A 57,671-nucleotide genomic window follows, 5' to 3' on the forward strand; every position below is an offset into this window, starting at 1 on the left:
TACTACCCACAACGGATAACGGGGTTGGGTGCGGAAATCTCGAATTTGTTGCAGATGCGCTATCAAGCTCATTACACTAACGTAGACAACGACTACCTCTCCATTTTCTTCATGCTCTTTTTTCTCTCACCAATGAATCAGCCCTGGGATGCAAGGGGGATCTCCACCATCTAAGCGTCTCGATTATGACTTTTCAGACATCCTCTTACGGGGATTGGGCAGGGTGGTTTCATACAACCCTTAGAAAATGTCGAAAATTGCGACATTTTGTAGGGGCATGGCAATGCCATGCCCCTACTGTAGGTAGGGTTGAGGGATGAAACCCAATACGCATAAGCATTTGTCAAGTGAGGTTCCACGGGGCCTAACCTATGTTCTGAATAAGGGGCTTTTTGAAAGTTGCAGATTGAATAAGTAATAACTTTGGTAGCAAAAATTGCTTAAAATCAAGCCTGAGCATTAATTCAGGCACTTACTCTCTGTGATATCTCCTCAAAAGCCTTCCGGGCCCCAAATTAATCCTTCTCAGTCCCATCCAGTTCAGCAACGTGTTCCCTGGCTGTATGCCTTTTGGAAGTTTTCGCGACCCCATACGATCATTGGCACTAGCTTAAGTGTGGTGGCATTGTACTTGATGGCGATCGCTCTCAGCACCACTAGCGTCATCGGCGATAGCGTGGTGCAACTGTTGGGAAGTTGGATTGCGTGTTTGGGGGGCAATATTTACATTGTGGGGTTAAATCAGCTGGAAGATGTAGAAATTGACAAAATTAACAAACCCCATTTGCCCATCGCAGCCGGTGAATTTTCCCGGCGACAAGCTGTAATAATTATCGCTCTTAGCGGTACTGTAGCGTTGCTTTCTTCGCTGCTGCTGGGGCAATATTTACTTTTGACAGTGAGCATTAGTTTAGCAATTGGCACAGCTTATTCTTTACCGCCAATTCGATTAAAGCGGTTTCCATTTTGGGCAGCGTTGTGTATTTTCACTGTGCGGGGGGTAATTGTTAATTTAGGGCTGTTTTTACACTTCAGCTGGGTGTTGCAAAAAGAACAAGTGATTCCCATACCAGTCTGGGCGCTAACCTTGTTTGTATTGGTGTTTACGTTTGCGATCGCTATCTTTAAAGACATCCCCGACATGGAAGGCGACAAGCAGTACAATATCACCACTTTTACAATCCAGTTGGGTAAAGCTGCTGTATTTAATCTCTCTCTCTGGGTAATAACTGTATGTTACGTCGGGATGATTTTAGCGGGCGTGGTGAAGCTTCCTTTGCTAAACGCCACCTTTGTAGTCATTACTCATTTATTAGCACTAGCCTTGCTGTGGTGGCGCAGCACAAGGGTTGATTTACAAGATAAGGTAGCGATCGCATCCTTCTATCAATTTATCTGGAAACTGTTTTTCTTGGAATATCTAATTTTTCCCGCCGCCTGTCTTTTGGCGTAAGAAAAACACTGCCTGATAATGGCGCGTTACACAACGCTTTTTAGTCCGCGTAGCGAAACCCAACATACATACAGATGAGCCGTGAAATTTATTTCCGGCTCATAGCTTAAACCCGTTAAAACGGGTTAAAATCAATACCAAGCAAGCATTTGAGGGCGTTGACATGGACTTGATATTTCAGCCGGAACTTTAGTTCCGCGCTTGCTCGCAAGGCAAAAATTAAGCGCCATCCATCCAAATTTGTTTAATTACAATCTTACAAATTAAAGTATAAAGTGAGGAAAAAATGGGCGAAAATCAAACAATTTATTTTATTGCTACGGCTGTGGTTGGTATTATTTTAACCGGACTTGGTTATTTTATTTGGGAGACAATTACTACATCAAATATATTTGAAAAAGGAGTAAATCTTTATAAACAAAAAGATTTTGCAAGCGCCGAGGCAAATTTTCGCCGGGTGATGGAACGACACCGTACTAATGATATGGCTCGGTTGTTTTTGGGAAATTCGCTGATGGCGCAAAACAAACTTGATGAGGCTACGCCTGTGTTTCGGGAACTGACGGAGAGATCGCCCAAAAATATAGATGCTTATTTGAGGTTGGGAGACGCTTTGATGAAGCAAAATAAGTTAGAAGAAGCGATCGCAAATTTGCAAAAAGCTAGAGAATTATATAAAGCACCGTCCCCAGAGCAAAAACAGCTCGAAGACTTAATCGAGCAAATTAAACTAAACACGCCCACACCGTGAAGGGTGAGGCTACACATATAAAGCCTGCTCTTATCAGGCTTTATATGTGTAGCCTTGCGTTGTACAAGCTTTGTCTGTTCGCCCTTAACTTTAGTCGTCCAGCTTAAATCCAAAATTCAAAATCTAAAATTGATATGACTGAGCATATCGGCAAAGTATATCTTGTAGGCGCGGGGCCAGGAAATGTTGCTTACCTCACCGTGCAAGCGCAACAACTGCTTTGTGAGGCAGAAGTTTTAGTTTACGATGCGCTCATCGATGAGCAACTGTTGCAACTGGTGCCAGATGATTGCCAGAAGCTGGATATGGGCAAGCGGGGAGGAAAACCTAGTACACCGCAAGCAGAAATTAACCAACTGCTGGTGGAAAAATGTCAAGAAGGTAAAGCCGTTGTGCGTCTAAAGTCAGGCGATCCGTTTATTTTTGGGCGCTGTAGTTCCGAAATTCAAGCATTAATTGCCGCCCGGTGTCCATTTGAAATTGTGCCGGGAATTTCCTCAGCTTTAGCAGCACCTTTACTAGCAGGAATTCCGCTGACAGATCCGGTGATGAGTCGAGGTTTTGCCGTAGTGACAGCCCATGAACCAGAAGCCTTAGACTGGAAGACACTCTCCGGGATGCAGACGCTAGAAATATTGATGGGCGGACGCAATTTAGGTGAAATTGTCCATCAGTTGCAGCGATATGGGCGATCGCATTCTACACCAGTCGCCGTTATTCGTTGGGCGGGAACTGCTGAACAAAAAATCTGGATAGGGACTTTGGGCAATATTGTGGAGAAAACCAAGGGTGAATCTCTTTCTCCCACAGTAATTGTAATTGGGGAGGTAGTTGGCTTGAGAGAATATTTGCGATCGCCTGAAGAAGACACAAGGCGATCCCCCCAACCAAAAGGAATTACCAATTCCCAAGCCCCAATCCCTAATCCTCAATCCTCCATTCCTATGTTTGGTAAAACTATCTTGGTGACGCGAGCAACCGGACAAGCAAGTGAGTTTTGCGATCGCTTGCAACAACAAGGCGCAACAGTAATCGAAATGCCTACTCTGGAAATTGTGCCGCCTTCCAACTGGGAGGCTTTGGATAATGCGATCGCGCAAATTACTGACTACTCGTGGTTAATTCTCACTTCCACTAACGGCGTTGATTACTTCTTTGAACGCCTAGAAGCACAAAATAAAGATGCTCGTGCCTTAGCAGGGGTAAAAATTGCTGTAGTCGGCAAGAAAACCGCCCAAAGTTTAAAACAGCGAGGTATCAACCCAGATTTTATTCCCCCAGACTTTGTGGCAGATTCCCTCGTAGAAAACTTTCCAGAAAATCTCTTCGAGAAAAAAGTTCTGTTTCCCAGAGTCGAAACAGGTGGAAGAGAAGTTTTAGTGTCGGAACTACGCTCTTTGGGTGCAGAAGTGGTAGAAGTGGCGGCATATCAGTCTCGGTGTCCAAAAGCAATTTCTCCCCAAGCTCTCCAGGCACTACAGCAGCAGCAAGTCGATATAATTACCTTTGCCAGTTCTAAAACTGTGCAACATTTTTGTCAATTAGTAGGCGAAATTGATGAATTGCCGCTCCAGAATGTCTGCATCGCCTCAATTGGCCCTCAAACCTCAAAAACTTGTCAGGAGCTTTTGGGACGAGTTGATGTGGAAGCGCCAGAATACACTTTAGATGGGCTGCTGGAAGCGCTACTAGAGTGGACTACAGTGTTAAGGAATAATTCTTAAACAACTCTTAATCTTGCCACTGTTAAGGAAATTTTGTTAACTTTTGGGGTAGTCGTGCTACCTGCACAGAACACCTGAAGAAAAAAGCATGGAAATAGTATTAACTAATACAAAATATTAGTTTTTTCATCTTGCTCCTTCAGCGGAAAAGGTTTAGGGGATGAAGTAGCCTATGCGATCACTTTTAAGATCGTTAAATGTTATCAGGGATACGGCAGCATCCAGGTTGGGGACGATGACGAGCCGGCTGGGAATAGGTAACGCATACGCAACTTCACTGCGATCGCGCCTGCTGCTGCTGGTTCTGCTGGCTGTCATTCCAGCGTTTGGGCTGACGCTCTACACACACTTGGAAGATCGTCATCTGGAAAAAGTTGAAGCCAAGAAAAATGCCCTGCGGCTGAACAGGCTCGCTACCGACAATCAAGAGCGCTTAATTGAGAATACCCGCCAACTACTTACTGTACTGGCGCAACTTCCCGAAGTACGCCAGCAGGATGCCAAACTGTGTAGTAAGTTTTTGGCTTCTCTGCGGCAAAAATATCCAGGCTATGGCAATTTGGGTGTTGTAGAAGCCGATGGCGATGTATTTTGCAGCGCTCTTCCTTTTAAAAAGCCAATTAACTTAGGAAATCGCCCGTGGTTTGTGCGTACTTTCAAAGAGCGTAACTTCGCTACTGGTGATTATCAAATTGGTCAGATTACAGGCAGACCAGGGCTGGTTTTCAGCTATCCTCTACTTGACGAGAAAAGACAAGTGACAGGGGTAGTTTATGCCGCCCTGGATTTGCGATCGCTAAGTCAATTAGTTAACACTTCCCATCTGCCGCCCGGATCGACTTTTACCGTTATTGACAGCAACGGGACAATTTTAGCCCGCTACCCCAACCCAGAAAAATGGATTGGGCAGTCTGCGCCAGAAGTACCGTTAGTCAAAACTATTCTCAAAACACAAAAGACAGGCACCGTTGAATCTATTGGCTTGGATGGTATATCGCGCTTGTATGCCTTTGCGCCGCTTTCTGGTGTTTGTACAAATAGCAGCGATCGCTGTAGCATTTACCTAACCATTGGCATTCCTAAAACTGTTGCCTATGCTGAGGCTCAAGGAAGGCTGAAGAGAAACTTATTTACTTTAGGGTTAATTGCGGTATTCGTAGTCATTGCCACCTGGATAGGCAGCGACGTATTTATATTGCGGCGGGTAAAAGCGCTAATAAAGGCAACGCACCGCCTCGCCAAAGGCGATTTGAGCGTCCGGACTGGCTTGGCTTATGCTAGCGGAGAATTCAACCAGTTAGCTTATGCCTTTGACACGATGGCGGCATCGTTGGAAAACTCTTTTAAAGAACGCGAATCAGCAGAAGCAGCTTTGCGAAAAAGTGAGAAAAAGTATCGTTCACTGGTTAATAGTCTGCCACAAGTGCTATTTCAAACCGATGAAGCTGGACATTGGACATTTCTCAATCCTGCGTGGACACAACTTACTGGCTTTACTATTGAAGAAAGCATTGGGAAGAATTTTTTAGATTATATTCATCCCGAAGAGCGCGATCGCAACTTACAAGAATTTTCTTCCTTAATTTCACAGGCAAAAGAATCTTTTCACAATCAGGGAAGATATATTACCAAAGATGGTAGACATTGTTACCTGGAAGTAACCGCCCAATTAACTCTAGGTTCCGATGGTAGAATTAATGGCACCAGTGGCAGCCTCACCGACATCACCCAGCGGAAAATCGCGGAGTCAGCTTTAAGGGAAAGTGAAGAACGCTGGCATCTAGCATTGCGCGGCAATAATGATGGAATTTGGGACTGGAATATCAAAACTAATCAAGTTTTCTTTTCAGCTAGATGGAAGGAAATGCTAGATTATGAAAATGATGAAATTGCCAACCATTTTGATGAATGGATCGGTCGGGTACATCCAGATGATGTTGACTGGATGCTACAGCTTTGCCAAGATCATTTGGATAAGAAAATACCATTTTACGTCACCGAGTATCGCCTAAGGTGCAAAGACGGCACTTATAAATGGATTTTAAATCGCGGTCAGGCGCTGTGGGATGAAACAGGTAATCCCGTGCGGATGAGTGGTTCGCACACAGATATAAGCGATCGCAAGCTTGGAGAAGCAGCACTTGCAGCCAGTGAGGCTAAATTCCGTTCGCTAATTCAAAATAGCTCAGACATCATCACTATTATTGATGCTGATGGCGTAATGCAGTATCAAAGTCCCTCTGTTGAGATAATTTTGGGATATAAATCAGAGGAATTAATTGGTAAGAGATATTTCGATTATGTTGATCCTGAAAAAATTAAGTATGTTAAAAATAATTTGCACAACTTAATTGAAAACCCTGGCTTAGCCGTATCGATAGAATACAGATATCAACATAAAAACGGATATTGGCGCTATTTATCATCAAGATGCACTAACCTCTTTGCTGACCCGGCTGTAGGTGGTATTGTTGTCAATTCTCGCGATATTACTGAACGCAAAAATGCTGAAGAAGCCTTGCGAGAAAGTGAAGAAAGATTCCGCAATATAGTCGAAAATACTAACGACTGGGTGTGGGAAAAAGATATTAACAATGCCTATACTTACGTCAACCCGAAAGTAAAAGATATTCTGGGTTACGAGCCAGCCGAGATTCTGGGAAAGAGGCTTTTTGAGTTGATGGAACCGTCAGAGGCTGAGCGATTTGCTCAATTGATGGATTACTTTACCTCACTCAGACAACCGTTCTCAGAACTGGAAAAAACGTTACTTCACAAAGATGGTCATCAAGTTATATTCGGAACCAGCGGTTCTCCAGTCTTCGACCATCAAGGTGTTTTTCAAGGTTATCGTGGTATCGCTCGTGACATAACTCTTGCCAAGCAAGCGGAAGCGCTGATAGCCGGACAAAAACGTTTACTAGAAATGATTGCCACGGGAGTGCCACTCCTTCAGGTGCTGGAAGCTTTGGCGCAGTTTATCGAGGAACAGTCTGGTGAAGGGATTAGCGCGATCCTGCTTGTTGACAAAAGTGGGACAAAATTGCTGAATGGAGCCGCTCCTAGTCTTCCAGGCAGCTACACTCAGGCAATAAATGGAATAGCGATCGCTCCTAATGTTGGTTGCTGCGGTTCGGCGGCGTATTTTGGTAAACCAGTTATCGTTTCGGACATCGAAAACGATCCCTTGTGGACAGAATTTCGCGATTTGGCATTATCTAATGGATTGCGAAGCTGTTGGTCGATGCCAATATTTTCCACCAATGGCAAGATACTGGGGACTTTCGCCATGTATTACCGCAAAGTTCGCCCCCCCAGTGCCGAAGATTTGCAACTGATCGCAGTAGCAACGCAAATGGCAGGAATTGCGATTGAGCGCCAGCAGTCTTTGGAGGCGTTGCGAGAAAGCGAAGCCCGGTTTAGGCGGTTGGCTGAGTCGAATATGTTTGGGGTATTTTTTGGGGATATTAACGGTAATATCGCCGAAGCTAACAACGCTTTTCTGTCGATGGTCGGCTACACGCGGGAGGAGCTTCTTGCAGGTAGAGTGCATTGGGACGTATTGATCCCCCTAGAATGTCGCTCTCTGAATGAACGAGCGATCGCAGAAATTAGAAAATCTGGCTCTTGTACCCCTTTCGAGCAAGAATACACTCGCAAAGATGGCAGTTGCGTCCCCATTCTATTCGGCATGGCACTTTTGGACGACTATACAGATCGGGTTGGCTGCTTTGCAGTTGACTTGACAGAGCGCAGACAGCTGGAAAAAGCACTAGCCGAACTTTTGGTACTTGAGCAGCAGGCGCGTACAGACACCCAAGCCAGCGAACAACGCTATCGCCTTCTAGCAGACGCAATGCCGCAGATCGTCTGGACTGGACAGCCGGACGGCTTTCTAGATTACTACAACCAGCGCTGGTTTGACTATACAGGAATGACGCTGGAGGAAACTCAGGGGTGGGGATGGCAACCTGTGCTGCATCCGGACGACGTACAAAATTGTCTCGACACTTGGAATCATGCAGTGCAGACGGGCGAACCTTATAAAATTGAATATCGCTTCAAGAGAGCATCTGACGGAAAATATCGCTGGCACCTCGGTTGGGCGTTACCATTGCGCGATCGCAATGGCAATATTATCAAGTGGTTTGGGACTTCTACGGACATTGACGACCAGAAGCGGGCTGAGGAAGGATTGCGTCAGAGTGAGGAGCGCTATCGTTCTCTGGCACGCGCCACCTCGCAGATAGTCTGGGCTACCAACGGTCAAGGTGAGATGATTACCGAGCAAGCTGATTGGACAGCTTATACTGGTCAATCTGAAGCCGAGATCAAGGGCTGGGGCTGGCTAGAAGCCGTTCATCCCGACGAGCGCGATCGCGCTTCCCAAGAGTGGTTTCAAGTCATCCAAACCAAAAGTATCTATAACACCGAGTTTCGTCTGCGGGGTGCCGATGGTGATTATCGATACTTCAATGTCCGTGGCGTTCCCTTATTATCAGAAGAAGGTGAAATTCGCGAGTGGATTGGCACCTGCACCGATATTACAGAAAAAGTGCTTTCCCAAGAAGCAATTAGCCAGCTAAACGCCGAATTGGAAAAAAGAGTCATCGAACGCACCGCCCAATTAGAAGCAGCTAATAAAGAGCTAGAAGCTTTCTGCTATTCTGTCTCTCATGACTTGCGTAGTCCTCTGCGTGCCATCAACGGTTTCTCGCGGATCTTGCAGGAAGATTATAGCGATCAACTCGATCCCGAAGCCCAACGCTATCTGCAACTGGTGCAGGACAACGCCCAGAAAATGGGCGACTTAATAGATGATTTGCTCAGTTTCTCCCGGCTGTCGCGCCAACCGCTAAGAAAACAGCCAGTAACTATTCTCCACATAGTGCGTCAGGTACTCGCAGAACTAGACCAAGAACAACAAAACCGTAATATTGAAATTACAATTGGCGAACTCCCCATTTGCCAGGGAGATCCAGCCTTACTCAAGCAAGTTTTTATCAACTTACTTTCCAACGCCTTCAAATTTACACGCGATCGCGAAATCGCCCAAATTGAAATTGGCTATAACGGTCAGTCATTAACTAATACCCAAGAACTAATAACTAATGATGTTTATTTCATCAAAGACAACGGTGCAGGCTTTGATATGCGCTACGCCCATAAACTCTTTGGTGTCTTCCAACGGCTACACCGTGCAGAAGAATATGAAGGAACCGGGGTAGGTTTAGCGATCGTACAACGCATCATCCACCGCCACGGCGGACGCATCTGGGCTGAATCAGCAGTCAACGAAGGTACAATTTTTTACTTTACCCTTACAGGTGCTAATGGCCACAATTGAGAACCCAAAGGAAATCTTGCTAGTCGAAGACAACCCTAACGATGTGGAACTCGCACTTTTGGCCCTGCGGAGAAACAAAATCTCCAATCACATCCACATCGCCCGCGACGGCGAGGAGGCGCTAAACTTCATTTTCTGTAAAGGCACCTTTGCAGACCGCAACCTTAACAACAACCCCAAACTGATTCTGCTTGACTTAAAACTCCCCAAAATTGATGGTTTAGAAGTTTTGCAGACCATCAAATCCGACCCCCAAACCCGTAAAATTCCAGTAGTAATACTTACCTCATCCTGTGAAGAGTGCGACATGGTGGATAGTTACCAACTCGGTGTCAACAGTTACATCGTCAAGCCTGTAGACTTTGAACAGTTCACTGAAGCTGTGAGGCAGTTGGGGTTGTACTGGCTAGTGTTGAACCAGTCGCCATTCTAAAAGTCAGGGCGTATACCATTTTCAAGGCAAAGATTTTGGATTATTAAAATCGAATACAGTACAAAATTTTAGAAATTGCCGAGCCGACAAACCTAAAACCATATTGTACTGTCAGAAGCACAAAGGCTATAACGAGTGAAATCTTAACCATGAATTTGCATACATCACTTCAGAACTCAGACATCAGGCCGCAAACGTCAAAACTCAGACATTCTTATCAACAGAAGGCCATCATGTCAGTTCCGCTGAAAGTTTTACTGCTTGAAGACTCACCAACCGATACTGAACTGACTCTGCACGAACTGCGTTGGGCTGGTTTTAAACCAGATTGGCAGCGCGTAGATACAGAAGCCGACTACCTGGCCCAATTGCATCCCGATCTTGACTTGATTCTGGCTGATTACACCTTGCCTCAATTTGATGCTCTCAGGGCGCTGGAACTTTTGCGATCGCGCAATCTAGACATTCCCTTCATAGTCGTTACTGGCACAGTTAGCGAAGAAGTGGTAGTAGAGTGCATGAAACACGGCGCAGCTGATTACCTGCTTAAAGATAGATTAGTGCGACTGGGGGCGGCGGTATCGCAGGCGCTGCAAGCGAAACAAATGCGCGACCATAAGCGGCAGACTGAGGCGGAAAAGACACGATTAATCGCATCCCTACAAGAAAGCGAACAACGATTTCGAGCGTTAATCGAAAACGCCACCGACATTATTCTGATTGTTGATGAAAATGGTGTTTCACAATATGTTAGCCCTTCTGTTGAGCGAATTTTAGGATATTCACCAGCTAGGGTGATTGGCAAAAGCGCTGTAAAGTTTGTTCACCCAGAGGATATAACTCTGGTTAATCAAACATTTGAACGTGCTATGGAAAATCCCAGCGTTAGTCACCGACTACCTGAGTATCACGTTCGACATACCAACGGTTCTTGGTGCGTTTTTGAGGCTGTCACTACTAACTTACTGAACGATCCAGCAGTAGCTGGGATTGTAGTCAACTGCCACAATATTACCCACGCCAAGCTTGCCGAGGAACAGCTGCGATACCATGCTTTTTATGATTCCCTGTGTGGCTTGCCTAACCGAAAATTGTTTCTAGATCGTTTGGCAAGTCGCATAGAGCGTGGCAAAGAACACCCAGAGAGTTTATTTGCTGTCTTGTTTCTGGATTTGGATCGCTTTCAGATGGTCAAATACAGTATGGGACACTTGGTAGGCGACCAACTGCTGATTGCTACGGCTGGCAAGCTATCAAGCTGTCTGAGTGCTAGTGACACGCTAGCCCGGATGGGAAGAGACGAGTTTGCTATTCTGCTGGACGATATTCACGATGTAGGTGATGCTATTCGCATTGCCCAGCAGATCCACCGGAAGTTGGGGGAGCCTTTTAAACTGAATGGGCGCGAGGTGTTCACAACTACCAGTATCGGAATTGCTCTGAGTAAAACTGATATAAAAACATTAACAAGTGAGACACCAGGAAGTTCTTCGGTTTCCTCTTTGTCCTCGGTTAATCCTCATTACTGCCTCCTCAGCAGTGATGATGACCTGCCTCAAGATTTGCTGCGGGCGGCGGATACGGCGATGTATTACGCCAAGGTACAGGGCAGAGCAGGTTATGCTGTGTTCGATCCGGTGATGCACACTCGTGCGGTGGATCGTTTGCAGTTAGAAACGGATCTGCGACGAGCGATCGCTACCCATGAATTTCAGCTTTACTATCAGCCAATTGTTTCCCTATCTACAGGGAAAATTAGTGGTTTTGAGGCTCTTGTACGCTGGTTTCACCCGACGAGGGGCATGGTTTCTCCATCTGAGTTTATCCCAGTGGCAGAAGATACTGGTCTGATCGTCCCCATTGGTGCATTGGTACTTGAGGACGCCTGCCGTCAGTTGCGTGTTTGGCAGATGAAATATCCCGATTTTACGGATGATTTAACTATCAGCGTGAATCTTTCTAGTGTCCAATTTAGGCAACCAGGTTTAATTGAGCAAATTGACGAAATTTTGCAGGAAACTGGTCTTGATCCTAGTTTTTTGAAGTTAGAAATCACCGAAAGTACCATCATGGAAAATGCCGATTCTGCTAAAGCTTTGCTTGAGCAATTGAAGGCAAGGAATATTCTATTGTGTATTGATGACTTTGGTACAGGCTATTCTTCATTAAGTTATTTGCACCGCTGGCCTATAGATACTTTGAAGATTGACCGCTCTTTTGTCAATGGTATCGGCATTGAGGCTCACAGTCGGGAGATTATCTGGACAATTGTAACGCTGGCTGGCAATCTGGGTATGGAAGTGGTTGCAGAAGGTGTGGAAACTGAGCAGCAGTTGACTCAGTTGCGACTATTGAAACGGGAATGTCATTATGGGCAGGGATATTTGTTTTCTCGACCAGTGGATAGCGAGGCGGCTGTGAAATTGTTTGCGTCAGAGTTGCGATGGTAAAACAATTAAAAATTATCGTTTTTAGTCAGATACTGGGAATACAATTCTGGGAATGGCTAAGAAGAAATGAGGCTCTAGCGTCATGCTCCGACATTCCCCGTCAGAGATTGGGAACGAGAGTATAACTAATGAATAATGACGATAAACGGCGGATTATTGGTTTAACTGGGGGCATCGGGACTGGCAAAACTACGGTTTCAAATTATCTTGCCAGTGCCTACAATTTGCCGACTTTGGATGCAGACGTTTATGCAAGAGATGCTGTAAAAGTTGGTTCGACGATACTGAATCTGATTGTTGAGCGCTACGGTTCAGATATACTTCTACCGGATGGAACCTTAGATCGCGGGCGGTTGGGTAATGTTGTTTTTAACAACTTTGGGGAACGTCGGTGGCTAGAACAACAGATTCATCCTTTTGTGCGCGATCGCATTGTCGAGGCAATTGATAATTTTAATCTACATCCCACGGTGGTATTAGTGGTGCCTTTGCTGTTTGAAGCTGGAATGACTGATTTGTCTACAGAAGTGTGGGTTGTAAGGTGTTCGCAACAACAGCAGATTCAGAGATTGATTCAACGCGATCGCTTAACTTTTGAACAGGCGCAACTTAGAATAAACAGCCAGATGCCAATAGACCAGAAGTGTGCCAAGGCTGATGTCGTTCTTGACAACTCCTCCACTTTAGAATTTCTGCTCCAACAGGTAGACGCAGCCATAAAAAGTTTTGAATGTTGAGTTAGAGCGTTTCTCAACAGTGGATTTTCAGTCATTGACAGGCTGATTCAATACTTGGGCAGCTTTAGTGCAATGCAAGTGCCAGGTTTTCCCTGTCCCCAACACTTACAAAATGAAACCACCCTGTAACGCAATACTTCTCGGAGGGGGGTGGTTTCATACAACCCTTAGAAAATATCGAAAATTGCGGTAGGGGCATGGCATTGCCCCTACCGGAAACCAAAATCAACGTTACAGAATTTTCTCTGACGGGGTTGTTACTAGCTTCGGAGTTCGTTGAGTTTGGCTCTTAGTGTCTCTATTCTTTTACGGTTCACGCCTAAATCAGACTGTCCCAGGCGGGAAGCTGAACGGACGTGGATGGTTTTTGCGGCATCATCGACATAGAATTCCACATCATCGACAAACCCCATGAGTTTGGTGGTGAATTCCGCGTAGAGGTAATTGTCGGTTTCGGCGACAATTTTGGTTTTAGGGAGAGACTGGATAACTGTCTTGAGATCAGCGATCGCTTGTGCGGCGCTAGAGTTGTAGGCAAGAGGCTCGATTTTATGTTCGCTATCCTGGCTTTGGCTGTTGACACAGTTGGGCGTACTAGGACATGGCGCTAGTTTTCCTGACTGTACACCTAGATTTGTGGGTCGTTTTCCGGCAAACACGGTCATTCCTCCTAAAAAAGTAGTTGCCCCTATGAAACAGATAGCTGCTAAACATAAGGATATGAAGATTACAGGCCAACGTGACTTACTGGGGCTGACATCCATGAATGAATTTTCTCTCAATTCGTTACTAGAAGACCTGAAAAACCCTGATGAAAAGGTGCGCTATGATGCTACGGCTGAGCTTTGGCGCATTTGGTTTTATCAAAAGGGAGTAGCGGGTTTTGAAATTTTACAGCGATCGCAGGCATTACTTGAAGCAGGAGAGATTGCCAAAGCCGAAGATTTACTTAGAGAAATCATCGCAGCTCAACCTGATTTTGCCGAAGCTTGGAATAGACGAGCCGTACTTTACTATATTCTCAGGGATTATAAAAAAGCTCTTAAGGACTGTCAAATGGCTGTCGAGCTAATTCCATTTCACTTTGGCGCACTGCATGGTATGGGTTTGTGTTATCTCGCACTGGAAGAATACAGTGCTGCTATCGTAGCTTTTAGAAAAGCTTTGGAAATTCAGCCTTATGCGCTAGAGAATCAAAGGTTAATTTTAGAGTGTACAGCAAAATTGAGTTAACGCGATCGCTTCATTTTCATCCCTGTAGACGGTTGACACGGATTAATTTACCTGTCATTTCCTCAGCAGAAATAGCCTTATTAATGCACGTCGCCAGCCTCTCCAAGTTTTTATCGTCTGTGCAAGTATCCTTGCCCTAACTTAATCTAAAAAGGGCAAATATAATTTGGGTAGTGGTATAGAAGTAGTGATAAATTCACTTTCACCCCTACCGTACAAGGCTTTGAGCATTGAATATCACTATCTGTTTACCACTACCATAATTTGCATATTCTCACACTAAACCCGCCTACGCAGGTTTCAAAATTTGGCGCAGGCGGGTTTTGTTCGTCTTGCAACTTTCGACTACTAACTTTGTGGAACCGCAGGCGGTGTCACAGAAACCGTCCCACTTCCGGGGGAATTCTTCCCTTTCAAGTAGAATCCCGCCACCACTAACAAAATAATAACCAGCGTCCCAATTCCAAGGGGGTTAGGAAGCCAGAACACAGCTTCGATGTGGTTTACCTCGCCTGGATTCAGCTTCCAAACCAGTTCATGCCCTTTATCGGAGACAACTGGGGCGATCGCAGTGGTAGAGTTATCAACACTCTTAGCACCCCAAGGAGTTTTCAAGCTAAAGTCTAAATCAAACAGCGAACCGGGACTAACTATAACGTTACCGTCAGTAGAGAGAACACCGAGCGATCGCAAATCCAAATCGTAACTCAAACGATTTCGCACCCAGAAAATAAAGTTACCCTGAGTCAAACTCAAATTAGACTTAATCGTTGGTAAATCCGTCGCAGGTTGGGAACCCTTCTTCACTGGAGGATTAAAAAACTCATTAAACTTCTCCTCCAACTCCCGACCACTAGCAAACGGAACCGTCAGAATAACTTCCTCTTTCGAGATGCGCTTAACTTTCCCAGAAAGTTGCTTTGCGCGACTCTCAAGACTATTTAACCAATCCTGCGCCTGTTCGCTGCTAAAAGCCGTCAGCTGTTCCCGCAACTTAATATGCTGTACAATCTCCCCTTTATTCGGACTCTCGAAATTCACCCCAGCATCATACTGAACGCAACCCGAAAGCAAAAGCACCGCCAACAGCATCACCCAGAGAACCCGCATCCTCGCCAACACATCGCCAAATTCCAACACAGCTAACCTCACTCTTTCTCCTCCTTGCTCTTTGTTCTCTTCGCGTCCTTCCTTGTGCGCTTCATTTACCCATGTCGCGCCGCCACACCCAAACCTTCAAACAACATACAAGGCAAATAACTACCGCCGCCAACCCATTCGGGCGTATCTCCTAAATCCACCAAATTTTTAAAAGCCTCAAAAATACTACCAGCCACCATAGTATTCTTCACCCGACCGACAATTTTGCCTTTTTCTACCTTGTAACCTAAATCCAGGTTTACTGAGAACTCTCCCGCCAGTTGATTCGACTGTCCAGCACCCAAAACCTGATCCACAATTACCCCTTCATCCATATTGGCAATTAAATCAGCCGTAGAAGTCTTACCAGGAGCAAAACACAGATTCACCAAATCTGGGCTAGGACGAGACAAACCACCCCGGAAACCGTTACCAGTAGACTCGCAACCAGCCCGTGCAGCCCAACGACGATCCCAATAAAAGCCGCCTACAGTGCCTTGCTCGATAAACACCTTGCGACTGGTGGGCGTACCTTCATCGTCAAAAGCGCAGGCAGAAGCTCCGATGCTGGGATCTTCAAATAACGTTAAACGCTCGTCAAATAGCTTCTCGCCCAGTTTAGCTGCCAATGGAGAGGCTTTTTGGACAACGGATTGACCGGAGAGAACCGTTTTAAATAAGCGTCCGATGGCACCTGCGGCGGCTCTGGGGTTGAACAAGACAGGGAAAGATCCACTTTCAATTGTTGCTGGCTGTTCTGCTAGAGCGTACTTTTGCAACAAATCTTCCAGAAGACGGTTATAGTCGGGAACGCGATCGCGGGCGACATCGAAGCTGTAAATTTGGAGAAAATCTTCCCCGCGTACTAAGTTACCCGAAAGGCTGGCGCTGACAATTTGGCTGCTGCGTTCGGCGTAGACATCAGAACTGGTAGCAATTTTAATGTTCCCTTTCCGGACGTGGAAGCCGACATCTACCAGGATATCGGGATTATAGTCGTGGATTTGGGAAATTAAGCGATCGCCTACTTCCACTAATTCTTCAGTTGCTGGTGGTGTGTAGGTGGTTTCTGGTGCTGTCACCTGCATTACGCTGGCAAAATCAAACTCAGAGGGATCGCCAATTTCCGACGTTTGCACGGCAGCATCTACCAAATCTTCCAGCCGCGTCAAGTCTGTGGAACTGGCAAAACCCAACTTACCCTTATGCAGCACCCGCAGCGCTACCCCTCTCAAGGCTTTGGTTTGCAGAGATTTTAAACGATTGTTTTCAAACTCAACTGGTGTGTCAGAGCTTGATAGATAGTAAACTTCAGCGGCATCGGTTCGCCCCTTTGCCAATTTCAGAATTTGCTCCACCGTCGCATCAGTCACCATCTCAGTTCCTCCAGCTTCACCCATAATCATCTTAAATTAAACCCACACGCTCGCAGCGTGTGACTACACAGACACTGCCCGCACAACGCGAGCTATAGATTAGCTTGCGTTGCGCGGGCTTCGTTTGTTCGCCCTTGACTTTAGTCGTCAGGCGTTTTTACTTCTAGTTATTCTAGTAGGTATAGATTAATTTTTATTTCACCGAATGGCTAATTCAACTCGATTGGAAAACCAAGATATTAAATTTGGCATTTTAGACCAAGCACAACAAAAGGCAATATATACTCTTGCTTTATCTAAAGCCCACTTTAGTACAGCAACAGTTTGGGGTTATGTGCAATTTATAGTAGGAATACCAAATACTATTATTTCTGCTATCGCTGGAGCCTCAGCTTTATCACAATGGCAAGATAGTAATATGCTGGCTGGAATGTTATCAATTTTAGTAGCCATACTAACGGCGATATCAACTTTCTTAGACCCAAGCGATCGCGCAAAAGCTCACTGGCACGCGGGAAATCAGTTTCAGCTGCTTAACGATAAGTTCCAAATATTTATAGATTTTGATGCGATCGCTGGGAGTTCTCCTCAAGAGCTTAAACAAAAGCTAGATATACTAATAGATGAATTTTATAAAGCCAGAAAGGAAAATCCTGTAACTCCTTACTGGTCATGGAAAAAGGGTTTAAAAGAAGCTAAACAAGAGCAGCGTCAAGTGTAGATTCTAAAGACGCGATTTCTCGCGTCCGTAAAAAATACGCTCCAAAGGAGGTTTACAAACTCCACCACGCTAAGGAACCCAACGTCAAAATGATAGCAATCAGGGCAACCCAGATAAAACGATTGTCTTGGGTATTGACTTTGCTCAAGTCAACTGGTTCCAGTTCTGGTTCTGGACGCTTACGGGGGGTAGTATTGGCAGGCTTAACATTGCTAGCGCCCCGAAATTCTGCCTGACTCTCAGCCAGTGCAGTTAAGTCGGGAATCTCACTCAACCATTCTGGACGCCTACTTAATTGGGGAGCTTCCATAATGTAGAGTAGGCGACGGCTTTGCTTGCTGATTTCTGGATCGGGATGATGAAACAGCTGTTTCAACAAAGCGATCGCTTCCGTCCTTTGTCCAGCAGCCTCATAAGCCGTCACCAGCCAAATCTGCACTTCTCCCCCCAGTCGAGAGTTACGAGCCACAAGGCTACTCGCCTTTTCCAAATGCTGCACTGACTGGCGGTACTCGCCACGCTCAAATGCCGTTTTGCCAGCCTGGTACTGGGTTTTAATGATATCTCGGTTTTCTGAATTCACTTTGCCGATGTCATCTGGAGTGAACTTTTTTTCAGTTTTGTCGTCAACGCCGACAGCCCCTTTAAATTTTAGCGAAGGGGTTGATCCTGAAATCAAAACTACTGCGATAATTTGCCTTCACCAGGGTTTTATCACAGAGGGGGTGGGGACTGGGGACTGGGGACTAGGGACTAGGTAAGACTTTTTCCCAATCCCCAATCCCCACCCCCAATATCACCCATTCAGGTGAATCAGCTAGGGGAATCTACTTAGCTTTGCCAGGGCGTACCTTAAGAAGTAATTCAAGCTTTCATATCAAGTTACTATCCAATAAATCGGGAGCTAAAACCATGCTCAAAGCAATAAATCTGTCTCAAGGTGGATTCAATCGGCTTTGCCTTGCTACCCTGTTAGCACCGTTAACGCTAGGATTCGCCATGTTAACAGGAGCGAATTCACCCGTTAACGCCAGACCCTCAGTAATTATACGGAATCGCCCTACTTACGTAATTCCACGGCCATCAACTGGCAACTGGATTTACGGCAGTCCCATCCCCAGTCCGATTCCTGTAAACCCAGTAACGGGTTTTTCTAACAATTACTATTCGGATTACTATCCGGGTTACTATCCGGTCAATCCGGGCTTTTCTGTCAGGGTCAATGGGGGAGTCTTCAGTTCGCCACTCATCCGAGTGAATCCACGGTTTGATCATTTGCGCCCGATTAACCCAGGGATTATTAGACCACGGGTATATCAAAGACCTTTTGTTTCGCCAAGGCGGATCATTATTCGTTAGGGATTGGGGATTGGGGACTGGGAATTGAGAATTGGGAATTGGGAATTGGGATTAGGGATTGGAAGGACTCTTACCCAGTCCCTTCTTCCTAGTACCTAGTCCCTAGTCCCCAGTTCCCAGTCCCTAGTCCCCAGCCCCCAGTCCTCAAGCCATAAACTCGGAAGCGATAATCATCGACCCGATACCAGCGTCGGTGAAAATTTCTAATAGCAGTGCGTGGGGAATGCGACCATCAATGATGTGTGCAGCGTGAACGCCTTGGGCAAGACTACGCACGCAACACTTCACCTTGGGAATCATTCCCCCGCCGACTACACCAGCCTCAATCAAACGCCGCGCTTCGCCGATATCTACCTTGGGAATCAGGGTGGATGGGTCTTTGTAATCCTGTAAGATTCCTGCTGTATCTGTGAGCAAAATCAACTTCTCTGCACCCAAAGCCGCCGCAATTTCTCCAGCTACGGTGTCAGCGTTGATGTTATAAGCTTGCCCAGTTTCATCTGCCGCAACGCTGGACACTACGGGTATATAACCGCTATTGACCAGAGACTGCAAAAGCTTGGTATCTACACTGGTAACTTCCCCAACAAAGCCAATACCCTCGGCACCTTCTGGGCGGGCTTTGAATAAATTGCCGTCTTTGCCGCAAAGTCCTACAGCATTCCCTCCAGCCCGGTTAATCAGGGAGACGAGTTCTTTATTCACCCGACCGACTAAAACCATTTCCACAACATCCATTGTGGGAGCATCGGTGACGCGCAGACCATTTTTAAATTGTGGCTCGATTCCCAGCTTATCCAGCCAAGAGTTGATTTCCGGGCCACCGCCATGTACTACAACTGGGCGCAAACCGACGCAGGATAAGAATACGATGTCGCGGATTACTTTGTCTTTGAGCGAGCTGTCTTTCATGGCAGCGCCGCCGTATTTGACGACAACGGTGCGACCAGCAAATTGCTGGATGTAGGGTAGTGCTTCGCTTAGCACTCGCACCCGCGTGGCTTCAGCCTTCAGGATGTATTCGCTATCGTTGATCATTACTTGGCAGAATCAGGCTAGTTATTGTTTTTAGAAGTTTAGAACATAGGTGCCTCTGCGAGGCGTTTATTTGCAGCTGTTTGAAGATTCAATATTTCAATCCCTAACCATAATTTATACCTCTAGTCTAAGTAAATTCTACATCAAATTAGGGATAGGTTTAATGACCGTTATTGCTTTGCGGCCGCTTCTTGAGAACTGTGGGAATCGCTTCTATGATTTGCTTGGCGATTTGTTCGGGAGTTTGCTCTTGGCTAATGGAGATTTGCAGGTCTGCTTGCGCGTAGAGCGGCTGGCGTTGGTGGCAACGGTTTTCCAATTCGGTAGCTAGGTCAGCGTTTTTTAACAAAGGTCGGGTGGTATCGTTTTGCAGACGGGCGACTAAAAGTTCTACTGGTGCGTCTAACCACACTACTAGACCGTATTGCAGATAGCCCCAATTTTCTAGGCGCAGGATAATGCCGCCGCCAGTGGCGATCGCTAACCTGGTAAAAGCTGACATTTCCTGTAGCACTTTGCTTTCCATCTGTCGGAAGCTGTCTTCACCGTCACTGACAAAAATATCGTTAATGGATTTACCAGCAGCTTTCTCAATTACGCTATCGGTGTCCACAAAACCGTAACCCAGCTGCTGGGCAAGTAATTTCCCTACGCTGGTCTTCCCAGCACCCATCATCCCCACCAGATAGATATTGATGCCCTTGAGCGATTCCCTAACTTGACGATTATTGTTTTCCATATCTATAAATATTAAATTCTACAAGCGATCGCTTCGCCTCGGCTAAGAGCCTACGCTTTCACACTTTCGCAATCAACTCCAGAAAATAGAATTGGTCTTTTACTTCCCCATTACCTATTACCATATATATCAAAATTTTGTAAGACTACCTCTTTCAAATTTCGTAGTGAAGGTTGCCACTTTTCCACCAATCCACCCCGCACACAGCTTTTCACCCAAGGATGCAAATTATATCGTGGATTGTGTATCTCCAAATCTTGTAAATCTTCAATTAAATACCATCGTCGTAGCTCAGCGATCGCTATGTCCAAATCTTCTTCCAGGAACTTCCAATCTCTAGACAAATCTGCTCTGCTGACGCTTACATCGCTCCCAGCTATATAACGCAGTATGGTCTGTGCTGGCACACCGATTCGTTGCCAAGTTGGCTCCAGACAGAAGCGATAGAATGTTTCAAGTGGTCGGCTGGTTGCTGAAAGTTCCGACAATACTGGCTCAAGTGTACGAACGTGAAAAATACGCCCCACCAAAAAATGTAGTGCTAGCGGTGCGCCGCAAGAAAACTCATGCAATTGATGTAACTGTTCATCACTTGCCTGGCTAAGTATCGCTAGATTATTGTATTTTGCCTCATCAGCTAACAAAATGTGTGACCATTTTTCTTCAAGTCTTGGAACTTCAATTAATCCTAAGTATGGAGGTTTTATCCTAAGTCTGCTGGTTAACAACGCTCGGCTGGGGTTAAGCATCTTGACAAGATTCCCCACAATATTCTCAATTTGTGCAGTTTCAGCGTTGTCTAATACGAGTAGCAGCTTTTCTTCTCTAAGACGCTGGTGAACTTGCTCTACAGGGCAAGCTAGTTGATATGCTATTTCCTTGATAAATTGCTGCCAACTAAGAGATTTAAAAGGCTTTTCAAAGCTAATATAACCATCAACTAATTCGCTTTGTCGAGCCGTAACCCATAGCACATCACTAAAGAGATTTCTTTTAAGTGCTTCTTTGGCAACAAAACTCGCAGCTTCCGATTTCCCATACCCCGGACTGCCAGTAAGCGAGAGGATAGATACTTCATTCGGATCGCAAATCCGCTGCAATATTTCTTCAATTAAGTTATCTCTTCCCCACACACTCCGGCAGCGAGTATTTGGTATAAATACCCCTATCTGGCGTTTTGAGTTCTCATTTTGTGGCGTAGCGGCTGACGTTTTTAGCTCTGGCTGCGATGAAGAACATCCGACAACAGGAGTTGCCAACGAGCAGTTTTGAGTAACTACTAACTCCCTATCGGTTGTGTCTTGAACCTGCTGGTATAAGTCTATCCATTCATCGTATGAACAGTTGAGTAACAGTTGACATAAGCCGTTGGCAATCCGATATTCGCAGGTGTGGCGACTTTCTGATTCCAAAATAGCTCGTAAAGCTTGGCGTGATGGTTCAGGTGTATCGAGTTGTTTCCGCCACGCGCTTAAAAAGTCTTGTATTAGGGCCCGGTTGCCATTTGGCTTATATCTTTTTTTAAACTCATCATGTAGCTTTTGCTTCAAACTCCCGGATAAATAAACGTTACTATTGCCTCTTTTGATTTCAGATGCACCAGTCATAATAAATACAACTAAATCTTATTAAGACTCTGCCTTAAGTAATAACATTGGATTTCTATAAATTAATCCAATGTTATTAATATATCCGCTTATGAAAAGTTTATGTTAACTTTAAATTTCTTTTAAATTAACTTTAAATTACTGTAATCTACATTCAGTGATGCTACTGTTGCTTAATAAGGCTAAATCGTAAAATCCCAGTAATTCCACTTAGGTTGACAAGTTTTTGGGGGTGCTACCCATGAAGAGTAAAGTGATTAATATCCGTGAAGTTGTCCAACAGGCTATGACGACGGGCTATCTTACCATCGCAGCCGAGGAGCAACTGCGGAGACTTCTAACCACGAAGTATGGCTTTGAAGATTTCAAAGCCTTTATGAAGTTGCAGCAAGCAGCAATGGAGGGTCAGGTTCGCCAAGAGTCTCGCGAATTAGCGCGACAAAAGCAGCTTTCCCGGCATTTAAGAGCTTCATAGCGAGACAAAAATCCGGATGGTTGAGGTTCATAGCTTTCAAAAATCCAAAATTAACTATTGATGACTCCTCCAAGAATTATTTTCCTATGCCTCGCTGGGAGGATTAATTAATACTAGGCTGATTAAGAAAGCAACAGATTTAGCAGTTATTTCTCCCTAAACCTACTCAACTAATTTTTCTGCTAGATACGCTCTGACTACTGGTAGCAGCGTGAAGTTTGTTAAGTTTTTCTCCAGAAGCGATCGCCTCCGCAAAGATTCAATTGCTTCCATCTGTTCCCGTTTCGATATTCCTGGTGCAATCTCCTCTTGCAAGGCACCTACAGAAACAGACTTGTGACGAATTGCCAGCCAGTACATTACTTTTCTTTCTATATTCGATAAGCGCTCAAAATGTATATCTAGTAAATCGCGGACATCGCCAAAAACCACAATTTCTTTTGATAAAAAGTCTGTAATATTACCGTTGAAAATATCTTTGATTGTCGTTGCTACAATTTTGAGGATTAACGGATTACCGCTATAACGGTTAATTAAAACTCGGCATTCTTCTGGGTTGCCAATCAAACCTTTGAGTTGCAACAGTTCTTGTGCATTGGATGCTGCCAAACCCCGCAATTCAAGACAGCGAACAGGTAGGTTTGCGCCTTCGAGTGCGGCAATTTCTTTGGGTTTTTCCCGGCTGGTGAGAATGCAGCAGCTGGGATGGCGTTCTTCTCCTAAGCGTCGAAATAGTTCTCCATACACCTGATATTCGTAGCTATAATAACCAGCATTTTTGCCACTGCATAAAACCGCTTCAGCTTGATCCAGAATCAGTAAACAGCGGCGACTTCGGATATAAGTCATCAAGCGAGAAATTGTCACTTCTGCCGATAGGCTGTCTACTGTTTCTTGTCCTTGAGACAGAAATTGAATCAAAGAAGCCACCAGATCCTGAATCGATGGCGCATGACGAAGCGATCGCCAGATGACAAACTCAAAGTTTTCGCTTATTTGTTCTGCCAACTTTACAGCAAGAGCAGTTTTACCGATTCCCCCCATGCCTAGCAACGCCACCAAGCGGCAGCTGTCGTTAACAATCCACTGTTCTAAAGTTGCTAGTTCTTCTTGAGAACCATAGAAGTCTTCTACATCTATAACTTCTTCCCAATCTTGGTGCTGATCAGCAACTACTGTAGACTGTAACGTCTCTTCTGTCTCGCTTTGATTTTGTTCTGGCAAATTAACAGATTCAGTTTTATATCCTGCTTTGGATAGCAAGTTAGTAACGCGGCTCCAGTTCTTTATCTTTATTGTGTCGCCAGTCTGACGAATTAGAAGTTCCTGAATATATTTATATAATCCATTGGATAAATAGACTCTAACGGCACTCGAAGTGCGACTTTTGTAGACAGTATCTGCAATTTCGGCAGGAGAGTAACCACACAGTAAGCCTCTCAAGAATTTTTTTTCAACTGGTGTCAGGCTTCTACCTTTGGCAGAAGCTAAGTCTATGTATAGTTTTTCCAGATTCCAGTTATTTGCCGCCTCTTGAAAATCAGCTTCCTGTTCATTAACAGTTGATTCCATTACCCTGCGTTGCCATCCCAATTCAAGATTGCCAACGCCTGATTTTAACTGATTAATTATGAAATACTAACGAACTAACGATAAAGTTATAACGAATTTAATAACGTCTGTTAGGTGTAGTTTACGGAATCTTTTAGTTATCCTTAATTTTATGGAGACTTCATCGAACTTTCATCTAAACTTTATTAAATATTTACAGGGTGTGGAGGGAAAAGGAGATGAGGCTACGGTTTTCCTTGAGTTTAGACAGTTGTGGCAGTTTCAGCTACGTAAGTGGTATCTTTCCCCGTTCTCAGATATGGCATCCGCAAATCTACTTAAGCGAGTTGAGCATTTAAAAAATCGGTGTTTGCTCTTGACGTTTTTCTAGGTAATAACCACATGATGCTAATCCGTGAACTTGTCCAACAGGCTCTAGCCATCGGCTACTTAACGATAGAAGCTGAAGAACAACTGCGACAGCTGCTCAAAAAAAAGTATGACAGAGAGGATCTGAACGCCTTTATGACCTTACAGCAAGCGGCTATGGCTGGACACGTAAAGCAGCAATCCCGCGAACTACTACGCTCATAAGCATTTGGGATCTTGAACAAATCAAGCATAGAACAGTGAAATTGTCAATTCCGATTAGGAGCGTGGCTAGGGGTCACGCTCTTGGCTTGTCGCTGCGCCAATCATCCTCAAAGTTGTCTTCGTCCTCATCTTCAAATCCCCAGTCATCCTCATCCTGATTGGTTTCCGGGGTGGGTGGTTGATAGGGCGGCGTAATCACGCGGTAATTGGCGTCATAAACCGCCTCAGTTTTTCCAACGCCGGAATTCTTTGGTTCCCGGTAGCTATAAGAATAGACTGAGCCAGCTCGTGAGGCGCTTTTTGGTTCTTGCCTAACTTCGTACCTCGTGCGGTCTTCTTCGGGAAAATTTTGAGGACTGGTGTCTGCGGCGGCTGGCTTCTCCTCAAAATCCCACTCATCGTCATCAGTAGTGCTGGTATCCTCTTCCCAGTCATCTTCATAGGACTCGGTGTTTTTAGTTTCCGGTGGTGGTGGAGGGGGAGGGGTGTAAGGGGTTTGTTGAGTATCATCCCCAGTTTCGCGCCGTCGCCAGTTAGAACGAGTTGATTCGGCTTCTAGTTTTTCCAGTTTGCGGATGCGCGATCGCAAAGGACGTTGTTGCAGATAGCTGAAAAATTGCAACAAACCGCTAACGATCGCGCCAGATGCGATCGCTACTATTATCCACACCGCCAGAGGTAGCGCCTGCGTCCTCGCCCCGAAAAACACTATCGACAACGGCGACAAGTTTTGAATGGCAAATAAAGCCAGAGTTCCCAGCAGCAAAAATACCAGCAAAATCCGCATAATCTATTAAAAATGAGAAATTAAAAATTAAGACTATCTTAAATTTCTATTTTCCTTCCCAGCGGTTGATTGGGATGCAATCAATGTCCAGCTGGTCTAAAGCACGAGCTACAACAAAATCCACCAAGTCTTCAATATTTTGGGGATTGTGATACCAAGCCGGGATAGCTGGAACAATTCTAGCGCCTGCTTCTGCCAAAGTGGTCAGGTTACGCAGATGAATCAGGCTGAAGGGCGTTTCTCGCGGCACAATAACAAGTTTACGTCCTTCTTTGAGTTGTACATCGCTTGTCCTCTCCAGCAAGTCGGAACTCAAACCCGCCGCCAGCTTTGCTACGGTACTCATACTACATGGCATGATTACCATTCCCAGTGTGCGGAAGGAACCGCTAGCAATATTAGCTCCCACATCGCTCCAAGGGTGACAGCGTAGTTTACCTGCTAGTTCTACCCCCGCTTGCTGTCGCCAAAATTGTTCCTGTTCTTCAGGGTTAGGAGGCATTCGGATATTTTGTTCTGCCTGCCAAACTATATAAGTAGATTTAGAGGCAACCAGTTCAATGCTGTATTCTGCTTCTAGCAGAAATTTCAAAGCACGGACAGCATAAATTAAGCCAGAGGCACCAGTGATGCCTAAGATTAGAGGCAAAGTGTTTTTAGTCATTAGTTATTGGTCACTTCAAGTACGGCTAATGGCAATTAGCCATTAGCCATTAGCCATTAGCTATTAGCCATCAGCTATTCATCCATTTCACCCAACTCGCCGTTTTCTGCCTCTATATCTTCATTGCTGGCTTCGCTACCGCCGCCGACGATTACAAGGTCAATTTGTTGACGGTAGTAATCAACGCTTTTAACTTGGACTTCCACGCGATCGCCTAATCGATAAGAAACGCGGCTCTTACGTCCTACAAGGCAGGCGTGGCGGGAGCGGAACTCATACCAGTCATCTTTGAGCGAACTGACGTGTACCAGTCCCTCCACCAGCAAATCTTCGATTTCCACAAAGAAACCGTAAGATTGGACACCAGTAATTAACCCCTGGAAAACCTCCCCGGTGCGTTCCTTCATCAACTCAGCTTTTTTGAGTCCTTGGAGATCCGCTTGGGCATCTATAGTAAGCTTTTCTCGCTCGTTGAGATGCACAACCAAACCAGAAAGCTGCGCTTCCAACTCTTGCTGCGCGTCTGGTGGTAAGACATTCCAGTTGATATTACCGTGAGAGGAACTATGGCGGAGATTCACGCTATCTTTAGCACGGGTAGTACGGCGATCGCGTCCTTTCTCAAACATCTCCAGCAAGATCCGCGAAACCATTAAATCTGCGTAGCGCCGCAAAGGTGATAAACAGTGAGTGTAAGGAACATCCTCCTGTTCCCCCGCACCCAAAGCTAAACCAAAGTGAGAGCCACCACTCGTGCTGTAAGTACACGGTTTAAGCGTTGACTGCAACAGATATGTCAAAACGCGCTCCGACCCTGAAGTGGCGAACATCTGAGTAAAACGTTGATAATCCCGTGGTGTCACTACATCTTCCTGTTCCAGACGTAGATCCATCCTCAGATTGCTTGCCAACTTCATCAATTCTTGGACATCCTCTGCATCTGGGGGTGCTTGGACGCGATAAATTGCAGGTAGAAACAGCCCTTGTAGGTGAGAAGCTACTGCTTGATTGAACAGCAGCATCAACTCCATTACCAGAGAACCAACTCCCCCCGAAACTACGATTGCTCCGAGAGTTCCTTCATCGCTGTAGTGTAATTGAGTACCAGGCAGATTTAATTCAAATCCTCCCCTAGCAAATCGTTGCGCTTTCACTGCTGGACTCAGCTCAAAGAATAACTGACTGAGCATTTCCATCACTGGGGGGTCGGCATCCTGATGGCGCTCCAAAATCGCCTCAGCTTGTTGGTAACTAAGCTGCGCGTCCACCTGGATGACGCTGGGGTGAATCTCATACTCCACCAACTGCCCAGAAGCTGAATCTATGGTAAATATGACTGAGAGGGCTAACCGATCTTGACCAGGCACCAAAGAGCAGCGACTTGCGATCGCATCCGGTAGCATTTGCACCACCATATCGCCCAGATACACCGTCATTCCCCGCTTGCGGGCTTCCCGATCCAGCGGCTCGTCCGGCTGGACGTAGTGGGCAACATCAGTGACGTGAATGCCTAAGTGCCACTGTTTATCCTCTGTTTTCTCCAAGGTGATGGCATTTTCTTGGTTGTAACTACCATCAGGTGCAAAGGCGAGGGTCAACAGAGAGCGTAAATCTTTACGCTGCTTTAAATCCTTTTTCTCTAGCTTTTGTGGCAACGCTTCGGCTTGTGACAGCACATCTGCCGGAAAACTCTGAGGCAAATCGTGCTTACAACAGACAATATCGGTGTCAGCTGCTGCTTCCGCATTGCTGCCAAGGATGCGAGCGACTTTGCCTACTGGCGGTTTTGTCGCCAAGGGGTAGCGCAGGACTTCTACGTGTACCAGGTAATCAATAGCATCCGCCAGGTTCTCGGCTGAAACCAGGTCAAGTTCAAATAGTAGCCGATCGTCTAGGGGAACAGCGCGAAAACCGGTTTCGTTTTGCTTAACTCGTGCCAATACCGAGGGATTTGCACGTTCTAGAATTAGCCGCACTTCCCCTTCTGGACTTCGCTTGCGGTTTCCTTCTTTGGTAACTTTTACCAGTACGCGATCGCCATTCCAAGCTGTCGAAAGATGGCTCTCCCGCACATAAATATCCTCAGAACCCTCTACCTCCTGAATCGCAAAGCAAAAGCCCTTACTGGAACAGCGCAGTTTAGCTTCTACCACGTCTTCTTCATAGACGCGCCTATACTTACCACGCTCTTTGATTAGAATTCCGATTCTCTCCAAAGCATCCAGGGCGATCTGTAGTTGATTCAGACTCGCCTCATCCTGGCAACCCATTTTTTTTTCGAGTACCTTGGGAGCCACTAACTTGTCATCAGAAAAATTTGAAAGTAGTGTAGCGATTGAAAATTCCATGTACCTATGAGTTTGCCTCCGCCATAAAACAATTCTTTGTCCTTAGTTATTAGTCATTAGTGCTTAGTTTCTAGTCTTTAGTGCGCGCATTTCTTGTCCAAAGGCCATGACTAATGACTAATGACTCTTCGTCTTTGTGTTTTTACCCTGATGTGGCAGCTGCACATCCGTCGTGTTGTTGTTGCTGCCTTGCTGTTAAGTTTGTTGTGGCGCGTTTTTCACCTTACAGTAAACAAACAACCGTCATCTCTAGAGAGTGCGATGCGATCGCATAAGAAGAACTCAAGCAGAAGACTTTAGTCTTTCTCTAGACGTGCTTTGAAACACATTTAGACAGACTTTGAGCAACAGACGGCTTAGTTTCCTAGTCTTGTACCAGACGTGGATTTATCGCGTCTTTTAAGTCCGCACTTGGGCGCTTTTGGGGTACATCGCTCTCTTCACCATTCTGGAATCCCCCAAGCAGCTTGTGTAAAGCAGCTGTCCTGAATAATATCTCCGGTTCTAATCGGCGTTCAGAACCAACCAGTTTTTACGAGAGTCGGTGCTTGACGACGAGAACGACGAAAGCACTTTGACCCACTGCTTTTTTCCTCTGCTGCCAACCGCTGTGAAACGGACTCGGTGACGAAGCGAAGGTAGAGGGCAGTAGAGAATGGTTTTATACCTAGCGATGAACAGTCTCTAATTATTTTAGTTTCTTTAGGCACTAAAGAAAATCCGTTTTCTTAGCAGCGTACTATACTTAACAAAAGATGGGAGCCACAACATCCCACTAGGTTTAGGGGTGGGAATATTTATGTTTTCTCTATTCCGAGTTCGTTATCCCTTAGGTAGCCTGTCCACCGAGTTACTGACCATTCACGAAGGAAAGTATGTGGTTCGGGCAGTTGTTCAAGTCGAAGGTATTACCCTGGCGACAGGTTTGGCGGCGGCTCCAGAAGTTGAGCTGGCAGAAGATAAGGCAACAACTAGAGCGCTGAACCTGTTGGGAATGGCACCAGCAACAGCAACACAGTCTGCTGCACTTGAAGCGCCGATAGAAACCCCCAAACCCGAACCAGTCATTACGCAAGAGCGCGTGGTACAGCCGAACCCGATGGGAAGTCCCGCTGAAACACTCAGCGTTAATGACACCCCTGAACTTTCTGCCTCACAACGACCCCGTGCTGCTGTACCTTCTCCGGTAGCGTCACTCCCGACTTATGATGTCGTCCCGTTTGCAGATGATGAGTTTTCTCCGGCTCAAAGTGAGCTGTATGAGGAGGATGCCTTTGTCGAGACACCGGAAGAGGTTTCTGGAGGGTTGTTTGGCAGTCAGTTCAATTCTCCGGGGACAAAGCCTGGTTATCACTCCAGCAATAACGTCAACAGCGCCAGAAAAGTAGACGATTTAGGCGCTCCCACGACCGCCGATATGTCATGGGGTGGCACAACTCCGGCTGGCGAGGAAATTGACTTGCGGGATGCGATTGGCAAAATTACAATCAAGCTCAAGGAATTGCGCTGGAATAAAGATCAGGAACGCGATTATCTAGAGCGAAGTTTCGGCAAGCGCGATCGCAATCTACTAACAGAAAAAGAATGGCTGAAGTTCCTAGACTATCTAGAAACTCTATCCCAAACTACTCACGAAATTAAACGCTTAGGCTGGAATAAGGATCAAGGACGCCAAGGACGCGATTATTTGCAGCGTACCTACGGCAGACCAACTCGCGCCGAACTCAACGAGGAAGAATTGCTGGAATTCCTGCATTATCTTGAATCTCAGCCAACGCCTGAAAATTAAAAAGGCCCAATTGGACTCGGGATTAGCTTCCTATTGTGTCCCAAAGCAGGCTCCGAGTCTGCTTTGAGCATTTCTAGCTTCTGGCTAGAAACGAGATAGGGCTGGGCTAAAGTAAACCATAGTTCAAGGGGGAGCGAACGAACAGCGTAGCTCTTGTTCGCTCCCCCCTAACAGAAGTATGATTTTTAATTGCTGGCGCTCATCGCCGAGGGAGTGCGGTTAATCACCTGGTCAATCAGTCCGTACTGCTTTGATTCCTCAGCCGACATGAAGAAGTCCCGCTCCGTATCTTCCTCGATCCGCTCAATAGGCTGACCTGTATGTTGAGCCAAATACTCATTTAAGCGACGCTTGTGGTAAAGGATTTCCTTAGCTTGGATCTCGATATCCGTGGCTTGACCTTGAGCGCCGCCTAATGGCTGGTGGATCATAATCCGGGAATGGGGCAGACTCATCCGCTTGCCTTTGGCACCAGCGCTGAGGAGAAAAGCGCCCATACTGGCAGCTAAACCGACGCAAATGGTGCTGACATCGGGGCGAATTTGATTCATCGTGTCAAAAATGCCCATGCCTGCGGTGACAGAACCGCCGGGAGAGTTGATGTAGAGGTAAACATCTTTTTCCGGATCTTCGGCATCGAGAAACAGCAGCTGAGCCACGATTAAGTTGGCGAGGTCGGAGTCAACTTGTTGTCCCAAAAAGATGATGCGTTCGCGCAGCAGCCGGGAGTAGATATCAAAGGCGCGTTCGCCGCGACCTGATTGTTCGATTACGGTAGGAATCATTACGCCAAGCCTGTTATCGTGATTTTTCTTAATTTTAGCGATTAGAATGCTGAAATCTCCTGGGCGGGTTTCCGTATGCGTTGCGCGATCGCCTTAAAAAACACTGCCAACTCTAACCAGAGTCCCCAGAACCGATAGGATCAAAGTGGCGCTATGCCGACGCGATTGTTTTAAAACTGCACTTTCTAGTACACAACATGAACCTGGTTGCACTTCAGAATGGGTTGGATAATATCTCGTTTGCTGTCCTGTTTGTCACGATGCTGATTTACTGGGGAGGGGCAGCTTTTAATAACATTCCTTACCTACCAGTATTGGGAACATCGGGGATGGCGATCGCGAACCTCTGCATTGCTGCTTTACTGAGCGCCCGTTGGCTGGAAGCTGGCTACTTCCCCTTAAGCAATCTCTATGAATCCTTATTTTTTCTGGCTTGGGGGATTACCACAATTCATCTAATTGCGGAAAATATGAGCAAGAGCCGCTTAGTGGGCGTTGTCACTGCACCTGTGGCAATGGGCATCACCGCTTTTGCCGCCCTGACTTTGCCATCAAGTATGCAGTCGGCAGAACCGTTAGTTCCGGCGCTAAAATCTAATTGGCTAATGATGCACGTCAGCGTCATGATGCTCTCTTATGCAGCGCTGATGGTGGGTTCGCTGTTAGCGATCGCTTTCCTTGTCGTTAGTGGCGGGAAAAACATCGAACTTCGCGGCAGTTCCGTAGGAACTGGTGGATTTCGCAGTAAGGACGAAAGCGATCGCCCCTACCGTCTACAAAAAGTAAGCGATTTGGTACTTCAACCACAAGGGGAAGCTAGCAACTCATCTTCGGTCAACAGTGTTTTTGAAAGCAATGGCAGCGCCAAAACCGCCGTTCTCGATTTAGCCAACCCACAAACCTCTCAAAAAGAGGTAATTAATGACGCTTCCATCCTGTCGCCGCAGCGCCTGAATCTCGCCGAAACCCTAGATAACATCAGTTACCGCATCATCGGCTTAGGATTTCCCCTGCTGACAATTGGGATTATCGCTGGTGGTGTTTGGGCAAATGAAGCTTGGGGGTCATACTGGAGTTGGGACCCCAAAGAAACCTGGGCACTGATTACCTGGCTGGTATTTGCTGCCTACCTCCATGCCCGCATCACCAAAGGCTGGCAAGGGCGACGACCAGCAATTTTGGCAGCAACAGGATTTGTAGTAGTCTGGGTCTGCTATCTTGGGGTCAATCTGTTGGGCAAAGGACTCCACAGCTACGGTTGGTTCTTTTAAGCTTTTTGTTTGTTGGCGGAAAGAACGTTGGAAGGTTGGAAAGTTGTTAGAACCTGACAACGTTTCAAGTTGACAACTTGACAATTGGCTGACACCTGACAACTGACTAATCACACTTTGAAAAAATTAAGCCGGGGGAGATAGTTGTGGATAATCAATTCGACTCATTATCAAAAGGCGAAGTTCTCTCTGTTGATGATGCTGCCCAAATTTTAATTGGACACCGCACCTTCAGAGTCGGAGAATTCGCAGAAGCCATCAGAACCCAATTGGAATATGGGTTAGGTGGATGGACAGAAGAAAAAGATGGTTGGTTTAGCGAACAAGGCATCTCTTGTGAGGTGCTGAGATTTGGTTCTAACGGCTGGCAAAAAGGAAAAGTGAGATTTACTCTGGAATTTTCTCCTGAAGATTCAGATGCACCACAGCCACCAGCTAAGAGAGCGAGCCAGCCAGTACAAGTACAGGCACCGCCACCAGCAGCCATCGAAGAGGATGAGCTAGTCGCAGCACCGACAGCCTTTATTTATGAAGAAGAGGTCATCTTGGTAGAGGGGCCATTCGCTGAAGATGAGCTGGATTTATCAGGGACACCAGTTTTCGCTGAAGATGAGCTGGATTTGGCAGAGACACCAGTTTTCGATGAAAATGAGCTGGATATGACAATTTCACCAGTTTTCGATGAGAATGAACTGGATTTGTCAGGGACACCAGTTTTCGATGAAAATGAGCTGGATATGACAATTTCACCAGTTTTCGATGAGAATGAACTGGATTTGTCAGGGATGACAGGAATGCAGGACGATGAGCTGGACTTTCCAGAACTATCCCAAAACAATGAGCCGGAAGACAACGCAGCCGACTCGCTACTTGACGATGTGTGGCAAGACATGAACCAGGGTAATTGGCAAAATCAATAACATTATTTATAGCAATTCATAGGGATATGGTAATGCCATGTCCCTACCAAGGTGGCGATAACGTCAGAACCGCGATATATTCCACCCAATTGAGAAACGCTATAAGATGTGAAGCGATCGCATAAGCGAAAGTAGCCTTAGACTTCAGTCTGAGGCTACACAAATTCTTGAGAAGCGATCACGAAATTTATGTCTTGTCTATTCTCGTTCCCAACGAGGATAAAGCAGGCTATAAGCTGGCAGTGCGATACTTTGAACATATAGTTACCAACACATCTGTTGTTTATGGAGCCATACTCTTTACCCACAGAGCTGATTTTGACGCATCCACGTCAGTCTCTCGGCAACCTCGATCTAGATTGGACACCGCAACCGGGTAATTATCTAGATGTAGCAGGTAAAACTTACGCTGTTTTAGAACGTCGCCACCGCTACCAGTACAAGGCGGGACGCTATCGATTACATAAAATCGCGCTTTACGTGCAGTCAGCGCAACGTCCGACAGAGAAAAGCTTTGTTAAGGGACGCTGGGTAATTGGGGATGCCAGATGCCGCTTTAATGCTCACTCAGAACTAATTCGCTGTGCGGTTAATCCAGAGGGGCCATGCGATCGCTGTCGTTCATTTGAAAGTGCTGAGTGCTAAGTGGGAAAGAGTAAGCAGTTATTTACTCATAACTCAAAACTCTCCAAAACTTCCCCCACCGCTAAACGAGTGCCATTGGCAAAGTCCCAACCAGACTGAGCGCGTTTTCCTGATAGCTGCACTTCCCGCAGTAGCAACAGTCCATCCCCGGTTTGAACAATGGGCCCCATTCCCTTGACAATATTCACCACTTCACCGGGATGAACTGAAAGGGAAGATAAGGCTTGGCACTCCTGCTGTAACGCCTCTAATTCTGGCGGCAATGACCCATAAGCCGAGCTAAGGGGAGCAGTAGCGATGATTTTGAGAGGATTACCCCGAAATCTCGCCACACAGTCCGGGAAAAATCCTCTGATTTGGTTGTGTAATGCGATCGCTTCTTTCGACCAATCGATAGAATAATCCAGCTTTTTAATCAGCGGCGCATATGTCGCCTCAGAAGCATCTTGGGGGATTGGTTCAATTTCTTGATTCAGCTTCCGGAGAGTTTCCACTAACAAATCTGCTCCCACACCAGCCAGCCTTTCTTGCAAATCTTGGGCATTGTCCAAAAGCCCAATCGGAGTAGAAGCTTTCAAGAGCATAGCACCAGTATCCATCCCCGCATCCATCAGCATCGTCGTGATTCCGGTTTCTATCTCGCCATGATAGAGACACCACTCGATCGGGGCAGCACCCCGATACTTCGGTAAAATCGAGCCGTGTACGTTGATGCAACTTAATGAAGGCATATCCAGAATTTGTTGGGAGAGAATCTGCCCGTAAGCAACAACCACAAACACATCAGCCCCCGTCTCCTGTAGCTGGGTAAGAGTTTCCTCGTCTTTTTTTATCCGCTGGGGTTGCCAAACTCTTAGCTGATGTGATAAAGCTACACTTTTTACTGGTGAAGGCATCATTTGATTGCCGCGTCCCCGCCGCTTATCCGGTTGCGTGACAACCCCCAAAACCTCAAATTCTGGATTGCTTAATAGCCTTTCTAAAGTCGGTACAGCAAACTGTGGGGTGCCAAAAAATATTACTTTCATTTAATTGGGGATTGGGAATTGGGAATTGGGAATTGTTAAGTAACTATGTAGAATTTATTACACAACCTTGCCTTACTACATAAGGCTGTCAATAGGATTTGATGTGTAATTTATTTCGCCTATCTACTTGTAGCAATCCTAAATCATTCATGAAATCTTCCTTTTCTTCCTAAGCCCTAACGCGCTGGCTCCGCCAAGGCGGTTAATTAATCTTTATTACTCATTTATTATTGCTATAATTCCTTACTCAACAACTGACTAATGATATCAACTCCGTGGAACTGCCCATAATAAAAAAAACTCTAGAGAGAGTTTAGCGGAACCCAAAGTCGCCCATTTCCTAATAGAACAGAGGTTTACTTACAATAATAGATAATTGTCCAGACATAATATACCTAATGGTTAATAACTATTAATTCAATTCGGCGGTTGCGCTGTCGGTTGATATCGCTATCATTAATTACCAAGGGAAAAGTTTCGCCATAGCCAATAACAACCATACGGTATTGCTTACCCAAAGCGGTAGATAAATACTGTTCAACTGTTCTAGCGAGTAAAAAGGATTTTTCGGTATTATCTTTGGCTTCCCCAGCGTCATCAGTGTGGGCAGCAATATGAATTGTCGCATCTTGGTAATTACGCAAATCAGCGATCGCTGCGTCCAAAATCACGGGTGCCTCTGGGAGCAAAACCCTTTCATTATCTTTAAATAAACTATCGCTGGGCAGTGTTACTTTCACGGCATCCAATGACAATCCAGACACAGAGGTATTGGGGAGGCTTTTGCCTTGAATTTGCCCTTCGATGGCAGCTAATCGTGCTTCTAGGGGAACGTTGGCGCGATCGCTACCAAGTTGAGTTTCCAGGTTGCTAGTGCGATCGCGTATTCTCTGTAAATCAAGCTGCAACTGTTGTAACTCAGATTGTAGTTGTTGTCTTTGCTCTATGCTGAGCTGTGACGGTATCATCCTAACAGCACTTGATGGCTGCGGCTGTTTGAGGCGTAGCACTCTGACCACCAGAGGCACTTCTGCATTTAAGTCAGGAAATAACGTGGCGACAACAATACCAAAAAGTCCAGCCAAACCACCCCCAGCTAGGAGTAGCAGTAGTCGCCACCCTAAAGCCTGTATAAATCGACCCTTGCCCCTAGATTGGCGAGGGGAAGTATTAGCCTTAGCAAATGTTGCGTCTTCTGTCACCCGTTTTTCCCACTTTCCTCCACAACAGAGTAGCACTCGCTAATGTCAACGAGGTTATTCTTTTATGCTGATGTGTATCTTCTCCCTCTCCCTGTTTGTGCTGCATGACCCCTGAAGGGGGATTTAAGGTCAGATAATAAATTTTTTAAAATCTTTTGTCATTTATGCCGGGTTTTATGACATATACATATACGTATAGGGACGCTGCACTGTTCCTTAGGCGTTGCTCTTCACACAAGAAACGCTGTTTAGCAACAAACCCCTAATCGATGTTGAAACGCCTCTTCCGCTCAGTATGGTTTTGCCCTGAACCATACCTTCCTCTCTTAGCGGCTGCGCTGCTGATGGCTCCTAGCTCATTTGCCTTGGCTAGCACAGCTGCGTCTACAATCGCACGTCCCTCACCTATGCAATATCCTCAGTCGTCAAAGGAAGTTCGTGAAGCTGCCCCCGAAATGACTCCCCAAATAGCTCAACTTGGAGTGCAGATCGATCCCCTCGATAGTCCTCACCCCATCCCCTGGAATTGGGTATTGACAACCCATACGGAAGTCAGCACCAAGGCGGGTTCTGGTGTGCGCTACTATCGCAGTCCGTCCTTAGTTTCTCCGGATGGTCAGTACGCAGCCTACAGTCGGATTAAGATGGAGGTGCAGCCGGATTTATTCCGCTCCCGCGTTACGAGTGTGATGTTTTTGGAAAATTTGCGGACAGGGGACTTAAGGACGATTTCAGCATCTTCTCCCTTGGCTGACAATCCTTTTGTCAGTAACGAAGAAGCCGATATGCCAGGGATAATCGCCATTTTGATCCCCGTTTCTTGGTCTAAAGAAGGCGATCGCATCCTAGCACGGCAATTTGAAGGTCTGTTTAGCACCTCTGATGCCTCTGACTACGCCGTTGTGTGGGATCGTAAGCAAAATCGCACTACCACAATTGCGCCAAATAGGAATGATTACAGCAACGCTGTCTTGTTAGGTTGGAGTCGCACCAATCCCGACCAAGTTCTCTTTCGCGCTGGCGAATTGGGCGAGGAAAACTGGCCTTTATGGGCTGTTGATCTCGATGGTCAAACCTTAGCCGCCATCGAAGATCAACCTTTGGTGTTTGGTCAAACAATTACCCATTCCTGGGCAGGGCCGCAAGCTCATTACTAACGTTTGGAATTTTGAGTTTTGAATTAATATTAATTCAAAACTCAAAATTTTTATGTTTTTGCTTAGATATTTTTATAAATTATTTCTATTAACAAATTGCGGAAAACAAAACAACCCAAAAAGGTATTATTAATTATTCTTTTGCTTCTGAGTCTATTAATTGGGACTTCAGGAGGATATATTTATTATACCCTAAAAAGTAATTCTGCTAAAACTAATATATCTAATTATGAAATATACATCAAAAGTCCATTCAATCAACCAAATTATTATCCAGCAAATCAAAGGATTTCATCAATTTATCAACCCGTTAATTCGTGGACGGGAAGACTTATATTGCCATCAAAAGAGCAGCGACAAAAAGACGATTCGGTACTTTTTGAAGTGCAAAATGCTGATTCCACTCATCAAAATCTAATTGGAAAAATTGTCAATTTGAAGTGGAGTGGCGACCCAGAGGTGCAAGAATTTGTTAAAACTGTAACGCAAGATGTAAGTTTTAACCAGACAACTGAAAATAGTAAAAAATCAGGAAATTTGCATCCTGATAGATTGAACAATTGGCAAAGGGTTGGCCCTTTAGAGTCCCTAGCGGGGGCAAACCCTCAAGATAATATCATCGTGGAATTACAAAATCCTGTTGTTGTATCCAACCCCAACGGCGAACGCCCATCTTTGATTATTACTAAGGAACCCGTGCAAGTCGCGGGTCGAGTTTATGGTTTGGTTAGTATTATTAAAAGAGAAGAAAAGAACAAAGATAAATTTGTTGTCCGTCACTTTAATAAAACATCAAAACAATTCGATGGCATCCTAGAAACTATCCGCATCCCTCAAGTGCCACCTGACCGCAATGGGATTACCAGATCGACAAATCGCGTGCTGGAAAAATCTCCTTTTAATTCAACAGGTTGGTATATTTATGGTGCAAAAGATGCCGATGGTGTCTTTGTGACACAAGCAATTGAACCCCGCGCCCTGATGCGACTGCAAGCGGATGAAGTTTATGTAAATCAGAGGGCAATTGCCTATATTAATAAGATTTGGAAAGGTACGAAAAGGCAAAAGGGAACTGCAAAAATTATTTTACTAGAACCCAATAAGCAGCCAATTACTCCCCAATCTTTAATAGATACTCCTTGGCGCGAGGGAGATAAGGCGATTGTGATTCATACTTATGGGGGAATAGGTGGGAAAAAAGCTGAACCAGCACCTTTGGGTTTGGTTACGGGACACTTCGCTTATGGTATTGCCAAAGTAGTGCGCGATCGCATAACTTCAGAATTACGCTTCGACATCGAATATCAGCAAATTTATGCCCATAATCCTGATGGCATCGTTGCTGGGGCAATTAAATGGTCTAACTACATGGGAGATTTACAGCGGGGTTGGCTAGGGAATCGACCAGTTTCCGACATCATCGTTAAATTCGATGCTGTCACCCAGGATTATGATTTTGATGGCATCAAGCTGTCACCAATGGATGAATTTTTGCGGCAGCTAAACATCATGATGGCACGCTATCGAATTGGTGATGGTACTGGCGGATCGGTAGTGACACCAGCAACTTCTTGCGTACAAGATGCAAATCAGGCGCTTTTTGTGACAATTAAGCAGGTAGAGGAAGAAGTTAAATCTAATCCCCGCATTCAAGAATGGTTACGCCGTCATCCCCAAGACACCCAAACTCTGAGATTTAAGCAGCTAGTCAAATTGGGCCGCAACCTTGAAAAACAATTAGCACCCTTGGGAATTATCCGATCAGACTGGGAGAAAAACGCCGAAAATTTAGCAGGAACTCGGACAACAGACGACACCCTTACCACCATCTTCAAGGCGCTGACAACTTGGCGCACAATGTTACCGCGACGAGCGCATGATGAAATTGCTACTATATTGTTAAAAAATGGTGCCACATTGTGGGTAATTCGTACTAATCAGGTGGGAGGATTTAATCCAGATATTGCGCCTGTTGCCCCAACAGCAATTTTGGGTCATCGCACGAATTGAAAGAATTGTGGGTTATAAATTGCAAAGCCTTAAGTAAACCGTATTGATTCCTAACTCCTCACTCCTTAGTTTTCCCACGCTCTTTTTCTAATAAAGACTTGCGTGGATCGCTGCGGCGACGATAATACCATGTGGCACCCCCAACCAGGATCGCCGCTAACAGCAGCGCCCCGATCAGAGGCAAAAAATCACCCGTTCTCAACGCCCGCAAACCATAACTACCCAACATTACAAACGGCAGCACTCCCGGAACCGTTCCCAGAATTGTTCCCAGAAGGTAGTCCCGAAAGCGGACTGACGTTAAACCAGCGGCAAAATTGACTAAGCCGTAGGGAATAATTGGCTGTAGCCGAACGGCAAACATATAGAACAATCCCCCCTGAATCATCTCCGCATCGATGGCAGCTAAGCGCCCAGCCAGCTTTCGGGCAACAAATTCGCGTCCGACCGTGCGCGTAAAGGCAAAAGCCACTACAGCGGCAATCACAGCGGCAATAGTCGTCCAAAGCGTCCCCAGCCAAGGGCCAAAAATTGCGCCACTGGTGAGATTGAGTGCTGTTGAAGGCAATATTAACAGCGTTGCCACGGTATACAGGGCGATATAAATAATTGGTGCCCAGATGCCAGCTTTATTCAGGCTTGCCTGAAGTTGCGCGGGATCGATGCCTCCCAGCAGATATACTGCGATCGCAGTCACAATAATGCAGACGAACGTAAGTAGGAAAATGCCGCTTTTAAAATTCAACATTTAGGGATTGAGGATTGGGGATTGGGCAAAACTTAGAAATTAGGATTTATTAATTCACAACTCTTACCTCTTAGCTATTCCCTATTACCAATTCCCTCTTCCCTATTATTTTTAAAGCCATAAGCGTCTCGCACTAAATAAAGCGGTCGTCCTTTGACTTCTTCGTAGACACGACTAAGATACTCGCCAATGATACCCAGCGTTACTAGCTGAATGCCTCCCAGAAACAGAATCGCTACCATTATGGAGGCATAACCAGGAAGATCGACCCCATAGCGTAAAGTCCGATAAATTAAAAAAGTGGCGTAGAGAAATGAAATTAGGGAGATGGTAACGCCTACGTAACTCCAAACTTTCAAGGGGAGAAAGCTAAAAGAGGTAATGCCATCAATGGCAAAGTTCCACAAACGCCAATAGTTCCAGGTAGTGGTTCCTTTGTAACGTTGGGGACGGTCAAAAAGTACGGATGTTTGCTTAAAACCTACCCAGGCAAATAATCCTTTCATAAACCGGGTGCGTTCTGGCATTTGCTTGATGGCTTCAACCACACGCCGATCTAGCAAGCGAAAGTCTCCGGTATTACGGGGGATGGGAACGCGACTCATTTTGCCAATTATTTTGTAGAAAGCGTTGGCTGTCGTTTGCTTTAGCCAGCTTTCTTCTCCACGCGATCGCCTGGTCGCATAAACTACATCATAGCCTTCGCGCCATTTTTCCACGAGTTCTTTAATTAACTCTGGCGGATCTTGCAGGTCGGCATCAATCGGCACCACGGCGGCACCAGTAGCATAGTCGAGTCCGGCGCTGAGGGCAACTTCTTTGCCGAAGTTGCGGGACAAGTTGACTACTTTAATAACTGGATTACGATGATGATGTTCAATTAAACACTTCAGGGTATTATCCTTACTGCCATCATTGACGCAAACTATCTCATAGCTAGTGTCCAAGGTTTCCAGCACAGATAGCAGTCGTTCAAACAAATAGTCAATATTTAGCTCCTCGTTGTAAACAGGAACTATTACAGAGAGTTCTACAGAGTTTATATCTGAGGACATATAAAAAAACACGACAAGTTAAGATATGTTAAGTTTCATCTAGCTGAGCTAAATAACCTAAATTCTCCTTTTTCCAGTAGGATGCTCGCGCTAGGGTTTATATACCCCTGCGGCGCTGGCCGCTGTTCGATGTGGCTTTAAGGAGCGCGATCGCGATCAAGCGTGTAGTTAGGCATCCTATAATCTGGAAGGCTGAAAATTCGGGTATGCCGAAGTTTTATCGCCAATCCTGTCCACCAGACAACGGGGAAATTACCAAAATCCAGACGCTGTTAACTTTGCTCTACGCGAATATACGGCCTTGTGGAGCTTAGAGCCAAATGTTAATTTCTGTCTCGGCTTAAAAAAACAAAAAATTATTTACCTTGGCGACACGACTTACCTGAATAAAGATTATCATTTTGCTTTAAGCTGGCTTGGAATCTCATGAATCGAGTTCGCTCCTCCCACACACTCGATTTGGTGGAGTTTCATGGCGAATTGGTCTGTTACACAACCTCACTTCCTTTTGCCCGTCCCCTTGGGTGCATTGCAAATTCCTGAAGCCCAAACAGCTTCTAAGAATACAAGCACTAGCCTGATTCGTTTATCTCTAGTGATTCCTACTTATAACGAAGGTGAAAACATTGAGTACATAATTCAGTTATTGAGTCTGCTGCTAGATGCAGTTCTCCCTAATGCCTACGAATTGATCGTCGTCGATGATGATAGCCCAGACCTTACCTGGAAAGTTGCCCTGTCACTCGTCAGCAAATATCCCCAACTACGGGTGATGCGGCGAGTCGAGGAACGGGGACTTTCTACTGCCGTGATTCGCGGTTGGCAGGTAGCGAGGGGAGAAGTGTTAGGCGTGATTGATGGCGATCTCCAGCATCCTCCAGAGTTGTTATTGCAGCTGTGGAGCAAAATGCAGCGCGGAGCAGATTTGGCAGTTGCCAGTCGTCATGTGGAAAACGGCGGCGTAAGCGATTGGAGTATTGTGCGGCGGTTTTTGTCCCGTGGGGCGCAGTTAATTGGGTTAATGGTGCTGCCTGGGGTAGTTGGTCGCGTTTCTGACCCGATGAGTGGATACTTTTTAGTGCGCCGCGACTGTCTTGCTGGCAAAATGCTCAATCCGCTAGGTTACAAGATTTTGATTGAGGTGCTGGGCCGAGGAAATATCAGTTGGATTGCCGAGGTAGGCTACGTGTTTCAAGAGCGGCAGGAGGGGATGAGCAAGGTAACTTGGAAACAATACGTGGAGTATTTGCGACATCTGCTGAAGTTACGTCTTTCCCTGTGGCCTGTGGGTCGGTTTATTCGCTTTGGTGCGGTGGGTTTAAGCGGGGTGTTTGTCCATATGGCAGTGTTTTATCTGTTGCGTAGCGAGTTGGAATGGGGATTGACTCGCAGTGCAGTGATTGCTGCTGAAGTGGCAATTATCAATAATTTCTTGTGGAATGACCGCTGGACGTTTGGGGATATCAGCAGTCAGCAAAAGGGCTGGAGCAAGCGCTTTAAAAGGTTGTTGAAATTTAATATTATCTGTTTGGCAGGGCTGGTGTTGAATGTGACAATTCTAAATTTGCTGTTTAATTTGTTGGGAATCAACGAATATATAGCGAATCTGATTGCGATCGCTACTGTCACATTCTGGAATTTCTGGATTAACCTCAAACTTAGCTGGCGGGTGACGGAAGTCAGGTAGTTACGAGTTAGGAGTTGGGAGTTAGGAATTAAGAATTAGGAAATATAAATTATGAGTTCTAACTCAAAACTCAAAATTCAAAACTCAAAATTCCCAATCCTGCTGCTACTGGTGTGGATAGGAATTGGAACTGGCTTGCGCTTGATGAATCTGGCTCTTAAGTCGCCTTGGACTGATGAGTTTTCTACGCTCACTTTTAGTCTGGGCAATAGTTTTACGGGCGTTCCTCTAGATCAAGCGATCGCTCTCGATACTCTTCTGCAACCGCTTATACCTAGCCCAGCAGCAGGTATAGGTGATGTAATTCATCACTTACTTACGGAAAGTAACCATCCGCCACTCTACTTTGTCTTAACTCACCTGTGGCTGCAACTGTTTCCTCCTGCCGTCAACGGAGGGATGCAAGGATTGGTTTCTTTGTGGGGGGCGCGATCGCTGGCTGCGCTTCTGGGTGTAGCCTGCATTCCCGCTGTCTACGCACTGGCACGGTTTGCTTTTCGCTCCCAGTTAGTCGGGCAAATGGCGGCGGCAATGATGGCGGTTTCTCCCTACGGCATCTTCCTAGCGCAGGAAGCTCGTCATTACACTCTGGCAATGTTATGGGTCATTGCTTCTTTGGGGTGTTTGGTGGTCGCTGTAAGGCACATTCAGCGTCAGAAACCGCTGCCAATCTGGTTGGTGCTGGTTTGGGTAGGGGTGAATACTTTAGGTATTGCTAGTCATTATTTCTTCGCACTTACTTTGTGTGCGGAAGCTGTGGCGTTAATTGCCATAGTTTGGGGAGGAATGAACCGCATTAGCGTTAGCGAAGCCATGCGCGATAGCGCTTTAGGCGCGAAGAACGCAAAGGAAAGAGAGGAAGAAACAGATGCAGTTGAGAATGTGAAACAAGCTTCCCTTGAGAAAGGGGATCTGTTTACTCCTCGGTTTCTACTTCCATTGGTTGCGCTTGCTGCGGGTACGCTGGCGGGGGGATTAGTTTGGGTGCCAGTATTTTTGCAGAACAGTTATGGAGGTAAGCTTACTGAATGGATTCAAGGCGATCGCGTCGGTCTTGCTTGGCTGAGTCCCGTGTTTCAGGCGATCGCCGCTTGGATAACTATGATATCTCTGCTACCAGTGGAGGCAAGTCAGTTACCTTTAGTAATTGCTTCTGTGGTGGTGATGGTGATTTTCTTTTTCTGGGCGCTACCGATACTATATCGCGGTCTAAAAGTCCAGCGGCAGCGCCATCAAAATACTTGGTTATTTGAGGTTTTCGTCTGGAGTGCGATCGCGTTGTTTTTCGTCTTTACCTATTTTCTCGGTATCGATCTCACGCGGGGCGCACGGTATAACTTTGTCTATTTTCCGGCTGTAATAGTGGTAGTAGGAGCCAGTCTTGCCGCTTGTTGGGAAGATAAAGGAAAAACAGCCGTTGTCCTAGTTTGGCTGATCGGACTTTTAAGCGGAATAACAGTAGTCAGTAATTTAGGCTATCAAAAATATTATCGTCCCGACCTTTTAGCGCCAATAATTCAACATAATTCTCAAGCGCCCGTGCTAATTGCCACCACCCGCAAAACCCACGTACAAAATGGAGAAATGATGGGAATAGCTTGGGAATTTAAACGTCAAGGTTTGCCACAAAATCCCCAATTTCTCCTAGCCCATCAAGACAAAAATCCCAAAACCTCAACAATTGCCTTGCAAAAAATTTTAGCTACTTTGCCACGACCCCTAGATTTGTGGCTAGTAAATTTCCACGCACCAATAGAATTAAACGGATGCGTTCAAAACCCTTTATCTTCTCCCGCAGTCGATGGCTACGACTACAAACTGTATCGCTGCGAAAAATAAGAAGAGTGTTGGGTTTCGTTACTAACTTCTTCCTTCGCGCTCTTTGCGTTTAAAGCGCTATCGCGCATGGCTTCGCTATCGCTAACGCAGTTCATTTCTTAATCCTTATTCCTGCTTAATAGACTCAGGAACACCAACCGCTGATAAACCAGCGATCGCTCGCAAATTCTGACAACGAATTAACTCGGTAAAATTCAAACTAAGACGACCTTCGATGTTAGCCACAGCTTCAATAGCAGACAACATCTGTCGAGCAGCTTCAGCTTCAGAATAACCGCGCCTAATCGCCACCTTAATTGCCGCTTCATCCGCATCCAGTTGCGACTGAGAACTGCGAGAATTGCGGAAAATTTGGGAAAGTGCGATCGCGCTCATTCCTCCAGCCACCACCACACCCACAGCATCCCCCTGCACAAGTTCCACCATCGCCCCTAAAACCCCAGCCAGCGTAACACCTTGATAAACGTCTGGCTTGAACCACTTAATGCTTATTAACCAGGAAACAGTCCGTAAAATTAGCAAATCTCTCTGTGGCTGAGACAAGCGCCGCCACAAATCGAAATTGATGTAAATTGTTCGATCCTGCGTCCAAGGTTGGGGAAAGGGGCTATCAATCACCTGCGGTTGCTGCGGTTTGCTGACAATTTTCGTCAACATCCGACCAGATGCAGGCATCACATCTAACAAGCGGCGAATTTCAGGCTCTGGATTCATCTTTTAGGAGCTAGTGAGAAACTAAAGTAGGCACTGCCCACCCTACTCAAAACTAATCTAATTTTGGGGTACAGGAGATGGAACTGGCGACGCAGTAGGTTTCGGTTGCGATCGCTGCTGATTTGGAGTATTGGCTTTGGGCGCAGCACCCGTAGGTTTAGGCGTTACTTGGGTCGCTGGCTTAGGAGCATTAGGAGCAGCACCAGTAGTAGGGCGGGGCTTTGCCGCTGGGGGCTTGGTGGCGGGTGATGCCGTCGGTACGGGTGCGACTTTGGGGCTGACTGCTGGTGCTACTAACGGGACGGGAGAAACCGTGACACTAGGCGAAGGCGAAACCGCGGGGGTGACAGGAGCGATTTGGGTGGGGGAAGTTTTGTCACCGAGAATGCTGGGATCTCCGGTGTCAAACACACCAGCCAGACAAGCAATCATCATCGTTGCCAAGGTGCCGATAAACAAAGCTTTCCAACCGAGTTCGGAAATATCTTTGCGCCGCGAGGGAATCAAGGCAATTGTGCCGCCTACAAAAATTCCCACAGATGCTAAATGAGCAAATCCCGAAAGAGCGTAACTGACGATTAAGACAGTGCGATCGCTTATTGTTCCCGCCGCAGCTGCTTCTGCCAATGCTTGATAAGGAGGAATTGCAGTTTCTAATAGTCTGCGCCCAATAATTACCGAAGCCGTCCAAGATTCACTAAACGGAACACCTGTCAAGATAGTTAGGGGATAAAACAAGAAGCCTTGAATATTTGCCAAAGTGACAACTTTAAATACATCACCCACTGGGCCTGGTAATGCTCCTAACCACCCAAAGAATTGATTAACTAAAGAAACCAAACCCAAGATTAGAATTAGCACAGCGGCAATGGATACTGCCATTTTCACCCCATCTAAAGCTCCCACAATTGCGGCATCTAGTGGGCTGATTCGTTCGATGGGTTCTCCCGCTACGGTTTCCTGTTTAAACTCCTCTTCATCTCCAAACGCCTCAAGCTCTCTAGCGCTTTTCTCGGTAGGAATGCCACCAAGAGTTAGAGGATTTTCTGTTTCTGGGACTAAAATTTTCGATAAAACAAAACAGGCGGGAATCGCGATAATCGATGCTGATACTAAGTGTCCCAGAATGTTCGGAAAAACAGGCCTTAAGAAACTAACGTAAATTGCCAAGGTCGATGAAGCAGCAGTTCCGAAACAACAGGACAGAATGGCGCATAGTTCTGAGCGAGTCATTTTTGCCAAAAATGGCTTGACAACAATAGCCGCTTCAATACCTACAAAAATATTAGCGGCACCGCTGAGGGCTTCGGCTCCACTCAAGCGCATTGTCCAATAGAATAATTTGGCAAAAATGTTTGTAATTACTTGGATGACACCAATGTTGTAAAGTAGCGCCATCAGTCCGGAGAAAAAGATTACTGTGGGTAAGGCGCGAAAGGCAAAAATATATCCCAGATTGATTGGTGGATCTTGACCGGGAACTGGGACAATATTTCTGCCAAAAACAAATCTTGCGCCAGCGTCAGCAGCAAGAAAAACGCCATCAAGTAAGCTAGTAAACCACTCCAGCGCTGTGCGAGTTGGTGGAAACTGAAACACTAAAAATGCTAAAACTAATTGCAAGCCGATGCCCCAGATGATGACGCGCCAGGGTATAACCCGTTTGTGTTCTGAAAACAACCACGCGATCGCGCACAATCCAAATATGCCCAGAAACGAGATAATGTTGAGATAAGACATGGGCGAGAGTCCTTACTTTTATACAAAGTGCTTCCCATTCCGCCTTTTGTTAAAATTTTGGCGTTTTTCGACTTTATTCCCGCCTTCCGGGAGATGACACAATACACCCAAGACAATAACTGAAAATGAGGTGCTTCGGTACTACTACAGCCTTAAAATAAGCGCAGAATACTAAAATTTATTCAAACTTAAGACATTTCTTAAAGTCAGGGAAGCAAGTTGACTAGACCAGTCGCAGACTCGTTATCCTGAATCTTCGGCAGTTAACCACCAGCAAATTCAATAAATGGAAGCTTTTGACCCAGTTCCTCCTCAATGGATTGAAGCGGCGATTCACGCCCACGATTTCTGCTGTCCCAAATGTCGCGCTGACTCTAGGGAGCAAGCGCGGGTTTGGATAAACAGGCGATCGCCTGTGATGACCCCAGAGTATCGCAGAAAATGGCAGGAGTTCTATCAGTGCCAGTGCGGTTCTGCGTGGTGGGCGTGGAGTAGCGATCGCCCTCCCTCAGACTTGGCAAAACGCGACCGTCCCCCAATTGACGAATAATGCTTTAGGAAGTAGCGCGATTTCCTACGGGATAGCTACTCCTTGAGAAGGCTACGCGAACGCTGCACGCATTCTCTCTCGTTGTCAGCGCGATCGCATGATTGTGTCAGCCTGATGGAAAAGAGCGATCGCATTCTCTCAGGTTGTCAGCGCGATCGCATGATTGTGTGATTAGCAGGTGCGATCTCCTCCCCACCTACTACACACCTTCCAACCGCAGAAAATGCACCCGTCCCGATGCTTCACCTGCGACAATCGTTACTCCATCCGGCGCGACAGCACAGCACCTTAACGGGCCATCACCACTGAAACTGGCAATAATCTCCCTGCGATCCAAATCCCAAACTTTGAGAGTGTTGTCCCATGAAACAGAAATTACTCTCTTGCCATCTGATGTCACTTTGGCAGCATATACCTGGTCGGTATGACCAATGAGGGGGAAAAGTTCCTCTCTTGTTTCCAGATTCCAGACCTTGAGAGTGTTGTCTAATGAAGCAGAAATTATTCGCTTGCCATCAGGTGTTACTGCTACAGCATTTACTGATTCGGTATGACCAGTGAGGGTAAAAAGTTCTTCTCCTGTTTTCAAATTCCATACCTTGAGAGTCTTGTCAGATGAACCAGAAATTACTCGCTTGCCATCAGGTGTTACTGTCACAGCATATACTTTGTCGGTATGACCTTTGAAGGTGATGATGTCCTTTCTTGTTTCTAGATTCCAAACTTTGAGAGTCTTGTCAGATGAACCAGAAATTACCCGTTTACCATCTGGTGTTACTGCCACAGCATTTACCGACTGACTATGACCTATGAGGAGAGAAACTTGTTCTTTCGTTTCCAAATTCCAGATTCTGATAACTTCGTAAAGTGAACCAGAAATCAATCGTTTGCTATCGGGTGTCACTGCCACAGCATTTATCCTGCTGATATGACTTTTGAAGGTAAAAAGTTCCTTTGTCGTTTCCAAATTCCAAACTATGAAAGTTTTGTCCTATGAACCGGAAATTACCCTCTTGCCGTCTGCTGTCACTGCCACAGTAATTACCTCATTACTATGACCTGTGAAGGTGCAACTGTCTTTTTCCTTTGCCGTTTCCAGATTCCAAACCTTGAGAGTATTGTCCAATGAACCAGAAATCACCCTCTTGCCATCAGGTGTTACTGCCACAGCTTCTACTGAGAATGCATCACCTGTAAAGGTGAAAAGTTCCTCTCCTGTTTCCAGATTCCAGACCTTGAGAGTGTTGTCAGATGAACCAGAAATCGCCAGTTTGCCATCAGGTGTCACTGCCACAGCATTTACCCTATCGCGATGACCATAGAGGGTGACAACTTCCTCTCCTGTCTCCAAATTCCAAATTTTGAGAGTGTTGTCAGATGAACCAGAAATTACCTGTTTGCTATCGGGTGTTACTACCACAGCATTTACCTCTCTGTGATGACCATAGAGGGTGACAACTTCCTCTCCTGTCTCCAAATTCCAAATTTTGAGAGTGTTGTCATCTAAATCAAAAAAACTACCTGAACCAGAAATCACCCGCTTACTATCAGGTGTCACTGCCACAGCGTTTATCCTGTCGGTATGACCTTTTAGGGTGAAAAGTTCCTCTTTAGTTTCCAAATCCCAGACTTTGAGAATGGTGTCCCAAGAATCAGAAACACTACCTGAACCAGAAATCAGCCGTTTGCCATCAGGTGTCACTGCCAGAGCATTTACTGACCAGGTATGATCTTTTAGGGTGAAAAGTTCCTCTTTAGTTTTTAAATCCCAGATTTTGAGAGTGCCATTAGCTAAACTAGCAATTTTCCATTTCCCATCAGGTGTCACTGTCACCTCATATACCTCGTCAGTATGACCTGTGAAAGTTTTTAGTTCTTGTCCAGTCTCAAAATTCCAGACTTTGAGGGTTTTATCTGATGAAGCTGATACTACCTGTTTACCATTGGGAGTGATAGCGACTGCCGTAACCCTATCGGTGTGACCGATGAGGGTGCGTAGCAACCTGCCATCAGGTGAGATCAAGTTAGGTGTTAAGGGGCGCAGCCAGTTGGATTTCCTCTGCCTTGCCTGTTCCAGCATCGCCTGAATTTCTGGTGCTTTAAAGGACATCAAACGCCCCAAAAATTGCCCTGCCAGTTGGGTTGTGTCTTTATCAAACACATGCGCCGACAACCGAAGCGCCCCTTGAATTAATCTCAGAGTCTCCGCTTTTTCTCCAGAGAGCAAGACATCAGGATTGAAAGCCAAATCGTAATCCTCAATAAGCGGCTGTACCCCCAAAGCAGAAACTTTCGCATCAATGAAATCGAAATCAGCCAGGAGACGGTGCAATCGCTCCGCTTGGAGTGTTTCAGCTAGTGTCCTTGGTAAAACCTTCAAAGTACATCGCTGCCTATCCGGCGGCATACTAGCTAACCGGACACGGAAATTACTCATCCCCATATGCCCCCTTCCATAGATCATCTGCAATCTCAGCCTTAATGCTCTGAAGCGCCACTCCAGCTGCTTGAACAATGTCCTTGCGATACAGAAAATCGCAGAAGCTTGAGTGATAGATGCTGTAACAGGTTTGACTATCAACCTGCTCCTTGCGTAAAAACTGCTCCCACTCGTCAAGTACCTCCTGCACTGTGAAAGCATCCTTTTTAACAAGGTCGGTAAGTAGCTCACGGGACAAAGGTTCGCGGAATTCCCCCAGAAAGTAGACGATGTTTATTTTGGTGCGCGGTAGCGGCTTGGCAGCCATGCCCATGCGCCGCCAGTGGTCTTCATAGTAAGCCTCCAGACCTTGCGGCAGACTCTTGATGCTCAAATCTCCGTACTTGCCGTTCTTGATATCCGGCAGCACGTATTTGAGATACATGAAATTGTTCTCGCTCTTGTTGGCAAGCTGGGTGATGAACTTCTCCACCGTCAGCCCCTTTTCATAAATCCAGGCCTGTAGCTGCGATGATTTCTTTATCTCGCCCCGAATGTAAGTCTGGATGTCTTGCAAACTTTCAGCTTGGTACTGCATCAAGTCAAACCGATGCGGAGGCGTGTTAACGGTTAAGGGTAGAGTGCCAGGTCGCTGCGTCATCACGAAGTAGACACCCTTATGCAAGGTAGCAGGCAGGTAGAGGAGATTTGCACCACCTTGGTCAGCCCGCTCCACCTCATCCAGCGCGTCAATGGCTATTACCAACCGCTCACCTGTTTTAAGTTTGGCACTGACTTCACCCAGCAGTTGAGCGAAAAATTGACCGTCTCGCGTGGTGTCAGGTGGTAGCGAGGAGTAGGACAAATTGTAGCGGGAGATCAGTTGGGTGCAGACATTCTTGAGGAATCGTTCAACGCTGGTGATCCCTTGGGAACGAACATTGAAATGAGCCACACACCCAGTCTTCTGAACGTATTTGGCGAGAATAGCGCTTTTGCCGATACCGGGTTCGCCTTCGATAATAAAGTAGCCGTTGGGCTGGTTGGTCAGGAAGTTCTCTATTGCCTCAAACACAAATTCACGCCCGACAAACCCCTCCGTCTTTTCCTCAATTAGCTTCTGCTGTTCCTTGTCTTCAACCTGAGTCTTCTCTTGCAGTAACGGCACCACTTCCTGCATCAGCACTTCCATCTTTTTTGCCGCCTCCTCAGCAGAGATAGCACTGAGCAACTGGTAAATCCTATCCAGTTCCCGGTAAGTATATCTGGGCGTAAAATCTTGCAGCTTGTTCCAGTCTTTCAGGCGTGGGTGCGCCCACTTGCGGCGTACATCTCTCAACTTGAACACCAAATCAATATCGTTGCGACTCAGGACAGACTCAAACACCTCTTGCCGTTGGTTGATAATCACCTGAATCAGCGCTTGGGAATCCTCCAGATTGATGCGATCGCTTTCAATGTGAAACTCTTTATCCCCCAGGCATCCCTTAGCAACCTCTTCCCAGCCATCGCCATGAAACTTTTGCATTTGACCCTCGACAAATGGCTGGAGTCCCTGAGCGAGATATATCAATCCTCTGCCAACCCGCTCGTGATTCCTAAGCAGAAGCTCTTCTTGTTCCCTGTCAAAAGGCTTCCGAGCGCTCTTAGCCATTGGTCTGCTCTCCCTCATCGCAACGGTCAGCTATCTAATCCCATTGTGACCCAATCATTATGGCTATCTTGGCATGGGTTGACCTTTCCAGAAACACTCTCAATAAAGAGCGATCGCATCCCATCCCTGCCAAGCAAGCTTTAAGATGAAGATGTATTAACAACGCGCTTATCGCTTCATGGACTGGAAAGAAATATCCGGTAATTGGGTACTCATTCCCCCACATCCGGTGGGAATTGTACATTTTCTTGGGGGCGCTTTTGTCGCTGCTGCACCCCAAGTAACCTATCGTTGGTTACTCGAACAGTTGGCAAAAGAAGGCTATGTGGTAATTGCTACGCCGTTTGTGAATACGCTGGATCATAGCGCCATCGCAGGCAATGTCCGCCTCAGCTTCGATAGCGCCCTGGAACAAATGCGCTCAAAAGGTTTACTCCGACGGCGATATCTCCCAATTTACGGAGTCGGACACAGCATGGGCTGCAAACTGCATTTGCTCATGGGTAGCCTTTTCCCAGTTGAACGGGCTGGAAATATCCTGATTTCCTTCAATAACTACGCCGCACGCGATGCTATCCCATTTGTAGAGCAATTTAATTTTAATAATGCCTTTTCTGTCGAGTTTACGCCTTCGCCCGTCGAAACTAACAATCTCATCGCCCAAAAATACGGCATTCGCCGCAATTTATTGATTAAATTTACTAACGATAATATTGACCAAACAACTATCCTAAGCGAGTTGCTGCAAACCCGCTTTCCGGGAATGGTGGCGATGCAGATGCTATCAGGAAGCCATCTAACACCTTTAGGTCAAGATGTTAACTGGAAATCGGGAAAAGAGTTTACAGCCTTTGATGCTGTTGGTCAGTGGGTGAAGCAAGAAATTGTCTACCGAGAGCTAAATCTGCTGAAAAAAGAAATTGGACGCTGGCTACAACCGTTCTCGCCAGCTTAACTATTTCTGCCAATTTACTTTATAGCGTTTCTCAGTTGGGCGGAATATATCGCGGTTTTAATGTCCGGTCTACCTTAGTAAGGACATGGGATGGCCATGTCCCTACAGATGTATCGCACCTAGCCCTGGAATTGCTATATTGGCGGTACACTTGCGATTTTCTGCGATCGCTCCAACCCCAAGAGTAAATTGGCGCGATCGCATATGTTGCATCACAAAGAAAAATTAATATCACTGCACCATTGGGGGTAAGCCATCTCCCTTTTCACCTACAAATGTTACCCGGCGGTCTACCCCTACATCAAACTGCCAACTGTTGTAACGGGAATTGGCTTCACCCCATCTAGATTCAAAAATCACAGTGTAGCCTCCTCTAGACTTACGGGGATTAACCACTGTCGTCAGCGTCATAGGTTGATTGCAATTCTTCATCAGCGCTGGGGGAGGGGGTGCGCCGCAGGTATTGTAACCAGTTTGCACTGAACCGGGTTTATCGGGCCATGCGTCAGGACTGCCGCCGACTGATAAGGGGCCATAATAAGCATAAATGCGGGGTGGAGATTTTTGCTTGTTTGCTGCTTCCTTGGCTAACGCGATCGCAACACTTACAGTAACTTGTCTGTCCATGCGCTTCCAAGTTGGACGTTGCACAATTATCTGAGGATTTGGTTGCAGGGGTAAAACTGGCGTAACTGCGCTGTATAGGCTTAAGAGTAAAGCCGGGAGGATCATACTTTTGGCACTCAGTGGCAGATTGTTCTTTTCTATACGAGTGCCAGATATCTACTAAAGTTCCACATCTCCAATGCTTGAATACTGCGTAGGGTGAGCATTGCCCACCCTACGCATACTTTTGGTATTGGTAATTTTATTACCAATACCACTAGCCAAATTACTTCATATTAACGGCATCTCACAACTCAAATAGGATTGCTATAGAAATGAACAATAATAAATTGTGCTTTCTTTTGTTCAGCGCCAAATAGCCGCAAAAGTTCTACTAATTTTATGGCTTCTTTCAGCAATGCGGAGGCCCGTCATAGTAGGGAATTAAATTATCCCCTGACTCAAGAATAAACTGAACTTGACGGTCTGTAGCAACATGGAACCACCAATTATGTTTACCGCCCCACTGAGAAACAAAGACTACATTTTGCCCTCCCACAGGTAAGGAAACTGAGGAATTTTTTCGGCAAAAGATCCTGTCCTTTAATTTTTGAATTAAAGTGACCGAATCATTCTGTTTGTTAGCAGCTTCGCCTTCAAAGGTAATTGTAAAAAGGGTTGTCTTAGGGTAGCACTCAGGGGGAATTGGAGTGCCGCCTACATACTGTAAACTTAAAATATTTTCCGAACCAGGGGAATCGGGCCATTCTTCAACACACCCAGCCCGATTCTGATAAATTCGTGGTGGAGATGGAAGCAAATTTGCTACTTGTTTAGCTAATCTAATTGCTTCACTAGGACTCAGTTCTGGCTGCATAAAAAATTGAGGAGGTAGAACTTAATCTACCTCCTCAGTATCAACTTTTCCCGATGAATTACTTCATATTAACGGGAACTTTCAGACCTTCTGCCGAAAGTCTGCCGTCTGGCTGAATGGATTCACCTTCGATGAAGGAACGCAACATCCAAGCCATTTGCTCATGCTGTTCCATCAAGCCGGTGAGGAAATCAGCGGTACCTTGATCGTGGAAGTCATCACCACACTGATCGATGTGTTCGCGCAGATTACGGATAACTTGCTCGTGATCTGAAACGAGGTTTTCTACCATGTGAAAGGCGTTCGGAAGAGTACCCGGATCTTCTTTAAGAGAAGCGTACTTCAGGAAGCCTTCCGCAGTTCCTACGGGATAACCACCCAAAGCGCGAACTCGCTCAGCGATCGCATCAATGCTTTCCGTCAATGCGGTATAGTGTTCTTCCCACAGTTGGTGCAGGGAGCGGAACTGAGGCCCGACAACATCCCAATGGTATTTTTTGGTTTTGATCAATAGCAGGTAAGCATCCGACAGATCCTTATTTAATAAATCCGTCACGCCTTGACGCTGCTCTTCTGTTAAACCTATGTTTAAAGGACGCATAATTGTTGTGTTCTCCAGAGATAGTCACTCTTATCAGTGCAACAAATCTATACAGGAGATTCATCAGCCAAACGGGAGATTCATAGAGCGCTTGGTGTTGCGTGGTTTTGAGTGTAGTCAGCTTAGTTGGCTCATGCTTTAGAAATAGCACTGACTTTGGCGCGGTGCAGAAGTTTCTCTCCTTGGCGGTAGCCGATGTTACGTACTTTCACCATTTCCCCTGGTTGGGCGGTTCCTTCGATGAGTTGATGTAGCTTTTGGTCGTAAGGTAATTCTGCACCGACAGATGCGATCGCTTCCACTCCCCACGCAGCCAGCAGCTTTTCCACCGGACGTACCAAAGGCAGCAATTGCACCGCCGCCATCTGAGGATTCTCCTGGGCTTTATTAGCAGCTGTAGGCCAATACACTAAAAAAGATTCCAAAATTTGCAGACTTGAGTGTTGAAATTCCAGCAGCAAAGTCTCCCGCTGCTGCTCCATCTGCGCCAAAAGAAGCTGGTACTCCTGCTTCAGCGCTTCCTCTACGTTTGGCGCATTCCCAGTCCCCAGTTCCTTCATTTTCCCAAAAATTGTCAGTAACTCGCTTACCGACACTTGCAGCACTTGACTAATCTTGAAGAGTGTTTCTACCCGCATCTGGGACACTTCTGCCAACCGCAGATGCTTCACCTGTCGTTCAGAAACGCCAGCTTCTCGACTCAAAGCTTTAAAACTAGAAATACCCACCTGGTGCATTAAGTCCTGCAACAGCTGGGTGTAATTTTGCTGCGAAGATTGGCTCATCTGAGTCTAAGAATGAAGAATCCCCTGTGCTTTAGCCAGGGGAGTGTCAAAACAGTGAATTTGGCGTTAGTTGCTGGCTACTACTTCTTTTAAAGCAGCAGTAGAAGTTACTGCTGAAGCTTGTAGATGTGCTTCTAAGAACCACAACCGCTTATCAATTACGCGAGAAACTTCCGTGTAAAGGTCAGCAGTATCAGCATCACCCAACTCAGCTGAAGCATCAATGTTTTGGCGCAGAGATTTGGCGTATGGTGCAAAGCGGTCTGATAAAGCTGTGATATGGTCTTTGCCGTCAAGAATATCAAAAGGATACTCTGGCAGCATGGACACATTCGCCGCCGTGCGAACTGTCCCCATTGCCAACCCTCCCAAGGCTGTCACCCTTTCGGCAAACAAATCGATGAATTCTTCTAACTCAGTGGCGAGTTCATCAAAAAGTAAGTGCAACTGGTAAAAATCCATACCTTTAACATTCCAGTGCGCTTGCTTCACCTGAGTTTTTAGGTCGAGGGTGGTTGCCAGGGTTTGGTTAAGAAGCTCAATCACTTTAGACCGAGTTTCTGGGACAATGTCAATGCTGGTCGGGTAGAGACGGGAAGAATTATTCTTGCTGGTCATTATGTCTCGATCCTTGTAGTGAAAGTATAAAAAAGCGCACCTGACGGCTTGTGTAGATTATATTCTCGGTTCATAATTCATGGAAGCTTGTAGTGCTACTCTTGAACAATGAACGTTTTCATGCTCAGGCTAGGTGCATACTCAGAACAGAACGCGGTGCGCGGCGGATGCGGCAACGAATGGTTTCTTGACCTAAACGCTGAATCGCCTCAAATCTATGACAACCTGAAAAACCATAGTATTCTCCATCCACTTCCAGCACGTCGATGGGTTCTTGCTGACCGATTAGTTCAATTGATTGCATCAAAGTTGCCACTTTAGCTGGGTCAGTTTGTCGGGGCAGAGGACGGTGAATTTTTCGCAGGGGTATCTCTTGAACCCTTACCATAGGACGAGTCGCTGTCTCCATCTATCTTCCTTCCTTCTAAATCATACTCGTTATGACTTCGTTTTGCAACCAGCCATTGTGAATCAAGCTGAAGATTCTCGCTCATCCCCTTCGCATTTGTGCCTTGCTTCTAGCACAATAGATGGAGCAACTAGCTACCTAGTTTGAGACTGAATATAGAGTTACATCTATCAAAAAGTCTTCTATCCTCAGATAGTTCATGCAAAAAAAGGGTTACACCTTGAGACAGATTTTGGTACAGACCAAGCCAAACCATCGGAAATTTATTCGTCCGGCCGGGGCGGAAAATCGGTTGAGCCACTGGTCTAGCACCGTCCTAACGGTGTTTTGTCTGGTAGGACTCATGGCGGCGTCAGGAGCGCCGCCAGCTAAATCGGATGTAGAACTGAAAGTAGGTGTAGTGCAGCGGTTTGGTGAAGAACCGACTGATGAAATGACGTTAGCTGCAACAACAGGCGATCGCTTAACTGTGCGTTTTGATGCAGGCGATCGCCAACAAACCCTGCAAGCAAGCAATGTCAAGCTGCAAGTGACAATGCAACCGCTACCCGATCCAGTGCTAGAGGAAAAGCTTGTTCTGGGAACCTACCGCAGTTTTGAGACAGCGGAATATAGTGCTAACCAGTGGAAAGCAAAGGGGATTGAAGTTGAAGTGGCGCAGCCCGAACGCTGGCAGGTTTGGGCAAAACGAGATGTTTACAAAACGCCTTTAGTGCGCCGCTGGCTGTTGCAGAGTCTCAAAACTCAAGGCAATCAAGCTGCCTTTCTGGATACGGAAATTGTGCAGCAGGTGCCAAAAACGTCTTTAGTCGTGGATGGCGTTAAGTACAGCCGCGACAAAATGGAGATTACGGCGGCCAAAAACCTGATCCAGGTTCAAAAAGGTAAAAACGCCAAAAATAGTTTTCTCTACGCCGGCCCCTTGCAGCTGCAACCAAATGCCTACGGCACCTACACCCTAGTAAATCAGGTGCCGCTAGAAACTTATCTGCGGGGTGTGGTACCGCACGAACTTGATGCTGGTGCGCCGTATGCAGCGGCTGAAGCGCAGGCGATTATAGCTCGAACTTACGCTTTGCG

At 46.1% G+C, this 57,671-nt stretch carries 52 protein-coding genes (1 of these 52 running past the window's edge); 25 read left to right on the plus strand and 27 right to left on the minus strand.

Translation table 11 applies throughout. From position 1 onward, the window contains the following. The first annotated feature begins 514 nt into the window (after positions 1-514). The 7 genes from H6F63_RS16530 to coaE all read left to right on the plus strand — a co-directional run bounded on the left by H6F63_RS16530 (position 515) and on the right by coaE (position 12,895). Positions 515-1,453 carry a homogentisate phytyltransferase gene (locus H6F63_RS16530; protein WP_347276805.1) on the plus strand — a complete coding sequence of 313 codons (939 nt, stop codon included), beginning with the start codon at positions 515-517 and terminating at the stop codon, positions 1,451-1,453. A gap of 286 nt (positions 1,454-1,739) precedes the next feature. After that, entirely contained in the window at positions 1,740-2,204 is a 465-nt protein-coding gene (locus H6F63_RS16535; RefSeq protein WP_190638661.1) for a tetratricopeptide repeat protein, read from the plus strand. A 134-nt stretch (positions 2,205-2,338) separates the two neighbouring features. After that, a complete protein-coding gene (cobA, locus tag H6F63_RS16540) occupies positions 2,339-3,928 on the plus strand; it encodes a uroporphyrinogen-III C-methyltransferase (RefSeq protein WP_190638662.1) in 1,590 nt (529 codons plus the stop codon). Positions 3,929-4,163: 235 nt separating this feature from the next. Further along, entirely contained in the window at positions 4,164-9,275 is a 5,112-nt protein-coding gene (locus tag H6F63_RS16545; protein WP_190638663.1) for a PAS domain S-box protein, read from the plus strand. Next, on the plus strand, positions 9,262-9,708 hold the full coding sequence (locus tag H6F63_RS16550) for a response regulator (RefSeq protein WP_190638664.1): 447 nt from the start codon (positions 9,262-9,264) through the stop codon (positions 9,706-9,708). The genes H6F63_RS16545 and H6F63_RS16550 overlap by 14 nt, the downstream gene beginning before the upstream one ends. A 233-nt stretch (positions 9,709-9,941) precedes the next feature. Next, positions 9,942-12,158, plus strand: coding sequence for an EAL domain-containing protein (locus H6F63_RS16555; RefSeq protein ID WP_190638665.1), 2,217 nt, complete (start codon positions 9,942-9,944; stop codon positions 12,156-12,158). 128 nt (positions 12,159-12,286) lie between these two features. Further along, a complete protein-coding gene (gene coaE, locus H6F63_RS16560) occupies positions 12,287-12,895 on the plus strand; it encodes a dephospho-CoA kinase (protein WP_190638666.1) in 609 nt (202 codons plus the stop codon). A 260-nt stretch (positions 12,896-13,155) separates the two neighbouring features. On the opposite strand, the gene H6F63_RS16565 is transcribed toward coaE, so the two are convergent. Beyond that, positions 13,156-13,560: a DUF1499 domain-containing protein gene (locus H6F63_RS16565; protein WP_190638667.1), complete on the minus strand. Its 405-nt coding sequence runs from the start codon at positions 13,558-13,560 to the stop codon at positions 13,156-13,158. 97 nt (positions 13,561-13,657) lie between these two features. Between H6F63_RS16565 and H6F63_RS16570 the strand changes: the two genes are divergently transcribed. Further along, positions 13,658-14,128 (plus strand): tetratricopeptide repeat protein, encoded by a 471-nt coding sequence (locus H6F63_RS16570; RefSeq protein WP_190638724.1) that lies wholly within the window; start codon positions 13,658-13,660, stop codon positions 14,126-14,128. A 348-nt stretch (positions 14,129-14,476) separates the two neighbouring features. Here H6F63_RS16570 and H6F63_RS16575 read toward each other — a convergent pair whose 3' ends face one another. After that, entirely contained in the window at positions 14,477-15,280 is an 804-nt protein-coding gene (locus H6F63_RS16575; protein ID WP_347276804.1) for a DUF3153 domain-containing protein, read from the minus strand. 53 nt (positions 15,281-15,333) lie between these two features. Continuing rightward, entirely contained in the window at positions 15,334-16,641 is a 1,308-nt protein-coding gene (locus H6F63_RS16580; protein ID WP_190638726.1) for a metallopeptidase TldD-related protein, read from the minus strand. A gap of 208 nt (positions 16,642-16,849) precedes the next feature. Between H6F63_RS16580 and H6F63_RS16585 the strand changes: the two genes are divergently transcribed. Beyond that, positions 16,850-17,365 carry an SLATT domain-containing protein gene (locus H6F63_RS16585; protein ID WP_190638668.1) on the plus strand — a complete coding sequence of 172 codons (516 nt, stop codon included), beginning with the start codon at positions 16,850-16,852 and terminating at the stop codon, positions 17,363-17,365. 52 nt (positions 17,366-17,417) lie between these two features. Here H6F63_RS16585 and H6F63_RS16590 read toward each other — a convergent pair whose 3' ends face one another. Beyond that, positions 17,418-17,948, minus strand: coding sequence for a hypothetical protein (locus tag H6F63_RS16590; protein ID WP_190638727.1), 531 nt, complete (start codon positions 17,946-17,948; stop codon positions 17,418-17,420). Positions 17,949-18,277: 329 nt separating this feature from the next. Here H6F63_RS16590 and H6F63_RS16595 point away from each other — a divergent pair, with 329 nt between their 5' ends. After that, the gene (locus tag H6F63_RS16595) at positions 18,278-18,724 is read left to right on the plus strand and encodes a hypothetical protein (RefSeq protein WP_190638669.1); all 447 of its coding nucleotides are present in this window, start codon (positions 18,278-18,280) and stop codon (positions 18,722-18,724) included. A 144-nt stretch (positions 18,725-18,868) separates the two neighbouring features. Here H6F63_RS16595 and argB read toward each other — a convergent pair whose 3' ends face one another. The 3 genes from argB to H6F63_RS16610 form a co-directional block, all read right to left on the minus strand. Beyond that, entirely contained in the window at positions 18,869-19,762 is an 894-nt protein-coding gene (argB, locus tag H6F63_RS16600) for an acetylglutamate kinase (protein ID WP_190425558.1), read from the minus strand. A 160-nt stretch (positions 19,763-19,922) separates the two neighbouring features. After that, complete coding sequence (locus tag H6F63_RS16605) at positions 19,923-20,501, minus strand: shikimate kinase (RefSeq protein ID WP_190638670.1); 579 nt, start codon at positions 20,499-20,501, stop codon at positions 19,923-19,925. A gap of 110 nt (positions 20,502-20,611) precedes the next feature. Next, positions 20,612-22,108, minus strand: coding sequence for an NB-ARC domain-containing protein (locus H6F63_RS16610; protein WP_190638671.1), 1,497 nt, complete (start codon positions 22,106-22,108; stop codon positions 20,612-20,614). A gap of 253 nt (positions 22,109-22,361) precedes the next feature. Between H6F63_RS16610 and H6F63_RS16615 the strand changes: the two genes are divergently transcribed. Beyond that, the gene (locus tag H6F63_RS16615) at positions 22,362-22,583 is read left to right on the plus strand and encodes a hypothetical protein (protein WP_190425697.1); all 222 of its coding nucleotides are present in this window, start codon (positions 22,362-22,364) and stop codon (positions 22,581-22,583) included. Positions 22,584-22,745: 162 nt separating this feature from the next. Here H6F63_RS16615 and H6F63_RS16620 read toward each other — a convergent pair whose 3' ends face one another. Further along, positions 22,746-24,155, minus strand: a complete 1,410-nt coding sequence (locus tag H6F63_RS16620; protein WP_190638672.1) for an NB-ARC domain-containing protein — start codon at positions 24,153-24,155, stop codon at positions 22,746-22,748. 381 nt (positions 24,156-24,536) lie between these two features. Between H6F63_RS16620 and H6F63_RS16625 the strand changes: the two genes are divergently transcribed. Continuing rightward, complete coding sequence (locus H6F63_RS16625; protein WP_190443733.1) at positions 24,537-24,728, plus strand: hypothetical protein; 192 nt, start codon at positions 24,537-24,539, stop codon at positions 24,726-24,728. A gap of 73 nt (positions 24,729-24,801) precedes the next feature. Here H6F63_RS16625 and H6F63_RS16630 read toward each other — a convergent pair whose 3' ends face one another. The 3 genes from H6F63_RS16630 to H6F63_RS16640 form a co-directional block, all read right to left on the minus strand. Beyond that, entirely contained in the window at positions 24,802-25,515 is a 714-nt protein-coding gene (locus H6F63_RS16630) for a LapA family protein (protein ID WP_190638673.1), read from the minus strand. A 46-nt stretch (positions 25,516-25,561) separates the two neighbouring features. Next, positions 25,562-26,179: a flavin prenyltransferase UbiX gene (locus tag H6F63_RS16635; RefSeq protein ID WP_190638674.1), complete on the minus strand. Its 618-nt coding sequence runs from the start codon at positions 26,177-26,179 to the stop codon at positions 25,562-25,564. 74 nt (positions 26,180-26,253) lie between these two features. Beyond that, on the minus strand, positions 26,254-28,527 hold the full coding sequence (locus H6F63_RS16640) for a ribonuclease R family protein (protein ID WP_190638675.1): 2,274 nt from the start codon (positions 28,525-28,527) through the stop codon (positions 26,254-26,256). Between the two features lie 113 nt (positions 28,528-28,640). Between H6F63_RS16640 and H6F63_RS16645 the strand changes: the two genes are divergently transcribed. Continuing rightward, on the plus strand, positions 28,641-28,802 hold the full coding sequence (locus tag H6F63_RS16645; protein ID WP_190638676.1) for a hypothetical protein: 162 nt from the start codon (positions 28,641-28,643) through the stop codon (positions 28,800-28,802). A 524-nt stretch (positions 28,803-29,326) separates the two neighbouring features. Continuing rightward, positions 29,327-30,316 carry a hypothetical protein gene (locus H6F63_RS16650; protein ID WP_190638677.1) on the plus strand — a complete coding sequence of 330 codons (990 nt, stop codon included), beginning with the start codon at positions 29,327-29,329 and terminating at the stop codon, positions 30,314-30,316. A 185-nt stretch (positions 30,317-30,501) separates the two neighbouring features. On the opposite strand, the gene clpP is transcribed toward H6F63_RS16650, so the two are convergent. Continuing rightward, positions 30,502-31,101 (minus strand): ATP-dependent Clp endopeptidase proteolytic subunit ClpP, encoded by a 600-nt coding sequence (gene clpP / locus H6F63_RS16655; RefSeq protein ID WP_190638678.1) that lies wholly within the window; start codon positions 31,099-31,101, stop codon positions 30,502-30,504. A 197-nt stretch (positions 31,102-31,298) separates the two neighbouring features. On the opposite strand from clpP, the gene ccsB reads away from it, so the two are divergent. The 3 genes from ccsB (at position 31,299) to H6F63_RS16670 (ending at position 33,937) form a co-directional block, all read left to right on the plus strand. Further along, on the plus strand, positions 31,299-32,372 hold the full coding sequence (gene ccsB / locus H6F63_RS16660) for a c-type cytochrome biogenesis protein CcsB (RefSeq protein ID WP_190638679.1): 1,074 nt from the start codon (positions 31,299-31,301) through the stop codon (positions 32,370-32,372). 146 nt (positions 32,373-32,518) lie between these two features. Next, positions 32,519-33,292, plus strand: a complete 774-nt coding sequence (locus tag H6F63_RS16665) for a KGK domain-containing protein (protein WP_190638680.1) — start codon at positions 32,519-32,521, stop codon at positions 33,290-33,292. Between the two features lie 285 nt (positions 33,293-33,577). Further along, positions 33,578-33,937: a DUF6464 family protein gene (locus tag H6F63_RS16670; RefSeq protein ID WP_190425518.1), complete on the plus strand. Its 360-nt coding sequence runs from the start codon at positions 33,578-33,580 to the stop codon at positions 33,935-33,937. A 26-nt stretch (positions 33,938-33,963) separates the two neighbouring features. Here H6F63_RS16670 and fmt read toward each other — a convergent pair whose 3' ends face one another. Both fmt and H6F63_RS16680 read right to left on the minus strand, forming a co-directional pair. Then, entirely contained in the window at positions 33,964-34,965 is a 1,002-nt protein-coding gene (gene fmt / locus H6F63_RS16675) for a methionyl-tRNA formyltransferase (protein WP_190638681.1), read from the minus strand. Between the two features lie 395 nt (positions 34,966-35,360). Continuing rightward, entirely contained in the window at positions 35,361-36,167 is an 807-nt protein-coding gene (locus H6F63_RS16680) for an OmpA family protein (protein WP_190638682.1), read from the minus strand. A 269-nt stretch (positions 36,168-36,436) separates the two neighbouring features. Between H6F63_RS16680 and H6F63_RS16685 the strand changes: the two genes are divergently transcribed. Next, complete coding sequence (locus H6F63_RS16685) at positions 36,437-37,324, plus strand: hypothetical protein (protein WP_199298088.1); 888 nt, start codon at positions 36,437-36,439, stop codon at positions 37,322-37,324. Positions 37,325-37,660: 336 nt separating this feature from the next. Next, positions 37,661-39,334 (plus strand): hypothetical protein, encoded by a 1,674-nt coding sequence (locus H6F63_RS16690; protein ID WP_199298089.1) that lies wholly within the window; start codon positions 37,661-37,663, stop codon positions 39,332-39,334. Positions 39,335-39,392: 58 nt separating this feature from the next. On the opposite strand, the gene H6F63_RS16695 is transcribed toward H6F63_RS16690, so the two are convergent. Together H6F63_RS16695 and H6F63_RS16700 are read right to left on the minus strand one after the other, a co-directional pair. Further along, complete coding sequence (locus tag H6F63_RS16695; protein ID WP_190638684.1) at positions 39,393-40,082, minus strand: TVP38/TMEM64 family protein; 690 nt, start codon at positions 40,080-40,082, stop codon at positions 39,393-39,395. A gap of 74 nt (positions 40,083-40,156) precedes the next feature. Beyond that, positions 40,157-41,137, minus strand: a complete 981-nt coding sequence (locus H6F63_RS16700; protein ID WP_190638685.1) for a glycosyltransferase family 2 protein — start codon at positions 41,135-41,137, stop codon at positions 40,157-40,159. Between the two features lie 472 nt (positions 41,138-41,609). On the opposite strand from H6F63_RS16700, the gene H6F63_RS16705 reads away from it, so the two are divergent. Together H6F63_RS16705 and H6F63_RS16710 are read left to right on the plus strand one after the other, a co-directional pair. After that, positions 41,610-42,824 (plus strand): glycosyltransferase, encoded by a 1,215-nt coding sequence (locus tag H6F63_RS16705; RefSeq protein WP_190638686.1) that lies wholly within the window; start codon positions 41,610-41,612, stop codon positions 42,822-42,824. Between the two features lie 51 nt (positions 42,825-42,875). Then, positions 42,876-44,663 (plus strand): glycosyltransferase, encoded by a 1,788-nt coding sequence (locus H6F63_RS16710; RefSeq protein ID WP_190638687.1) that lies wholly within the window; start codon positions 42,876-42,878, stop codon positions 44,661-44,663. Between the two features lie 105 nt (positions 44,664-44,768). Here the strand turns inward: H6F63_RS16710 and H6F63_RS16715 are convergent, their stop codons facing one another. Next, positions 44,769-45,377: a DUF3318 domain-containing protein gene (locus tag H6F63_RS16715; RefSeq protein WP_190638688.1), complete on the minus strand. Its 609-nt coding sequence runs from the start codon at positions 45,375-45,377 to the stop codon at positions 44,769-44,771. A 57-nt stretch (positions 45,378-45,434) separates the two neighbouring features. Next, the gene (locus tag H6F63_RS16720; RefSeq protein ID WP_190638689.1) at positions 45,435-47,117 is read right to left on the minus strand and encodes a nucleoside transporter C-terminal domain-containing protein; all 1,683 of its coding nucleotides are present in this window, start codon (positions 47,115-47,117) and stop codon (positions 45,435-45,437) included. A 286-nt stretch (positions 47,118-47,403) separates the two neighbouring features. Here H6F63_RS16720 and H6F63_RS16725 point away from each other — a divergent pair, with 286 nt between their 5' ends. Further along, positions 47,404-47,667, plus strand: coding sequence for a hypothetical protein (locus tag H6F63_RS16725; RefSeq protein WP_190424918.1), 264 nt, complete (start codon positions 47,404-47,406; stop codon positions 47,665-47,667). A gap of 42 nt (positions 47,668-47,709) precedes the next feature. Then, the gene (locus tag H6F63_RS30585) at positions 47,710-47,838 is read left to right on the plus strand and encodes a hypothetical protein (RefSeq protein WP_277876431.1); all 129 of its coding nucleotides are present in this window, start codon (positions 47,710-47,712) and stop codon (positions 47,836-47,838) included. 28 nt (positions 47,839-47,866) lie between these two features. Here H6F63_RS30585 and H6F63_RS29450 read toward each other — a convergent pair whose 3' ends face one another. Genes H6F63_RS29450 through H6F63_RS16735 form a run of 3 tightly spaced genes read right to left on the minus strand, consistent with a single transcriptional unit; the run spans position 47,867 to position 51,740 of the window. Then, entirely contained in the window at positions 47,867-48,634 is a 768-nt protein-coding gene (locus H6F63_RS29450) for a WD40 repeat domain-containing protein (RefSeq protein ID WP_199298090.1), read from the minus strand. Between the two features lie 24 nt (positions 48,635-48,658). Then, the gene (locus H6F63_RS29455; RefSeq protein ID WP_199298091.1) at positions 48,659-50,104 is read right to left on the minus strand and encodes a WD40 repeat domain-containing protein; all 1,446 of its coding nucleotides are present in this window, start codon (positions 50,102-50,104) and stop codon (positions 48,659-48,661) included. Then, positions 50,097-51,740 carry a Swt1 family HEPN domain-containing protein gene (locus tag H6F63_RS16735; RefSeq protein ID WP_190638690.1) on the minus strand — a complete coding sequence of 548 codons (1,644 nt, stop codon included), beginning with the start codon at positions 51,738-51,740 and terminating at the stop codon, positions 50,097-50,099. The genes H6F63_RS29455 and H6F63_RS16735 overlap by 8 nt, the downstream gene beginning before the upstream one ends. Positions 51,741-51,918: 178 nt before the next feature. Between H6F63_RS16735 and H6F63_RS16740 the strand changes: the two genes are divergently transcribed. Then, positions 51,919-52,695 carry a DUF1350 family protein gene (locus H6F63_RS16740; protein WP_190638691.1) on the plus strand — a complete coding sequence of 259 codons (777 nt, stop codon included), beginning with the start codon at positions 51,919-51,921 and terminating at the stop codon, positions 52,693-52,695. A gap of 231 nt (positions 52,696-52,926) precedes the next feature. Here H6F63_RS16740 and H6F63_RS16745 read toward each other — a convergent pair whose 3' ends face one another. From H6F63_RS16745 to H6F63_RS16770, 6 genes are all read right to left on the minus strand, one after another. After that, positions 52,927-53,427: a hypothetical protein gene (locus H6F63_RS16745; protein ID WP_190638692.1), complete on the minus strand. Its 501-nt coding sequence runs from the start codon at positions 53,425-53,427 to the stop codon at positions 52,927-52,929. A gap of 286 nt (positions 53,428-53,713) precedes the next feature. Then, positions 53,714-54,178, minus strand: a complete 465-nt coding sequence (locus H6F63_RS16750) for a hypothetical protein (RefSeq protein ID WP_190638693.1) — start codon at positions 54,176-54,178, stop codon at positions 53,714-53,716. Positions 54,179-54,236: 58 nt separating this feature from the next. Continuing rightward, on the minus strand, positions 54,237-54,779 hold the full coding sequence (locus H6F63_RS16755) for a Dps family protein (RefSeq protein WP_190423064.1): 543 nt from the start codon (positions 54,777-54,779) through the stop codon (positions 54,237-54,239). A gap of 131 nt (positions 54,780-54,910) precedes the next feature. Beyond that, positions 54,911-55,564, minus strand: a complete 654-nt coding sequence (locus tag H6F63_RS16760) for a helix-turn-helix transcriptional regulator (RefSeq protein ID WP_190638694.1) — start codon at positions 55,562-55,564, stop codon at positions 54,911-54,913. Positions 55,565-55,630: 66 nt separating this feature from the next. Next, on the minus strand, positions 55,631-56,182 hold the full coding sequence (dps, locus tag H6F63_RS16765; protein ID WP_190638695.1) for a DNA starvation/stationary phase protection protein Dps: 552 nt from the start codon (positions 56,180-56,182) through the stop codon (positions 55,631-55,633). 124 nt (positions 56,183-56,306) lie between these two features. After that, entirely contained in the window at positions 56,307-56,570 is a 264-nt protein-coding gene (locus H6F63_RS16770) for a sulfiredoxin (protein WP_190443768.1), read from the minus strand. Positions 56,571-56,790: 220 nt separating this feature from the next. On the opposite strand from H6F63_RS16770, the gene H6F63_RS16775 reads away from it, so the two are divergent. Next, positions 56,791-57,671: the 5' portion of a SpoIID/LytB domain-containing protein gene (locus H6F63_RS16775; protein WP_190638696.1), read on the plus strand. It continues 823 nt past the right edge of the window; only the first 881 of its 1,704 coding nucleotides appear in the window; it begins with the start codon at positions 56,791-56,793; its stop codon lies off the right edge, out of view.

It is taken from the genome of Trichocoleus sp. FACHB-40, assembly GCF_014695915.1.
Lineage (GTDB): Bacteria > Cyanobacteriota > Cyanobacteriia > Cyanobacteriales > FACHB-T130 > Funiculus > Funiculus sociatus.

What these genes read in the sequence shown, in the direction of transcription:
- H6F63_RS16570 (WP_190638724.1), top strand. Translation starts at nt 13,658, where the DNA reads ATGAATGAATTTTCTCTCAATTCGTTACTAGAAGACCTGAAAAACCCT.
- H6F63_RS16585 (WP_190638668.1), top strand. Translation starts at nt 16,850, where the DNA reads ATGGCTAATTCAACTCGATTGGAAAACCAAGATATTAAATTTGGCATT.
- H6F63_RS16720 (WP_190638689.1), bottom strand. Translation starts at nt 47,117, where the DNA reads ATGTCTTATCTCAACATTATCTCGTTTCTGGGCATATTTGGATTGTGC.
- ccsB (WP_190638679.1), top strand. Translation starts at nt 31,299, where the DNA reads ATGAACCTGGTTGCACTTCAGAATGGGTTGGATAATATCTCGTTTGCT.
- H6F63_RS16535 (WP_190638661.1), top strand. Translation starts at nt 1,740, where the DNA reads ATGGGCGAAAATCAAACAATTTATTTTATTGCTACGGCTGTGGTTGGT.
- cobA (WP_190638662.1), top strand. Translation starts at nt 2,339, where the DNA reads ATGACTGAGCATATCGGCAAAGTATATCTTGTAGGCGCGGGGCCAGGA.
- clpP (WP_190638678.1), bottom strand. Translation starts at nt 31,101, where the DNA reads ATGATTCCTACCGTAATCGAACAATCAGGTCGCGGCGAACGCGCCTTT.
- H6F63_RS16635 (WP_190638674.1), bottom strand. Translation starts at nt 26,179, where the DNA reads ATGACTAAAAACACTTTGCCTCTAATCTTAGGCATCACTGGTGCCTCT.
- coaE (WP_190638666.1), top strand. Translation starts at nt 12,287, where the DNA reads ATGAATAATGACGATAAACGGCGGATTATTGGTTTAACTGGGGGCATC.
- H6F63_RS16710 (WP_190638687.1), top strand. Translation starts at nt 42,876, where the DNA reads ATGAGTTCTAACTCAAAACTCAAAATTCAAAACTCAAAATTCCCAATC.
- H6F63_RS16565 (WP_190638667.1), bottom strand. Translation starts at nt 13,560, where the DNA reads ATGACCGTGTTTGCCGGAAAACGACCCACAAATCTAGGTGTACAGTCA.
- H6F63_RS16715 (WP_190638688.1), bottom strand. Translation starts at nt 45,377, where the DNA reads ATGAATCCAGAGCCTGAAATTCGCCGCTTGTTAGATGTGATGCCTGCA.
- H6F63_RS16650 (WP_190638677.1), top strand. Translation starts at nt 29,327, where the DNA reads ATGTTTTCTCTATTCCGAGTTCGTTATCCCTTAGGTAGCCTGTCCACC.
- H6F63_RS16640 (WP_190638675.1), bottom strand. Translation starts at nt 28,527, where the DNA reads ATGGAATTTTCAATCGCTACACTACTTTCAAATTTTTCTGATGACAAG.
- H6F63_RS16735 (WP_190638690.1), bottom strand. Translation starts at nt 51,740, where the DNA reads ATGGCTAAGAGCGCTCGGAAGCCTTTTGACAGGGAACAAGAAGAGCTT.
- H6F63_RS29455 (WP_199298091.1), bottom strand. Translation starts at nt 50,104, where the DNA reads ATGAGTAATTTCCGTGTCCGGTTAGCTAGTATGCCGCCGGATAGGCAG.
- H6F63_RS16725 (WP_190424918.1), top strand. Translation starts at nt 47,404, where the DNA reads ATGGAAGCTTTTGACCCAGTTCCTCCTCAATGGATTGAAGCGGCGATT.
- H6F63_RS16670 (WP_190425518.1), top strand. Translation starts at nt 33,578, where the DNA reads ATGGAGCCATACTCTTTACCCACAGAGCTGATTTTGACGCATCCACGT.
- H6F63_RS16645 (WP_190638676.1), top strand. Translation starts at nt 28,641, where the DNA reads ATGACTAATGACTCTTCGTCTTTGTGTTTTTACCCTGATGTGGCAGCT.
- H6F63_RS16700 (WP_190638685.1), bottom strand. Translation starts at nt 41,137, where the DNA reads ATGTCCTCAGATATAAACTCTGTAGAACTCTCTGTAATAGTTCCTGTT.
- H6F63_RS16695 (WP_190638684.1), bottom strand. Translation starts at nt 40,082, where the DNA reads ATGTTGAATTTTAAAAGCGGCATTTTCCTACTTACGTTCGTCTGCATT.
- H6F63_RS16545 (WP_190638663.1), top strand. Translation starts at nt 4,164, where the DNA reads ATGACGAGCCGGCTGGGAATAGGTAACGCATACGCAACTTCACTGCGA.
- H6F63_RS16740 (WP_190638691.1), top strand. Translation starts at nt 51,919, where the DNA reads ATGGACTGGAAAGAAATATCCGGTAATTGGGTACTCATTCCCCCACAT.
- H6F63_RS16745 (WP_190638692.1), bottom strand. Translation starts at nt 53,427, where the DNA reads ATGATCCTCCCGGCTTTACTCTTAAGCCTATACAGCGCAGTTACGCCA.
- H6F63_RS16595 (WP_190638669.1), top strand. Translation starts at nt 18,278, where the DNA reads ATGCTCAAAGCAATAAATCTGTCTCAAGGTGGATTCAATCGGCTTTGC.
- H6F63_RS16620 (WP_190638672.1), bottom strand. Translation starts at nt 24,155, where the DNA reads ATGGAATCAACTGTTAATGAACAGGAAGCTGATTTTCAAGAGGCGGCA.
- H6F63_RS16550 (WP_190638664.1), top strand. Translation starts at nt 9,262, where the DNA reads ATGGCCACAATTGAGAACCCAAAGGAAATCTTGCTAGTCGAAGACAAC.
- H6F63_RS16555 (WP_190638665.1), top strand. Translation starts at nt 9,942, where the DNA reads ATGTCAGTTCCGCTGAAAGTTTTACTGCTTGAAGACTCACCAACCGAT.
- dps (WP_190638695.1), bottom strand. Translation starts at nt 56,182, where the DNA reads ATGACCAGCAAGAATAATTCTTCCCGTCTCTACCCGACCAGCATTGAC.
- H6F63_RS16685 (WP_199298088.1), top strand. Translation starts at nt 36,437, where the DNA reads ATGTTGAAACGCCTCTTCCGCTCAGTATGGTTTTGCCCTGAACCATAC.
- H6F63_RS16760 (WP_190638694.1), bottom strand. Translation starts at nt 55,564, where the DNA reads ATGAGCCAATCTTCGCAGCAAAATTACACCCAGCTGTTGCAGGACTTA.
- H6F63_RS16750 (WP_190638693.1), bottom strand. Translation starts at nt 54,178, where the DNA reads ATGCAGCCAGAACTGAGTCCTAGTGAAGCAATTAGATTAGCTAAACAA.
- fmt (WP_190638681.1), bottom strand. Translation starts at nt 34,965, where the DNA reads ATGAAAGTAATATTTTTTGGCACCCCACAGTTTGCTGTACCGACTTTA.
- H6F63_RS16755 (WP_190423064.1), bottom strand. Translation starts at nt 54,779, where the DNA reads ATGCGTCCTTTAAACATAGGTTTAACAGAAGAGCAGCGTCAAGGCGTG.
- H6F63_RS16705 (WP_190638686.1), top strand. Translation starts at nt 41,610, where the DNA reads ATGGCGAATTGGTCTGTTACACAACCTCACTTCCTTTTGCCCGTCCCC.
- H6F63_RS16610 (WP_190638671.1), bottom strand. Translation starts at nt 22,108, where the DNA reads ATGACTGGTGCATCTGAAATCAAAAGAGGCAATAGTAACGTTTATTTA.
- argB (WP_190425558.1), bottom strand. Translation starts at nt 19,762, where the DNA reads ATGATCAACGATAGCGAATACATCCTGAAGGCTGAAGCCACGCGGGTG.
- H6F63_RS16770 (WP_190443768.1), bottom strand. Translation starts at nt 56,570, where the DNA reads ATGGTAAGGGTTCAAGAGATACCCCTGCGAAAAATTCACCGTCCTCTG.
- H6F63_RS16630 (WP_190638673.1), bottom strand. Translation starts at nt 25,515, where the DNA reads ATGCGGATTTTGCTGGTATTTTTGCTGCTGGGAACTCTGGCTTTATTT.
- H6F63_RS16605 (WP_190638670.1), bottom strand. Translation starts at nt 20,501, where the DNA reads ATGGAAAACAATAATCGTCAAGTTAGGGAATCGCTCAAGGGCATCAAT.
- H6F63_RS16625 (WP_190443733.1), top strand. Translation starts at nt 24,537, where the DNA reads ATGATGCTAATCCGTGAACTTGTCCAACAGGCTCTAGCCATCGGCTAC.